This is a genomic window from Flagellimonas marinaquae (assembly GCF_003992675.1).
In the GTDB taxonomy this organism is placed as follows: Bacteria; Bacteroidota; Bacteroidia; order Flavobacteriales; family Flavobacteriaceae; genus Flagellimonas; species Flagellimonas marinaquae.
This window is the reverse complement of record NZ_RZMZ01000017.1, coordinates 1-57671: the sequence shown is the minus strand read 5'-3', so window position 1 is coordinate 57671 and position 57671 is coordinate 1. Positions and strand designations below refer to the sequence as shown.

55 protein-coding genes (1 of these 55 running past the window's edge) are annotated in these 57671 nt (G+C 42.8%); 25 read left to right on the top strand and 30 right to left on the bottom strand.

The genetic code is table 11. From position 1 onward, the window contains the following. The 5 genes in view from EO130_RS15210 to EO130_RS15190 are tightly spaced (at most 48 nt apart) and all read left to right on the top strand, a layout consistent with a single transcriptional unit that may run on beyond the window. A protein-coding gene (locus tag EO130_RS15210; RefSeq protein WP_127142443.1) for a cell division protein FtsX crosses the window boundary here: on the top strand, positions 1 to 417 show its final stretch. 462 nt of this gene lie to the left of the window's left edge; 417 of the gene's 879 nt are visible here — the last part of the coding sequence; its start codon lies off the left edge, out of view; it ends in the stop codon at positions 415 to 417. Positions 418 to 426: 9 nt separating this feature from the next. Beyond that, complete coding sequence (locus EO130_RS15205; protein ID WP_127142441.1) at positions 427 to 693, top strand: DUF3098 domain-containing protein; 267 nt, start codon at positions 427 to 429, stop codon at positions 691 to 693. A gap of 1 nt (position 694) precedes the next feature. Continuing rightward, complete coding sequence (locus EO130_RS15200; RefSeq protein ID WP_127142439.1) at positions 695 to 1489, top strand: undecaprenyl-diphosphate phosphatase; 795 nt, start codon at positions 695 to 697, stop codon at positions 1487 to 1489. Between the two features lie 30 nt (positions 1490 to 1519). Beyond that, positions 1520 to 2224: a tRNA pseudouridine(55) synthase TruB gene (truB, locus tag EO130_RS15195; RefSeq protein ID WP_127142437.1), complete on the top strand. Its 705-nt coding sequence runs from the start codon at positions 1520 to 1522 to the stop codon at positions 2222 to 2224. A gap of 48 nt (positions 2225 to 2272) precedes the next feature. Then, on the top strand, positions 2273 to 2992 hold the full coding sequence (locus EO130_RS15190) for an energy transducer TonB family protein (protein WP_127142435.1): 720 nt from the start codon (positions 2273 to 2275) through the stop codon (positions 2990 to 2992). Here EO130_RS15190 and EO130_RS15185 read toward each other — a convergent pair. From EO130_RS15185 to EO130_RS15165, 5 genes are all read right to left on the bottom strand, one after another. Continuing rightward, positions 2975 to 3595, bottom strand: coding sequence for a thioredoxin family protein (locus tag EO130_RS15185; protein WP_127142433.1), 621 nt, complete (start codon positions 3593 to 3595; stop codon positions 2975 to 2977). The two genes, EO130_RS15190 and EO130_RS15185, sit on opposite strands and share 18 nt — an antisense overlap. A gap of 81 nt (positions 3596 to 3676) precedes the next feature. Continuing rightward, positions 3677 to 5092 (bottom strand): TolC family protein, encoded by a 1416-nt coding sequence (locus EO130_RS15180; RefSeq protein ID WP_127142431.1) that lies wholly within the window; start codon positions 5090 to 5092, stop codon positions 3677 to 3679. After that, positions 5076 to 6428, bottom strand: a complete 1353-nt coding sequence (locus tag EO130_RS15175; protein ID WP_127142429.1) for an HlyD family secretion protein — start codon at positions 6426 to 6428, stop codon at positions 5076 to 5078. Before EO130_RS15175 ends, EO130_RS15180 begins: the two co-directional genes overlap by 17 nt. A gap of 11 nt (positions 6429 to 6439) precedes the next feature. Further along, positions 6440 to 8101 carry a peptidase domain-containing ABC transporter gene (locus EO130_RS15170; protein ID WP_127142427.1) on the bottom strand — a complete coding sequence of 554 codons (1662 nt, stop codon included), beginning with the start codon at positions 8099 to 8101 and terminating at the stop codon, positions 6440 to 6442. Continuing rightward, positions 8102 to 8779 carry a TetR/AcrR family transcriptional regulator gene (locus tag EO130_RS15165; protein WP_164732950.1) on the bottom strand — a complete coding sequence of 226 codons (678 nt, stop codon included), beginning with the start codon at positions 8777 to 8779 and terminating at the stop codon, positions 8102 to 8104. It abuts the gene before it with no gap. Positions 8780 to 8898: 119 nt separating this feature from the next. Here EO130_RS15165 and EO130_RS15160 point away from each other — a divergent pair, with 119 nt between their 5' ends. The 3 genes from EO130_RS15160 to EO130_RS15150 are packed head-to-tail and all read left to right on the top strand — an operon-like array spanning position 8899 to position 10703. Next, positions 8899 to 9462 (top strand): DNA-3-methyladenine glycosylase I, encoded by a 564-nt coding sequence (locus EO130_RS15160; protein WP_127142426.1) that lies wholly within the window; start codon positions 8899 to 8901, stop codon positions 9460 to 9462. Then, positions 9452 to 10033 (top strand): hypothetical protein, encoded by a 582-nt coding sequence (locus EO130_RS15155; protein ID WP_127142424.1) that lies wholly within the window; start codon positions 9452 to 9454, stop codon positions 10031 to 10033. The genes EO130_RS15160 and EO130_RS15155 overlap by 11 nt, the downstream gene beginning before the upstream one ends. Then, entirely contained in the window at positions 10020 to 10703 is a 684-nt protein-coding gene (locus tag EO130_RS15150) for a DUF2490 domain-containing protein (protein WP_241244377.1), read from the top strand. Before EO130_RS15155 ends, EO130_RS15150 begins: the two co-directional genes overlap by 14 nt. Here the strand turns inward: EO130_RS15150 and aat are convergent. Both aat and EO130_RS15140 read right to left on the bottom strand, forming a co-directional pair. Continuing rightward, positions 10680 to 11333 (bottom strand): leucyl/phenylalanyl-tRNA--protein transferase, encoded by a 654-nt coding sequence (gene aat, locus EO130_RS15145; RefSeq protein WP_241244376.1) that lies wholly within the window; start codon positions 11331 to 11333, stop codon positions 10680 to 10682. The two genes, EO130_RS15150 and aat, sit on opposite strands and share 24 nt — an antisense overlap. Positions 11334 to 11440: 107 nt before the next feature. Beyond that, on the bottom strand, positions 11441 to 11821 hold the full coding sequence (locus EO130_RS15140; protein ID WP_127142418.1) for a DUF3127 domain-containing protein: 381 nt from the start codon (positions 11819 to 11821) through the stop codon (positions 11441 to 11443). Positions 11822 to 11943: 122 nt separating this feature from the next. On the opposite strand from EO130_RS15140, the gene EO130_RS15135 reads away from it, so the two are divergent. Further along, on the top strand, positions 11944 to 13095 hold the full coding sequence (locus EO130_RS15135) for a sensor histidine kinase (protein WP_127142416.1): 1152 nt from the start codon (positions 11944 to 11946) through the stop codon (positions 13093 to 13095). Between the two features lie 3 nt (positions 13096 to 13098). After that, entirely contained in the window at positions 13099 to 13443 is a 345-nt protein-coding gene (locus tag EO130_RS15130) for a hypothetical protein (RefSeq protein WP_127142414.1), read from the top strand. Here the strand turns inward: EO130_RS15130 and EO130_RS15125 are convergent. Both EO130_RS15125 and greA read right to left on the bottom strand, forming a co-directional pair. After that, positions 13440 to 13829, bottom strand: coding sequence for an HIT family protein (locus EO130_RS15125; RefSeq protein ID WP_127142412.1), 390 nt, complete (start codon positions 13827 to 13829; stop codon positions 13440 to 13442). The two genes, EO130_RS15130 and EO130_RS15125, sit on opposite strands and share 4 nt — an antisense overlap. A gap of 68 nt (positions 13830 to 13897) precedes the next feature. Beyond that, the gene (greA, locus tag EO130_RS15120; protein ID WP_127142410.1) at positions 13898 to 14374 is read right to left on the bottom strand and encodes a transcription elongation factor GreA; all 477 of its coding nucleotides are present in this window, start codon (positions 14372 to 14374) and stop codon (positions 13898 to 13900) included. Between the two features lie 186 nt (positions 14375 to 14560). Here greA and EO130_RS15115 point away from each other — a divergent pair, with 186 nt between their 5' ends. Next, the gene (locus EO130_RS15115; protein WP_127142408.1) at positions 14561 to 14998 is read left to right on the top strand and encodes a Rieske (2Fe-2S) protein; all 438 of its coding nucleotides are present in this window, start codon (positions 14561 to 14563) and stop codon (positions 14996 to 14998) included. Between the two features lie 64 nt (positions 14999 to 15062). Here EO130_RS15115 and EO130_RS15110 read toward each other — a convergent pair whose 3' ends face one another. From EO130_RS15110 to EO130_RS15085, 6 genes are all read right to left on the bottom strand, one after another. Further along, on the bottom strand, positions 15063 to 17312 hold the full coding sequence (locus EO130_RS15110) for a TonB-dependent receptor (protein ID WP_127142406.1): 2250 nt from the start codon (positions 17310 to 17312) through the stop codon (positions 15063 to 15065). A gap of 695 nt (positions 17313 to 18007) precedes the next feature. Continuing rightward, a complete protein-coding gene (locus tag EO130_RS15105) occupies positions 18008 to 19546 on the bottom strand; it encodes a DUF4301 family protein (protein ID WP_127142404.1) in 1539 nt (512 codons plus the stop codon). Next, positions 19527 to 20108, bottom strand: coding sequence for an AAA family ATPase (locus EO130_RS15100; protein WP_127142402.1), 582 nt, complete (start codon positions 20106 to 20108; stop codon positions 19527 to 19529). Before EO130_RS15100 ends, EO130_RS15105 begins: the two co-directional genes overlap by 20 nt. Continuing rightward, on the bottom strand, positions 20063 to 20704 hold the full coding sequence (gene pnuC / locus EO130_RS15095) for a nicotinamide riboside transporter PnuC (protein ID WP_127142400.1): 642 nt from the start codon (positions 20702 to 20704) through the stop codon (positions 20063 to 20065). Before pnuC ends, EO130_RS15100 begins: the two co-directional genes overlap by 46 nt. Further along, a complete protein-coding gene (locus EO130_RS15090; RefSeq protein ID WP_127142398.1) occupies positions 20688 to 20948 on the bottom strand; it encodes a YkoF family thiamine/hydroxymethylpyrimidine-binding protein in 261 nt (86 codons plus the stop codon). Before EO130_RS15090 ends, pnuC begins: the two co-directional genes overlap by 17 nt. 36 nt (positions 20949 to 20984) lie before the next feature. Continuing rightward, positions 20985 to 21626 (bottom strand): 4'-phosphopantetheinyl transferase family protein, encoded by a 642-nt coding sequence (locus tag EO130_RS15085; protein ID WP_127142396.1) that lies wholly within the window; start codon positions 21624 to 21626, stop codon positions 20985 to 20987. 74 nt (positions 21627 to 21700) lie between these two features. Here EO130_RS15085 and ahcY point away from each other — a divergent pair, with 74 nt between their 5' ends. Beyond that, a complete protein-coding gene (gene ahcY / locus EO130_RS15080) occupies positions 21701 to 23017 on the top strand; it encodes an adenosylhomocysteinase (protein ID WP_127142394.1) in 1317 nt (438 codons plus the stop codon). 68 nt (positions 23018 to 23085) lie between these two features. Here the strand turns inward: ahcY and EO130_RS15075 are convergent, their stop codons facing one another. Further along, complete coding sequence (locus EO130_RS15075; RefSeq protein WP_127142392.1) at positions 23086 to 23664, bottom strand: DUF3332 domain-containing protein; 579 nt, start codon at positions 23662 to 23664, stop codon at positions 23086 to 23088. A gap of 156 nt (positions 23665 to 23820) precedes the next feature. Here EO130_RS15075 and EO130_RS15070 point away from each other — a divergent pair, with 156 nt between their 5' ends. Beyond that, the gene (locus tag EO130_RS15070; protein WP_127142390.1) at positions 23821 to 24933 is read left to right on the top strand and encodes a D-TA family PLP-dependent enzyme; all 1113 of its coding nucleotides are present in this window, start codon (positions 23821 to 23823) and stop codon (positions 24931 to 24933) included. A 118-nt stretch (positions 24934 to 25051) separates the two neighbouring features. Here the strand turns inward: EO130_RS15070 and rpmA are convergent, their stop codons facing one another. From rpmA to EO130_RS15055, 3 genes are all read right to left on the bottom strand, one after another. Then, the gene (rpmA, locus tag EO130_RS15065) at positions 25052 to 25312 is read right to left on the bottom strand and encodes a 50S ribosomal protein L27 (RefSeq protein WP_127142388.1); all 261 of its coding nucleotides are present in this window, start codon (positions 25310 to 25312) and stop codon (positions 25052 to 25054) included. Between the two features lie 24 nt (positions 25313 to 25336). Further along, positions 25337 to 25873, bottom strand: a complete 537-nt coding sequence (gene rplU, locus EO130_RS15060) for a 50S ribosomal protein L21 (protein ID WP_127142386.1) — start codon at positions 25871 to 25873, stop codon at positions 25337 to 25339. 95 nt (positions 25874 to 25968) lie between these two features. After that, complete coding sequence (locus EO130_RS15055) at positions 25969 to 26424, bottom strand: DUF4199 domain-containing protein (RefSeq protein WP_127142384.1); 456 nt, start codon at positions 26422 to 26424, stop codon at positions 25969 to 25971. A 183-nt stretch (positions 26425 to 26607) separates the two neighbouring features. Here EO130_RS15055 and EO130_RS15050 point away from each other — a divergent pair, with 183 nt between their 5' ends. Both EO130_RS15050 and EO130_RS15045 read left to right on the top strand, forming a co-directional pair. Then, complete coding sequence (locus EO130_RS15050; protein ID WP_127142382.1) at positions 26608 to 27930, top strand: M16 family metallopeptidase; 1323 nt, start codon at positions 26608 to 26610, stop codon at positions 27928 to 27930. Position 27931: 1 nt separating this feature from the next. Beyond that, entirely contained in the window at positions 27932 to 30004 is a 2073-nt protein-coding gene (locus EO130_RS15045) for a M16 family metallopeptidase (protein WP_127142380.1), read from the top strand. 66 nt (positions 30005 to 30070) lie between these two features. Here the strand turns inward: EO130_RS15045 and EO130_RS15040 are convergent, their stop codons facing one another. Together EO130_RS15040 and EO130_RS15035 are read right to left on the bottom strand one after the other, a co-directional pair. Beyond that, on the bottom strand, positions 30071 to 32185 hold the full coding sequence (locus EO130_RS15040; protein ID WP_241244375.1) for a TonB-dependent receptor domain-containing protein: 2115 nt from the start codon (positions 32183 to 32185) through the stop codon (positions 30071 to 30073). 63 nt (positions 32186 to 32248) lie between these two features. Continuing rightward, on the bottom strand, positions 32249 to 32641 hold the full coding sequence (locus EO130_RS15035) for a hypothetical protein (protein WP_127142378.1): 393 nt from the start codon (positions 32639 to 32641) through the stop codon (positions 32249 to 32251). A gap of 216 nt (positions 32642 to 32857) precedes the next feature. Between EO130_RS15035 and EO130_RS15030 the strand changes: the two genes are divergently transcribed. Continuing rightward, on the top strand, positions 32858 to 33292 hold the full coding sequence (locus EO130_RS15030) for a hypothetical protein (RefSeq protein WP_127142376.1): 435 nt from the start codon (positions 32858 to 32860) through the stop codon (positions 33290 to 33292). On the opposite strand, the gene gldD is transcribed toward EO130_RS15030, so the two are convergent. The 4 genes from gldD to mutY are packed head-to-tail and all read right to left on the bottom strand — an operon-like array spanning position 33293 to position 36695. Then, positions 33293 to 33850, bottom strand: coding sequence for a gliding motility lipoprotein GldD (gene gldD, locus EO130_RS15025; protein WP_127142374.1), 558 nt, complete (start codon positions 33848 to 33850; stop codon positions 33293 to 33295). Continuing rightward, positions 33840 to 35150 carry a gliding motility-associated protein GldE gene (locus tag EO130_RS15020; RefSeq protein ID WP_127142372.1) on the bottom strand — a complete coding sequence of 437 codons (1311 nt, stop codon included), beginning with the start codon at positions 35148 to 35150 and terminating at the stop codon, positions 33840 to 33842. The genes gldD and EO130_RS15020 overlap by 11 nt, the downstream gene beginning before the upstream one ends. A 25-nt stretch (positions 35151 to 35175) precedes the next feature. Continuing rightward, entirely contained in the window at positions 35176 to 35634 is a 459-nt protein-coding gene (locus EO130_RS15015; RefSeq protein WP_127142370.1) for a single-stranded DNA-binding protein, read from the bottom strand. 23 nt (positions 35635 to 35657) lie between these two features. Next, positions 35658 to 36695: an A/G-specific adenine glycosylase gene (gene mutY / locus EO130_RS15010; RefSeq protein WP_127142365.1), complete on the bottom strand. Its 1038-nt coding sequence runs from the start codon at positions 36693 to 36695 to the stop codon at positions 35658 to 35660. A 124-nt stretch (positions 36696 to 36819) separates the two neighbouring features. Here mutY and EO130_RS15005 point away from each other — a divergent pair, with 124 nt between their 5' ends. The 4 genes from EO130_RS15005 to EO130_RS14990 all read left to right on the top strand — a co-directional run bounded on the left by EO130_RS15005 (position 36820) and on the right by EO130_RS14990 (position 41879). Then, positions 36820 to 37110: an HU family DNA-binding protein gene (locus tag EO130_RS15005; protein ID WP_014032385.1), complete on the top strand. Its 291-nt coding sequence runs from the start codon at positions 36820 to 36822 to the stop codon at positions 37108 to 37110. Positions 37111 to 37381: 271 nt separating this feature from the next. Continuing rightward, the gene (locus EO130_RS15000) at positions 37382 to 38932 is read left to right on the top strand and encodes an Rne/Rng family ribonuclease (protein WP_127142363.1); all 1551 of its coding nucleotides are present in this window, start codon (positions 37382 to 37384) and stop codon (positions 38930 to 38932) included. Positions 38933 to 39019: 87 nt separating this feature from the next. Then, entirely contained in the window at positions 39020 to 41389 is a 2370-nt protein-coding gene (locus EO130_RS14995; RefSeq protein WP_127142361.1) for an alpha-L-rhamnosidase-related protein, read from the top strand. Positions 41390 to 41393: 4 nt separating this feature from the next. Next, positions 41394 to 41879: a regulatory protein RecX gene (locus EO130_RS14990; protein ID WP_127142359.1), complete on the top strand. Its 486-nt coding sequence runs from the start codon at positions 41394 to 41396 to the stop codon at positions 41877 to 41879. Between the two features lie 2 nt (positions 41880 to 41881). Here the strand turns inward: EO130_RS14990 and EO130_RS14985 are convergent, their stop codons facing one another. Together EO130_RS14985 and EO130_RS14980 are read right to left on the bottom strand one after the other, a co-directional pair. Further along, positions 41882 to 42751, bottom strand: coding sequence for a cupin-like domain-containing protein (locus EO130_RS14985; RefSeq protein WP_127142357.1), 870 nt, complete (start codon positions 42749 to 42751; stop codon positions 41882 to 41884). A gap of 166 nt (positions 42752 to 42917) precedes the next feature. Then, entirely contained in the window at positions 42918 to 44747 is a 1830-nt protein-coding gene (locus tag EO130_RS14980; protein ID WP_127142355.1) for a TonB-dependent receptor plug domain-containing protein, read from the bottom strand. Positions 44748 to 44833: 86 nt separating this feature from the next. Between EO130_RS14980 and EO130_RS14975 the strand changes: the two genes are divergently transcribed. Next, positions 44834 to 46330 carry an aminotransferase-like domain-containing protein gene (locus tag EO130_RS14975; RefSeq protein WP_127142353.1) on the top strand — a complete coding sequence of 499 codons (1497 nt, stop codon included), beginning with the start codon at positions 44834 to 44836 and terminating at the stop codon, positions 46328 to 46330. 71 nt (positions 46331 to 46401) lie between these two features. Further along, positions 46402 to 47901: an ArnT family glycosyltransferase gene (locus tag EO130_RS14970; protein WP_127142351.1), complete on the top strand. Its 1500-nt coding sequence runs from the start codon at positions 46402 to 46404 to the stop codon at positions 47899 to 47901. A 75-nt stretch (positions 47902 to 47976) separates the two neighbouring features. Here EO130_RS14970 and EO130_RS14965 read toward each other — a convergent pair whose 3' ends face one another. Beyond that, on the bottom strand, positions 47977 to 48363 hold the full coding sequence (locus EO130_RS14965; RefSeq protein ID WP_127142349.1) for a putative signal transducing protein: 387 nt from the start codon (positions 48361 to 48363) through the stop codon (positions 47977 to 47979). Between the two features lie 202 nt (positions 48364 to 48565). Here EO130_RS14965 and EO130_RS14960 point away from each other — a divergent pair, with 202 nt between their 5' ends. The 3 genes from EO130_RS14960 (at position 48566) to EO130_RS14950 (ending at position 54339) form a co-directional block, all read left to right on the top strand. Continuing rightward, on the top strand, positions 48566 to 50362 hold the full coding sequence (locus tag EO130_RS14960; RefSeq protein WP_127142347.1) for a M61 family metallopeptidase: 1797 nt from the start codon (positions 48566 to 48568) through the stop codon (positions 50360 to 50362). Then, on the top strand, positions 50363 to 50896 hold the full coding sequence (locus EO130_RS14955; RefSeq protein WP_127142345.1) for a GNAT family N-acetyltransferase: 534 nt from the start codon (positions 50363 to 50365) through the stop codon (positions 50894 to 50896). It begins immediately after the preceding gene. 245 nt (positions 50897 to 51141) lie between these two features. Next, entirely contained in the window at positions 51142 to 54339 is a 3198-nt protein-coding gene (locus tag EO130_RS14950) for an AsmA-like C-terminal region-containing protein (RefSeq protein ID WP_127142344.1), read from the top strand. A 250-nt stretch (positions 54340 to 54589) separates the two neighbouring features. On the opposite strand, the gene EO130_RS14945 is transcribed toward EO130_RS14950, so the two are convergent. Beyond that, positions 54590 to 55306 (bottom strand): toxin-antitoxin system YwqK family antitoxin, encoded by a 717-nt coding sequence (locus EO130_RS14945; RefSeq protein WP_127142343.1) that lies wholly within the window; start codon positions 55304 to 55306, stop codon positions 54590 to 54592. Positions 55307 to 55316: 10 nt separating this feature from the next. Continuing rightward, positions 55317 to 57671 (bottom strand): fibronectin type III domain-containing protein (locus tag EO130_RS14940; RefSeq protein ID WP_206513162.1); only part of this gene is annotated, 2355 nt, incomplete at its 5' end.

The following is a 57671-nucleotide window of genomic DNA, read 5'->3' as shown; positions in this document are numbered from 1 at the left end:
TTATTGAACAACAATGCCCGGAAAATAAGTCTTTGGATTTTGGTGGCCAGTGCCGTATTCACCCTAATTGCCGTGTTGCTCATCAATAGCTCCATCCGTTTGTCCATCTATTCCAAAAGGTTTATCATCAAAACTATGCAAATGGTGGGGGCTACCAAGACTTTTATCCGCAGGCCCTTTATTTGGACCAACATTAAGCTGGGCATGGCAGGTGCCCTAGTTGCCCTAATCGGATTGGGCGTTTTGGTGTACTACATCGACAAAAATTTTCCCGAACTGAATTTGTTACAGGATTACATCGTCCTTATACTTTTGTTTGTTGGCGTTTTCGGTTTGGGAGTAATCATTTCTTGGGCCAGTACGCATTTTGCCACCCAACGTTTTTTAAATCTGAGGACGGACGATCTTTATTATTAACTTTGCGACATGAGCAAGAAAAACAAAAACGGTCAAAAACCCACAAAGGAATTTGTTTTCCAACGAAAGAACTACTTGTTTCTCTTTATCGGAATCGCCTTTATTGCCCTCGGGTATATTTTGATGAGCGGTGGGGGAAGTGATGACCCAGAGGTATTCAATCCCGAGATCTACAATTTTAGACGGATACGCCTTGCGCCAACCCTGATCTTAATTGGACTTGGTATTCAGGTATACGCTATTTTGTTGAATCCTAACAAGAAAAAAGAGGAATAATTTGGAACTGATAGATGCCATCATCCTTGGAATCATTCAAGGATTGACCGAATTTTTGCCTGTTTCCTCCAGCGGTCATTTAGAATTGGGGAAAGCCATTTTGGGTGCTCAGGCCGTTCCTGAAGAAAGTTTGTTGTTCACCGTGATCCTTCACTTTGCCACTGCCTTGAGTACTTTGGTAGTATTCCGTAAGGATGTTTTTGACATCTTCAAGGGGCTATTTCAATTCAAATGGAACGATGAAACACAGTTTTCCTTAAAAATTATCATATCCATGATTCCCGCTGCCTTGGTGGGTCTTTTTTTAAATGATTTTATCGAGGTGTTTTTTGATGGTGCTATTGTTATCGTAGGCATCATGTTGATCATTACCGCGTTTTTATTGTATCTGGCTGACTTGGCCAAGACTACCGATAAAAACGTATCCTTTCGCAGCGCATTTGCCATCGGGATGGCGCAAGCTGTAGCCATACTTCCCGGGATTTCCAGAAGTGGTGCCACTATTTCAGCTGCGGTTCTCTTAGGGGTTGACAAGACCAAATCGGCCCGATTCTCTTTTCTGATGGTAGTTCCATTGATTTTGGGCAAAGTGGCCAAGGACTTGATGGGCGGGGAAATATCCTTTCATGGTGACCAAGCTGTGGCCATGGGTGCTGGATTTGTTGCTGCCTTTATCGCTGGATTGGCTGCCTGCACCTGGATGATCAAACTGGTGCGCCAAAGCAAGCTAACCTATTTTGCCATCTACTGTTTGGTTGTGGGCCTCATCGCTCTTGCGTGGAGTATTTGGGGATAGATGAGTATATTTGCCCCAAACCCCAAGTTTTTGAACACCAAAGAAGATTTTTTAGAGGGTCAGATTTTATTGATCGACAAACCATTGGAATGGAGCTCGTTCCAAGCGGTAAATGCCCTTAAGTGGGCCATCCGTAAAAAATTTGGCCTCAAAAAGATAAAAATTGGCCATGCCGGAACCCTAGACCCCTTAGCCACGGGCTTATTGATTATATGCACCGGTAAATTCACCAAAAAAATCCCCGAGCTTCAAGGACAAGTGAAAGAGTACACAGGAACCTTCACTTTGGGCGCCACTACGCCTTCCTACGATATGGAAACCGAGGTTAACCAAACCTTTCCCACAGAACATATCACAGATGATGCTATCAACGAAGCCACCAAACAATTTTTGGGCGAAATTGAACAAGTACCGCCCATCTTTTCAGCCCTAAAAAAGGATGGGAAACGTTTGTACGAACTGGCACGTGAAGGAAAGCAAGTGGAGATAAAATCACGAAAAATTGAGATTTTGGAGTTTGAAATCACTCGAATTGCACGCCCCGAAGTTGATTTTAGGGTAGTGTGCAGCAAAGGAACCTATATACGTTCATTGGCCCATGATTTTGGAAAGGCACTTGGTTCAGGGGCTTACTTATCCGAACTCCGAAGAACCAAAATAGGGGATTTCAACGTAAATAATGCTACAACACCCCATACGTTCAGGGAGGAATTAGGGGTAAACACCTCAACCTAGAGAGGTTGGGATAAAATAATTTACTAAAAAAGCGGTTATAGTTAGACCATGAACCTTAACAAGAGCCAGTTATCACTTTTGATCACTTTCTTCGCTATGTCCATAGTGGTTTTGTTGCTTTTCAACATACACTTGGGAGGTATGCAAGAGGATGAATATGTGATTGAAATGAGCTTGGCCGACGAGGATATCGAAAAGCTCCTTGAAGAAGAGGAACAACGACTTGAGGAGATGCAGGCCGCAAACGACCCCATCAAAAGCCACATGGCACTCAATGAAACCGCAAAGCCAAGTGTTGGGAACCCAGAACCGTTAAAAACCCTGGAAGAGCTTATGGAAGAAAGAGCCTTAAGCAGTGAAACGGGGGAATATGCCGACAACTCGGGATTCGAGGAACAACTCAAGCAATTAAAGGCGCAACGGGACGAGAAAAAACAAAAGCTCGGAGAACGGGATGCCCAAAAAGAAGAATTTACCAATTATTTGAAAGATAGACGTACCTCCATTTCATACTCATTGGTGGAGCGCAATGCCTATTACCTACCCCCCCCTATTTATACGTGTATTGAAGGTGGCAAGGTGGTGGTAAACATTACCGTGGATAACAATGGTTACGTTACCGAAGCAAGTTTTAATGATAAAAGTTCGGGAACGGACAACGGCTGTTTGGTAGATAACGCCATTGCTTACGCCCTTAAGGCACGTTTTAGCCCCGATTCCAAAGCAGCACAGATCGGAACCATTACCTATCTATTCCAAAGCAAGTAACTGTAGGATATCCTCTAGAATATTTTGCCCTTTGCTTTTATTGTACCAAAGCTGCAGTTCCTGTTTGAACTCATCGGTAAGTTTACCGTGTTCTTTTTTATAATCCTCTACCATTTTGGTTGCAAGGCTTGGTCTTGGCCCCCATTCACCAACAATTTCCTGATTGGAGTTATCCAAAACAATCACTTTGGGAATGGAACGGGCACCATTGGTCAAAAAAGCATCCATCAACTCCAAGCTTTCATCCCTCAACACCACTTTTAAGTCTATTTTGGCCGATGATTCCGCTATTTTTTGGAGTATCGGCATGCTTGCAGCAGCATCTCCACACCAGCTTTCGGTAAGTACCACGAACGTTAGGTCCTTTTCCAGAGCGGCCAACTTTTTTTGAATCTCTTCAGAAATCTTGAACGTTTTCTCCCAGCGAACCATTCTACGGTCGCTCAATTTCGTGTAATTGATCATTGCTTCGGACTGGTCTGGACCAGTTGACTTGCCCCTTTTTGCCAACTCGCTTACGAGTTTGCGGTATGTGGGATAATCCATTGCCTTAGGGATGAAATCCTGAACCAACTCCAATTTATCGTTCTCCAATACTTCCATAAAAATTGTTTTTTCAAAGGTAACCATGGCCTGCCACCTATTTGGTGACTTTTGTCATTGGTTGGTTTTGAAATGGAATCCTTACAATGCCTCTGGATTAATGGCCAAGCTCTTGAACAGCATTGCCTTGGTGTAGTAGAATTTGTTTTGCATCTCGTTCTGTTTCAAATAGGCATCAATAAGCTTGCTTTCCCTTGAGTTGATCAAAAAGAGTGAGCTCTCCCCAAAACTGAACTTTCGTTCCTCCGCCTGAAGCAAGGTACCATAATCCCTCACGATATTGGCTATTAGGGTATTTTGGGTAATATAGGAGTCCAACTCACGATAAATGGCAATTACCTTGTTCTGGATTTCGACTTGGGCATTATCGCGTTCAAATTCAGCGTCCCTTAATTTAAATTTGGCCAATTTTAAGTCCCCTCTTTCTTTTCGTAGAAACAAGGGTACACTAAAGGTGAGCCCTCCCTTATAATTGTCTGTAATCAAGGAATTCATCAGTTCGGGTGTCTCGGTGATAAAGTTATATTCCACATCCAGTTTCGGCAGCAACTTATTGGCTTTCAGTCGTCGGTCTACGACAAGTCCATCGATTTTGAAATCGAGGGAACGTATTTTAGGATGATTTTCTAAGGTAAAACTATCCAAGGGTTTGCCCAGAATCTCCAGAGTGGTATCTATCTCACCTTCCACCTCCAAATTTGGCATAATATTGTCCTGTAGCTCAACGGGAACATCCTCTATCCATAGAAAGTTGGATAGTTCCAAAGATCTTTTCATCAACTTCACGTTGGCCTGTTCCAAACTCAACGCCCTATTTTCCACTGCAATCTTCGCTTCAACGGTATCGATGATGGAAATGTCTCCTGCAAGCGCACTGCTTTTCACTCCTTGAAACCTGATTTCGGCATTTTCCAAAAAATCCTCAAAAACCTGCGCATCACGATACGCCCGCAACCAATCAAAATAGGCAAGGGCTGCATCATACAGTACCTGGTTCACCAAAAGATCTTGGTCTGCCTTGGACTGCTCTCTAAAGAATTTGGCTTTCCTCAGGGTAGCCATGCGTTCATTGATCCAAAATCCCTGCAGTACAGACATGGATACCCCAGCACTGTACTGACCATCGTCAGGAACAGTTGCTTCATCGCTGAGGAAACTACCCTCATTCTGTTCCAAGTTTCCCTTAAGTTCTATTCCGAACCAAGTAGGTATTTTGAAGGTTGCATTTAACTTGTCCCAGTATTCCGTCCCCTTAAATTGTTTGCGATCGTAATCGACCTCTACCTTGGGATCAAAACCACCACGTGCCTTCATCAAGTTGGCTTGGCCAATGGCAATGGTAAGTTGTGCCTGTTTGGCCACAGGATGGTATTTTTTTACATAGCCCAAATACTCTTTAAACCCAAGGACCAAAGAATCCTGTTGGGCGTGAGAAAAGCTTATATAAAAGAAAAAGAGGGTACAGAATAAAAGTAATCTTCTATTTCTTTGCAGCATTTGCACTGTTGTTTTCGGGTTGATAATAATTGGGCGGGAAGCCGTTCAACTGTCTCCACAATTCAAACCAGATAGGGACATCTTCCAATAAGGCAATCGTATTGGCGCCCGATCCCACTCTAAGGTCTTTCGGCCACGGATGATCTTCAGGATCTGGGGCCAACAAAATCCTATATTTTCCATTATCGCTGATAAAGGTCTCAATCGCAACGACAACCCCGCCGTAGGTACCGTAGGATACATTGGGCCATCCGCTAAAAATAATTACGGGCCATCCATCAAACTGGATCCGTACTTTTTCCCCAAGATGGATCAAAGGTAAATCTATGGGCTCCACAAAGGTTTCCACTGCCATATCATATTTTGCCGGCATAATGCCTACCAATCGGTCGCCTTCCTTAAAGGTTTCCCCGATACCACCTTGAATGGCCTTATTTATAAATCCGGTTTGGGGCGCCCTAATGTAGTAAAGGTCGTTCCGAATCGAATAGTTGGTAAATTCATTTTCCAGTTTGGTCACTTGGGCCTCTGAATCGAACTGATTGGATTGCGCGGTGAATTTATCACTTCGTGCCTTGGATATTTTATCTGCGTATTCGGCTTCTACCCTTGTGATTTCCACTTGGGCGTTCAACACCTCGTTTTTACTGGCCAAGAGCTTGTTTTCCTGCGAAATTATTTTGGCCTGTGTTTCCTGAAGTTTTAAGCGCTTTTCTTCAACATCCGTCACTGCCTTAAGCCCCTCCGACTCCAATTGCGTGGTTCGGTCAAACTGTCTTTGCGCTATCAAGATATTTGTTTTGGCCGCCTCAAAATCGATGCTATCGCTTTCAACTTTCAATTTTGCCTGTAATAGCTTGTTTCGGGCCTGTTCCAACTTCAAGGCCCTCTCCGTGGTAAGTGCGGCTATTTGGGCATTAAGAGCCTTTACCTTTTCTTGATACGAAGTAACGGACATCTCTTTTGCCTTAATCTGCTGCCCGGTCCTTTGCACAAGGTTGGGGTCAAAATACTCATTCTTGATTTCAGAAATATGCAAAATCGTATCTCCTTTTTCCACAAAGTCGCCTTCGCGAACAAACCATTTCTCAATTCGACCCGGTATTGGGGATTGAATGGTCTGTGGTCGTTGATCGGGCGTTAAGGTGGTTAAAAACCCTTTTCCCGAAACGTTCTGGGTCCAAGGCAGGAACAATATGATTACAAAAATAACGGCGAACACCACAAGGAACCGATTGAAATGCTTGTAATGTCTTCGGTGCGATACCCTTATGACTGCCTTATAATCGGAAAGGTCTACCTTTCTATTTAAAACTGATTTAGAAATATTCAACATGGCGTTTAGCGTTATTGCTTTATTTTTCCATTTTCAAGGGTCAGGATACGACCACATTTTTTTACCCAATTTTTATCATCACTCACGACCACCAGGCTCCATGGCTGGGCAGGGTCGGTCAAAAAGTCCATGATACGCGTGGTCTCATCTTCATCAAATTGGTCCAATGGATCACGCAGCACCAAAAGTTTAGGTTTCTTGACCAAACTTCTGGCAAGTACGATCTTTTTGGCTACGGTATATGAGATTTGCTTTCCTTCAGGATAAATGACTGTATCCAGGCCATCCTCCATTTCTTTGACAACCTTGGTAAGCCCTGTGACATCAAGCACCCAAAGTATGTCTTCCTTGGTAATTTCCGGATTGCCAAATGTGATATTTTCTTTAAGTGTGCCCTCAAAAGGGGTTTCCAGTTTTAAGGATTGTCCAATTTTAGACCTAAAATGGTTCAAATTCTCAGACTTTAACCGCACACCATTAACATAAATACTGCCTTTACTGGGTTCAATAAGCCCCGAAATAAGGTGCAACAAGGTTGATTTTCCAGACCCATTGGCTCCTTTTATCAATATCCTGTCCTTTTTTTCAATGCTCATGGAAAGCCCATTGATGATGTTGATGTCGGTTTTTGGAACATTGTAAACAATATTTTCCAAGTCCATTTTAAAATCGTCCTGCTCGAGGAGCTCCAAATCCTTCTGATCTAGTTCCACCTCTTTGTCAACCACTTGGCCCAACTTTTCCAATGCGGTGAGCACATCATAGAAAGATTCCAAACCTACAATAAGTTTCTCCACGGAACTGATTACCAAAAGAATGATAATCTCTGCGGCTACAAATTGCCCAATGTTCATCTCTTGATTCAGGACCAGGAGGCCCCCGATAATTAGCAAGCCAGCGGTCACCAAAATTTTAAACCCGATCATTTGAATAAACTGCAAGACCAAAATACGGAAGTGGCTTTCCCGTGCCTCCAAATAGCCGCTTACCAAATAGTCGTTCTTTTGGAGTGCATGGCTGGTTTTACCAGAAAGTTTAAAACTTACTATGCTTCTGGCCACCTCTTGAATCCAATGGGCGACCTTATATTTTTGTTTGGATTCTGCAAGGCTCGTCTCTAGACCCTTTGATATGGTATATTTAAAAACCACATATATCAATCCCAATAACAAAACACCATATACGATAAAGAAAGGGTGATACAGTGACAACAAAAGCAACCCAAAAACTATCTGTAGTAGCGCGGTTGGAAAATCAACCAACAGTTTAGAAACCCCCTTTTGTATATTGAGCGTATCAAAAAAGCGGTTGGCCAATTCCGGGGGATAGTAATTACGCAACTCCGACATCTTTATTTTGGGGAATCGATACGTAAACTCAAACGAACTCCGTGTAAATATTTTTTGTTGGATGTTTTCAATGATGCGTATTTGCATCAACTGTAACACACCCGAAAAGGCTACCCCCAAGGTGACCAAGATTACAAGTACGATCCATGATGTGCTTACCTGCGCCCCTTGGATCAGATTGATAATCGCTTGGATACCCAATGGAAGGGACAAACCCACCAATCCTGAAAAAATGGCATAATAAAAGACTTGAAGCACATCCTTTTTATCCAATTTTAACAAGTTGACGAGTCGCTGCCAAGAAGTAAGTATCTGTTTTGCCATTTATTTTTTATTTAAAGTACGGAAAATGAGGTCTATAAAAAATTCGGTCGGGGTAATGGTACTGTTGCAATTGGTGAGCGTTGGAAAATGCTCCTTCAAAAAATATTGATGTAGAGACCCCTCCATCACATTGCTAGCCAAACTTATGGGGTATGGATACTCTTCATCCACTGCCGATATCATATCGCTGAGCCGGTTCACCAATCGTTTGCAAACCATAAAAAAGCTGTCTTTATCTTCTTGGTTTACCTCTTTTACCAAATAGGATTTTGAGTATTCGTTGATAATGATCCTATTCAATACCACCTCGTTTACATGCGATATAGTGCTGTCTTCCTCAACGTTCTGTGTCAAAACCTCCACGGCCTTTTCAAGTTTTTTGATTGGGTCGTCTATCCCGTTTGTGGAAAATACCATACGATATTCAACCCAGCCCCAATACCATGTGGCCAAGTACAGTAAGAGTTTATGTTTATTTTCAAAATATCGATATATGGAACTTTCGTTCGAGTTGATCTTTACCCCCAATTTCTTGAACGTAAAACTATCAAACCCCAATTCATCGATCAATAGGATACTGTGCTCAATAATATTCTTCCCCAAAGTAGAAGACTCGGGATCTTTAATATAAAGTTTTTCGTTTACCCCTATCTTCAGGGACTGCATCAATACATCCATCGCTCATTACTTTTAAAATTTTGCCTCGCAAATATAAAAGTATTACTATCGATTAATAATACTTTAACTTTCAATTAACGCTTCAATTTTTCCCTTACTTTTGATACAAATTTAGATCCATGGACAAACATCGATGTGGATGGTGCCTTGGCGATCCGTTGTATGAAAGCTATCATGATACCGAATGGGGCGTTCCCGTGCGGGACGATGATACGCTATTTGAATTCTTGATCCTGGAGACCTTTCAAGCTGGATTAAGCTGGATCACCGTATTGCGAAAACGCGAAAATTTTAGAAAAGCCTTCGACCGATTCAATTACAAAAAAATCGCAACCTACGACCAAAAAAAAGTCGACTCACTGTTACAAGACCCAGGAATCATCAGAAATAAATTAAAGGTAAACGCTACCATTTCCAACGCTAAGGCCTTTATGGATATCCAAGAAGAATTTGGTAGCTTCAGTACCTACATTTGGGATTTTGTGGATGGTGAGCCCATCAAAAACAAATGGGAAGATTACAAGAATGCCCCTGCCACTACCGCCATTTCAGATGCCATTAGTAAAGATTTAAAGAAAAGGGGATTCAAATTCGTGGGGAGTACCGTAATTTATGCTCACATGCAGGCAACGGGCATGGTAAACGACCACGAAGTAAATTGTTTTAGATACCATGAAGTTTAATCCTATACTCCTTTTTATGCTTGTGATGGTGCAATTTGGTTTTGCACAGAACAAGTACGAACGAGAATCAAGAATCGATCAAGAAGAATTTCCCCAAGCCTCCTACATCTTGATAGAAAAGTACTTGGAGGATGCCAAGCGGGTGCGTTTTTACCAAGAAACGGACAGTATCAAAAAAAGCTATGAAGCCAAGTTTAAGAAAGGAAGACTTCATTACAGTGTGGAGTTTGACGAAGAGGGAAAGCTGGAAGATGTAGAGTTCGAAATTAAGGAGCAGGATATTCCCAATGATACGTGGGGCACCATTCTTTTTTATCTTGATGAGAACCACCAAAAGTACCGTGTCAAAAAAATCCAACAACAATATCCGGTTCTGGATGGGCAGTCCAATGAAAAACTCCTGCACAACGCCTTCCAAAACCTGATTTTGCCCGAGGTCAATTACGAATTGGTCTTTTCGGCCAAAAAGGATAAGGAATTTCAGGAATACGAAGCACTATTTGATGCTCAGGGCCAATTGATACGAATTCGAAAATCGTTCCCGCCAAGTTATGACCATGTCCTGTACTAAATGGCTTTTTCCTGTGCTGTTGCTCGTGTCCTTGGCCAGCGTGCGGGCGCAAGAAAACCTAACGGCATACTGGCAGCCCCAAGTAGCGGTAAATTACAAGGTCTCGGGTACTTATTCGCATAATTTCTCCTTGGCCAACCGAAATTATATTTTTGATGACGAAGTGGTGACCTTACGGGTGAGGCAATTGGACCTTGCCCATTTTTCCAACCTTAAGATCCAAGGCAACCAAAGCGTGGCCCTTGGTGTTCAATACCGTTTTCGCGATACGTTTGAGGATCGGGAAAACGAATTGCGGCTCACCCAACAGTACAATATTACGCATAAACCTCTGGCGATTCGCTACGGACATAGGCTTCGTGCAGAGCAACGCATTACCAACTCATTGACCACCCACCGGTTCCGTTATCGTTTTGCCGTGGATTTTCCTTTGCAGGGCGAAAAATTAGATCCAGGTGAACCTTATTTTGTGGGAAGTTGGGAAAATCTTTTGAGTGTGGCCAAAAGCAATGCCCCTCAATATGACACCCGAATATCGGGACAATTGGGCTGGGATCTTAAGGGTGGTTTAAAATTTCAGATGGGCGTAGAATACCGCATAGAGGATTTTAGCGCTGCCCAACCACAAAATGTCCTTTTTTTATTGTCAAGTCTTCAATTGTCCCTGTAATATTTTCACAAATTCCGCTCGTGGTATCAATTCTGCCCCCAAGCTCTCCAAATGTCGGGTGTACACCTGACAATCGATGGCCAAGTATCCTTTTTCTCCCAGTTCCCGGGCCATTTGGATGAATGCATATTTGGACGCATTGGGCCGCAAACTGAACATACTTTCCCCACAAAATACATGTCCAAGGTCAACCCCATAAAGTCCGCCTACCAGCTCTCCATCCTCCCAGACTTCGTAAGAGCGTGTATGGCCTTTCTTGTGCAGATTCATATAGGCCGTTTTCATTTTAGGGGTAATCCAGGTTCCATCTTGACCCTTCCGTAGGACCTTGGCGCAATGGTCCATTACTCTTTCAAAACAAGTATTCTGGGTCAAGGTAAACTGGCCGTCACGTATCACTTTTCGCATACTTTTGGACACTCTTACCTTATTTGGAAACAGGACCATGCGGGGGTCGGGAGTCCACCACAAAATCAATGAATCATCATTGAACCATGGGAAAATTCCATTTTTATAGGCCAGTAACAATCGTTCGGGGGAGAGATCTCCACCAACGGCGAGCAGACCATCCTCACTGGCCTGTTCCACTGGGGGGAACTCCAACCTTTTATTTAAAAAGTAAAGGGGCATGTTTTCCACGTGCATTTTTTTCTAAAAATACAAATCGGGCCAAAAACAAGAAAATCCGGACATTATGGTCCAGATTTTCGATAGGTATCCTTTTTAAAACGTACCGCTTAAAAGGGCAGGTCGTCGTGATCTTCTTCGTTGTAATCGTCGGCCGGCTCAAAGGCCTCCATAGGAGGAACCGGCGGCATATTGTCGGAAGCAGACTGTTCGGCTTGAAGGTTCTCGATGCGCCAACCTTGAATGGAGTTGAAGTATTTGGTTTCCCCTTGTGGGTTTACCCATTCCCTTCCCCTAAGGTTGATACTGATCTTTACCATTTGTCCAACACTGTAACTATTCAGTAGATCGCACTTATCTTGCACAAACTCCACCAAAATGTGTTGTGGATATTGTTCCTCCGTGGTAACGACCACCTCTCTTTTTCGAAAACCATTGTTACCGTAGGTCTTGGTTTCGTCTATCATTTTGATTCTTCCCTGAACTTCCATGCAATGTTAATTTTTGTTGAAAACCCAAAAGTACATAAAATGAATTCCATAGGCATCCGTTATTTAAACGAACTATCAACATGTTTTCCATTTCCCTATCTTTAAAAACAATTTGACCATCCATGAATTTTAGCTCAAAACGGAAAACCTCCAACCTTTTCATGCTTATCTCAGCATTTGTAATAGTGAGCCTTATTCTATGGAACACCAACAGTTTTTTTAAGAAATTCAAGGAAGAGGAGCGACTCAAAATGGAGATATGGGCCACGGCCCAACTGGAACTTGTGCAATCTTCCGTAGACCAAGAACTGGGAAACCTGACCCTAAAGGTTTTGGGAAACAACACCTCTACGCCCATGATTTTGGTAAACGAGGAGGGCTCCTACAAAACCCATAATATCCCCGAGGACAAAATCGGCGATAGCCTGTATATCCGAAAAAAGATTGCCCAATTCCGTAATGAGAACGAGCCCATACAGATTATTCAAGAGGATGAATTATTGGAAACCCTGTATTATGGCAACTCCGAAGTGCTGAACAAATTAAAATATTATCCGCTGGCCCTATTGCTGATCATTTTTCTGTTCGGTGCGGTCATCTTCTTTTTCTTCCGCACCAACAAGGCCTCCGAACAGAACAAATTATGGGCGGGAATGGCAAAGGAAACGGCACATCAGATTGGAACGCCCCTTACTTCTTTGCTCGGTTGGAACGAGCTGTTGAAATCCGAGCAGATCAACCCAGAGGTAACCCGTGAAATTGCGAAGGACATCAGCCGTCTCGAAACTATTACGGAGCGGTTTTCCAAAATTGGGTCCGTGCCCGAACTCCGAAAACACGACATTGTTTCCGAAACCAAAAAAGCATACGATTATCTTAAAAAGCGTAGCTCCAAACTGGTCCATTTTTCCTTTAGCTCCAATGTGGAAGAAGCCACTGTTTTAATGAATCCCCCCCTGTACAATTGGAGTATTGAAAACTTGGTGAAAAATGGCATTGACGCCATGAAGGGAAAGGGGAATATTGCCATCCAAATTGAAAAAAAGGGGCCAAACATTCACATAATGGTCTCCGATACAGGCCACGGCATTCCCAAAAGTGATTTTCAGAACATTTTTAATCCCGGGGTCACTTCCAAGCAAAGAGGCTGGGGATTAGGGCTTTCGTTGGTAAAAAGAATTGTGGAAGAATACCATAAAGGAAAAATTAAAGTATTTTCGTCAAGCAAAGAAGGAACCATCATGCAGATTTCGCTGAAAGTATTAGAAAATTGAATTATGGCCGAGGAAAAACAGCTTGTCATACAGGAAGCCGATATCACCAATAACTGTCCAGAGTGTTTCAATCAGGAACTCAAAATCACTTTTTACCAAAAACATACCCATAACGCCTTGTACCATAGAACTACGGGGGTGGTAACCCATGAAATCAAGTGCAAAAAGTGCAACTCCGTCATTTACCCTGTGACCTGGACCCCAGATATTGAACGGGTGTTCAATTACTACAACAAACTGGTAAAACCAGACCGTCCAGCGGTCCGCTTCACCATGTTGTTTTTCATCATTTTGATTTTGATGTTGTGCCTAGCGGCTGCAGGAGTTTATTTTTTTCTGGAAAGTTAAAGATGCGCCCGAATGGCTTCGGCAACAGCTTCAAACTCCTCTTTGGTCAATTCTTCTTTGTGCTGAAAAGTAGCGTTGGCCATACTTTGTAATGGTATAAGATGAACGTGCACATGGGGCACTTCCAATCCTATGACCGACATTCCCACTCTTTTACAGGGTACTGCTTTTTCCAAGGCAACGCCAACCTTTCTTGAAAAGGCCATCAATCGCATGTACGATTCCTCATCGAGGTCCATAATCTTGTCCACCTCCTTTTTGGGAACGCATAAGGTATGCCCCTTCGCATTGGGATTGATGTCCAAAAAAGCAAAATTGTACTCGTCTTCGGCTATTTTGTAACTTGGAATGTCTCCGTTGATGATCTTTGTGAATATACTGGCCATTTTGATTCGGTTTTAAAATAAAAAATCCCGTGCTATGACGGGATTAAATATAACCAATTAAGTTACGCTTACTCTCTTGTAATCTCCAAAATTTCGAATTTCAAGGTTCCATTAGGTACTTTGATTTCGGCCACATCGCCCACCTTTTTACCCAACAATCCCTTGCCTATGGGAGAGGTCACGGAAATTTTTCCCTTTTTGAGGTCTGCTTCGCTTTCCGCAACCAAGGTATATTTCATTTCCATGCCATTGGTCTGATTTTTTAACTTCACGGTAGAAAGCACCAGAATTTTGGAGGTATCCAATTGGGATTCATCGATCAAACGTGCGTTGGCCAAGGTCTCTTCCATCTTGGAAATCTTCATCTCCAACAATCCCTGGGCTTCTTTGGCCGCATCGTATTCCGCATTTTCGGAAAGATCTCCCTTGTCCCTTGCCTCTGCAATGGCTTGTGATGCCTTGGGACGCTCCACATCTTTAAGGTAGTTTAGCTCGTCCCTCAATTTTTTCAGTCCTTCGGGTGTATAATATGAAACTTTGCTCATGACGTTTAGTTTTTATGCAAAAAGACATCGAAGAAAATCGAAAAATTTCCCCAATGTACGCTTCCTCTACAAATACAAAAAATCCTCAACGATTCCCATGACCTGCATGGTTTTTGCGAGGATTTAACGCAAATATAGGTAAATTTTGATCAACTTTGCGCTTGTAATCCTTTGAAACCAATTACCATGAAGCGTCTCTGGGCCATTGTTTTGCTTGTGCTCATCCTCTCCTGTAGTTCGGATGCCACCAATAGAAATCCTTATTTGCAAGAGGTTCGGTTTCGGTTTGACATCAATCTGAACTTACCGCTTTATAACGACCTGAACAACATTGGAAATCCTGTGTATGTAGGCAACAATGGCGTGGGAACTCGAGGTGCCTTCGTGATCAAGGCCAGCTTGAATACATTTTATGCTTTTGAGGCCAGCTGCCCCAACCATACACCGAACGAATGTTCCACGATGACAATAGATGGACAGAACGTGGTTTGCGGCTGCGAAGGGTACACCTACAGTCTTTTTACGGGGCAACAATTGGACCGACCTGATGATGGCAATCGCTACTATGATTTACTTTTTTACACGGCCACACAAAATGGCAATACCGTGATCATTTCCAATTAAAGTGTTTCAATTACTTAAAAAAAGAGGTTCCACACGTTTCTCATGCAGAACCTCTGTTTCTTTATCAAAAATTGATTGTCGCACCCACTAGGAAATTGATTCCAGCCTGTGGATAGTATCCAGCTCCTTCGACAGTGGTAACCGTTCCAGGATTGGAAAAATCATCATTAAAAGTGAAGAAATATCCGTTGGATACGATATCCGCATCAAAAATATTGTTGACCAATCCAGAAATCTCAATGCTCTTCACAAAGGAATTCATATTGATGGTATACTGTACGTTAAAATCGGTTTGGGTATAACTATCCAAAAGGGAATTATCCGAATCGATGTTGCCCATATACTGTTCCCCAACAAATTTTGACAACACCGATACCTGAAGATTTGCATTGGGTTGATAGGAAAGGATATTTCCTGCAATCAACCGAGGTGAATAGGCAATTCGGGTATTACCCAAATTTTGAAGTACCCCGTCACGCTCAAAAAAGAAATCGATATTGCGGTTGTCGCTTAAGGCAATATTTGGTCTCCATTGAAAGGTTCTGGACAAGCGAACGTTGGCATCGATTTCCAGGCCCAATCTATAACTGTCCCCAACATTGGAACGCAACGGAGCACCAACGTCGTTCAACTCTCCAGTGAGCACCAACTGATCTTTATAGCGCATGTAATAAACGTTGGTGTTCAACTGAAAACTTGGGGAAACGTACCGCCATCCCAACTCAAAATCGTTGAGCTTTTCCGGTTTTGGGCTTCCATTCTCGTAATCGTTGCGGTTAGGCTCCCGATTGGCCCTCGCATAAGAAAAGTAGAAGTTGTTGTTATGGTTCAAATCGAAAGTAATACCCGCTTTGGGGTTAAAGAAGTTAAAGGTATCATCCACCAGTCCCGTATCTTCACCATTAGCTTGATAGGTGACCCCTCGGTACTGTAAGTCACCGAACAACGACCATTGGTCCGATAATCTATAGTTGGCCTTGGTGTATACATTGAAATCGGTTTTGGTGGAATTGTCATCGTAGTACCTGTCGCGTATTTCGCTATTGCTGGCAAACTCGGCCCAGATAATTTCCCCAAAATGGTCGCCTTTGTATTCGTTGTAGCCACCTCCCATGATGAGTTCCAGGTTTTCGTTATTGTAGGTAGCCGAAAAAATGGCACCGTAAAAATCATTGTCCAACCAACGACGGCGGATCAAATCGGTAGTTTCCACCAATTCACCATTTACAGTTAAGGGCTCTAGACCGTAGGTGGCAAAATCATCGTCCTCACGGTATTGCTCAAAGAAGCCCCGTCCCCGTGTATAATGAACCGCCAAATGGGTGTTCCAAGCAGCGTTCCAGGTTTCGTACCAGTGCAACTGAAAATGGTCTTGTTTATAATTGTCCACTTCATTCTCATAATACTGGATATTGCCATCGTCATCCGTATACTCACCTGCTGAATTATACGTACGGTCGTTCACCAACTGATCGGCGGTAATTCCGTTCCAAGCTTGATAAGTGATTTCGTGCCCTCCAAAGAGCAAGGCCTTCACCAAAGTATTGTCATCATTGTAAACTCCTTGCAAAAAATAGCCGTCCAATTCGGAGGATGCCCTGTCCACATAGCCATCTGAGGTTATCCGTGACAATCGGCCTGAAAACTCCACATGATCGTTCATTAGCCCCGTACTGAATTTCACATTGCTCCGTAAGGTATTGAAGCTTCCTACGGAGGAGGAGATACGGGCATAAGCCTCTTCTGAAAAAGCATCGGTCAGCATGTTCAAACTCGCGCCGAAGGCTCCCGCCCCATTGGTAGAGGTTCCCACACCGCGCTGCAATTGCAAGCTTTCGGTGGACGATGCAAAATCAGGCATATTTACCCAAAATGTCCCTTGGGATTCGGCATCATTGTAAGGGATACCGTTAATGGTTACGTTTACCCGGGTTGCATCGCTACCACGAACACGGATACTGGTATATCCTATCCCCGCCCCGGCATCGGAGGTAGTGACCACGGCTGGCATAAAGTTCATGAGGATGGGAATATCCTGCCCAAGGTTTCGTGGTGCAATTTCTACCTTATCCAAGTCGGAAAAGGTGATGGGAAATTCCTTGGTGGCCCTTACACCTTGAACGAGAACCTCATCGAGCACTACTTTTTCACCCTCGAGGCTGTCAATGGGCTCCTCTTGGGCACTCATGGTAACACTAAGGCCAATCAAGGCTAAGGCACTAGCAATTTTTTTGAAATGGTTCCGATTGTTGTTCTGCGATTGTCGCAAAGAGCCCAGAACAGCTCTTTTTTGAATAATTGAATAGAGTTTCATTCGTAAAAATGTTACGAATAAAAGGGGTCATTATTCTGTGTTAGTAATTGATTTTTGTTTCTTCAAGAAACATAGAAATTCCAAGATGCGGCTTGCGCATTCCCTTGGCGGCATTACCCGCCCAGGTTCATTGGGTATAATCTCAGCCTTTTGGTAAAAGCACCCCTTTGAGATGCCGCAAATGTAAGATGTTGGTTTTGGTTTTCAAAGAAAAGAGAGCAAAAAGAAAGGCTGCCGAAGCAGCCTTTCATACTTGCCAATTAATGGTCACAAGGAAAAAAGACCACGGTACAGATTGGCAGAAATGGATAATACATGGATAGTGTTTACATAGTATCATCCTGCTTCGTTATGTTTGCTTCCGCTTTTTCTGTTTTTTAAATGCTTTATCAAAATGTACAAAGCCAAGCCCAAGGAGAATAGATTTAAAAACAGTATTATTTTATAAAACATATAGCCCTTGCATTCATTGATCGGTCTATCAAAAGAAAGCCGTACGTATTGCACGGCCTTCTTACCAAATCAACCAACCTAGTTGAGACAATCCGTTAGGATTATCATAATTTAATCATGTCATCGAAAAGAATCCCGACTGTACTTCATAGGACACACCTTTTATCAATTGGTCACATTTTTGCAAAAAAAATCCGCTTCCTTTTCAGGTAAGCGGATTACTGTTCTGTTTTTTCAATAATCTAGGCTTGGTGCGTAGGCTTTAAAAGATCGTTTACAGTTTTGACCGGGTTAAAGGTGACCAAGGGCACCTCCACAAATATGGTGTTCCAAAAAGCCATAGCCCCGTTCCATAATCCTGGTAGCTCCAAGGCTTTCAATTCTTTTCCTTCCTTGGTTTTTCCAGTGATGAAACCTTGTTTGGGGTCCACAAACTTCAACAGGTCGAATTTTTCCCCTTTGTGGTTCCTAACCCCACAGACCAAATCAACGGGGTTAAAGTGGGTCGAGTTGTTAAGAATGGCCACTTGCGCATCATCGTCCATATCTATTTGAGCGGATTCGATAATCTGAAGGGACACATTGCCATCGGCATCCTTGATCCAAAAAGGTCCTCCACCGGGTTCGCCTTCATTTTTTACCATCCCACAGATTCGGATGGGACGATTGAGTTTGTTCTTGATTTCGGCCTTTTGTTCCTCCACTTCAAGGTCATCATAGCTGCGCGACATCCTTACGTTAAGGTCTTTCTCCAAAAATGCCTTTATCTCGTCCGCCTTTTCAACGGAAATGTCTTCCGCCTCCATCAGTTTTGCATAGGCAAAGGCTTTGTCTTGTACTTTTTTGAGCACCCCTGCGAGCATTTTTTTGCTATTGGCCACAGCCTCTAGATTTTTATCGATGACCACATTATCGATGTTTTTGATAAAGATGATATCTGCATCCTGATCATTCAGGTTCTCGATAAGTGCCCCGTGCCCCCCGGGCCGGAACAAAATGGAACCATCATTATTCTTGAAAGGCTTATTGTCCATATCAACTGCAATGGTATCCGTAGAAGGCTTTTGATTGGAATAGGAGATATGGAAACGGGTATCCGTTTTCTTGGAAATCTTTGGGGTCACCGCGGCTTCCTCTTTGGCGAACATTTCATCATGCTGTTCCGAAACGGTAAAGTGCAGATTGGCAACACCCTTGGTCCTGGCGTAAAGTGCCGCTTCCTTTAAATGTTCCTCGAATGGCGTGGCAGCCCCTGAATCGTATTTATGGAACGGCAAGAGTCCCTTGGGATAAAATCCATAATCAAGCCCACTTTCCTGCAGCATTTCCTTCACAAAAAGATAGGCCTCCTCATCCTTGTTGGATGCTTTGCCTTCAATTCGCGCCATAATCACATCATAAAATGGAAAGTCAGAAAGATTATCCGTAAACTTTTGGGCATCGGTATCGCCGGTACGGTCTATGTATTCGGAAAGTTTTTCTTTTGATGGGTCGTAGCTGTCCAAAAAATTGAACATGGCCTTGAACATTCGTGATGCCGCTCCCGAAGCGGGTACAAACTTCAAGAGCTCTAAACTGCCCCGATGATCTTCAAAATATTGAAGAAGGTCGAGTTGTTCTTTTTCAGAAAAACGCAATATACCATTGCCCACCACCGCCGCCTGCGATAAGTGCACAAAGGGAATGCCTTCTTTAAATGTTTGTATTTGATTTGCTACTTTTTCTTTGGAAATTCCTTTGGAATCGAGTTGTTCCAAGTCTTTAGGACTTAATTCGATCATGTTTTTGGAGAAGTTTATCTATGTGTTTAACTGCTGTGGAAAGCCTTGACGCTTTATCCCCCCTTAAATTAATGAATTTCCTGTTATTTTTCTCCAAAGCTTCCTTGAAATGTAGAAACATTCGTTCTCTTTCATCGGGCTTGTCCCGCAAATCGTCCGCCACCCAAGGTGTATCGATATAGGTCAAAAAATAGAGGTCGTAGCTGTTCTGCAGGGCATATTTTTCTATGAGTGGGTCGCAGGTGCTATCGTAATAGGCCTCTGAGTACACTTTGGTCTGCAAAAGATCGGTATCGCATATCAGTACCCTGTTCGCTTCCTGTGCCAACTTGTTCTCCAACTGCATTTGGCCATAGGCAATGGGCAGCAAATCTTGTGGTTCGCAGGTTTTTTGTTCCCTATCCCATTTGTCTTGAAGATATTCCCTGGCATATTCGGGCACCCACTCCGTATGGTAGTGTTCGGCCAGTTGTTTGGAGAGCGTGGTCTTTCCGGTCGATTCAGGTCCAAAAAGGACTACTTTGATGAGGTTTGAAGGCTGTTGCCCAAGTTTTTCTTCCATGCTAGATATCCCTGTACAGCTAAAACGGTAAAGATGAGGTATTGCAAAGAGAACATCCCCCATCCCCTATAGGCATACAAAGGTACGGTTATTAAATCGCCCAAAATCCAAAGGGTCCAATTTTCCAATTTTTTATTGGCCATATACCACATGGCAGTGAAGAAAATTCCCGATGTAAAAATATCTACGTAGTTGGTAGGGCCTATTTCGGCGCCAAAAGCCACATAAACTCCATAAGTCACCAACATGGTCAGCAGAAAAAACCCGAACCCGATCCATTTCTCTCGGGTGTCCGTTCGGGTAATCTGTACTACCGGATTTCGATCATCTTTTCTTCTGGCCCAGTTCCACCAACCATAAATGCTCATGATGGAATAGTAGAAGTTCATCATCATATCGCCGTACAAACGGTCCACCAAAAAGATATAAGTGGTAATTACCGTGGCCACAAGTCCCGTAGGATAGACCAAAATATCCTCCCGCTTGGCATACACTACGCTGGCAATACCAAAGAAAAAGGCCGTAGCCTCCAAAATAATCAAGGATAGTTCCCGACCTTGGTAGGGTCCAAGGAAAAAATCAAAAATGGGGCTCATAATCGCTGCGGTCGGATTTTACCATTTTCATCGTGAGCACCACATGATCTAAATTTTCAAAACTTTCCCTGATCTCGGAATTCAACAATTCCATCACTTTATCATAATCGCCGAATACTTGAGTGCTCAACGGGTTTTCCAAAACCGTGAGTCCCGATGCACGCAATTTTTTGATAAAATGGATGATAGGGGTCTCAAAATCGTCCTGCAATGGGGAAAGGGTAAATTCTACAGATATGTTCATGGCCAATTGGTTTCGCGACAAAACTACAAAAAGGAATTATCCTCCCATCATTTTAAGGGCATAAACGCAGGTGAAGCCCTCGAACTCCAAAAATTCAATCTCGTAGTGCGATTTTTTGCCTTGATACATGATTTCCGCCACGGTTCGAGTATCCTCAAAAGAAAAATCAATAACATTGATGTGCCTCAAAAAACTGAGCCCTTGTTGCGCATAAATCTTGTAAAGGGATTCCTTGGCACCCCAAACAATGGTCAATTTTCGCATCAAAGCTTCTGAATTGGCCAAGGTCCTATATTCTTGGATAGGGGTGAATTTGTGGGCTATTTTAAGAATTTTGTCCCGTTGCTTCTCGATATCGATGCCTACCTCATCCGTTTCACTTACTATGATTCCCGTAAAATGGTGCGAATGGGTGATGGATATGTACTTTCCATCCTTTAAATGTGGCTTTCCAAAATCGTCGTAATACAAATCGCTGTCCACATAACCTGCTCTCGCCAAAAGGTGACGAATGCTCAAAAAAGCCCTGCGATGGGCCTCGGATTTCATACCATCCATACGATTTTGACAATGCTCGGTAAGCTCCACATCTTTAGCAAGTTCAACCTCTGGCTCGGTGACTTTCCAGATATAGACCTGGGTAGTGGGCGAAACTGTTATTGTTTTATAAATGGGCATGAGCAAAAGTTAAGCGAATTCGTATCTTTGTGCCAAAATATAAGCGAAGCTACAAAAGTAAAATTAGATAAAGTATGAGCACAAAGACAATTCCATACGTACCATATAAGGTAAAGGACATCTCTCTTGCAGATTGGGGAAGGAAAGAAATTGAGCTTGCCGAGGCCGAAATGCCAGGGCTAATGGCCCTGCGCGAAGAGTACGGTAGCGAACAACCGCTTAAAGGCGCCAGAATCGCCGGTTGTTTGCACATGACCATTCAAACGGCAGTACTCATTGAAACCTTGGTGGCCCTAGGCGCGGAGGTTACTTGGAGCTCCTGTAACATTTTTTCCACCCAAGACCACGCCGCTGCGGCCATTGCTGCTGCAGGCATCCCCGTGTATGCTTGGAAGGGGATGAACGAGGAGGAATTTGACTGGTGCATTGAACAAACGTTGTTCTTTGGTGAGGACAGAAAGCCCTTAAATATGATCTTGGACGATGGTGGGGATCTTACCAATATGGTTCTGGACCAATATCCTGAATTGGCCGCTGGCATCAAAGGTCTTTCGGAAGAGACCACCACGGGAGTTCACCGTTTGTACGAACGTATGAAAAAGGGAACACTTCCCATGCCCGCCATCAACGTGAACGATTCCGTAACCAAATCCAAATTCGACAATAAGTATGGGTGTCGTGAAAGTGCCGTGGATGCTATCCGAAGGGCTACCGATACCATGTTGGCCGGAAAACGTGTCGTGGTTGCAGGTTATGGCGATGTTGGAAAAGGAACTGCTGCCTCTTTCCGTGGAGCGGGCGCCATTGTCACCGTTACCGAAATTGACCCTATCTGTGCACTACAAGCTTGTATGGACGGTTTTGAAGTGAAGAAATTGGAAACTGTGGTTCCCAACGCGGATATCATTATTACAAGTACTGGAAATAAGGACATTATCCGCGAAGAGCATTTTAGGGCCATGAAGGACAAAGCCATTGTTTGTAACATTGGTCATTTTGACAATGAAATCGATATGGCTTGGTTGAACGGTGCCTACGGAGATACCAAAGATGAAATTAAACCACAGGTAGATAAATACACTATCGACGGAAAGGACGTGATCGTATTGGCCGAAGGTAGATTGGTGAACCTAGGTTGCGCCACGGGCCACCCAAGTTTTGTGATGAGCAACAGTTTTACCAACCAGACCTTAGCTCAAATTGAACTTTGGAAGCACAGTGATAAATATACCAATGAGGTGTATATGCTACCCAAACATTTGGACGAAAAAGTGGCCAAGTTACACCTAGCTCGTTTGGGAGCTGAATTGACAGAGCTCAATAAGGAACAAGCAGATTACATCGGTGTGGAAGTAGAAGGGCCGTTTAAGCCGGAATACTATCGATACTAATCAAAATTTGATATAAAACAAAAAACCCATGGCCAAAACCGTGGGTTTTTTTATGGTTTGTTATTTCACTACTCTGCCAATTGCGTTTCGTTGTAATAATAGGTGTCCCTTTCTTTGATCAAGGCCAAACCTTCTTCCCTTGTGCTCATAGGGTCGATTTTTACTTCCTCGCCGTTTGGCATGTACACAATGTAAAAACCTTCTTCAAAAGACGATAGTTTTATGATTTCCCCATTGGGACGAATGGCGTTCCAGGATTTATCATCTGGCTTGTACACCAAATCAATTTTCTTTCCTTTTTTAGGTCCTTCCACAACGGTCACCTGAATCCTGTTTTTGGTGGCGACCATCTCAAAGGTATTGCCATCATGCTCCACCATTTGGATTTCGGATTCCCCATCCTTCATGGCTATAGGGTTGGAGCCGGACCAGAACTCTATTACGTTGAATATTAATGTATCCCCAAGAAAGAACAATCCGTAAACGGGAACAATGTTCAATCCCCAAAAAATCAAGTTGTCCAACAACTTGCTATCGGTCAGTCCTTGGTTCCAATCCTTCAGGTTGTTGAACGCCCTAAAAGAGCCCAAACAGCTAGTGAATAGTATGGAACAGGCCAATAATGAAGAAATAATTGCTTTTTTCATGATATAGGTTTTATAGTTAATGGTAGTTAAGGTACAAAAGATTTTGATGGAAAGTCTTCACGCTTATTTAGCACCCCGATTTCTTGACAGCGGCAATTACCATATCCATACATCGGATCGGGATTGTTACCTTTATGTATTCAAAAAGACAAAGTGATGGACAATACGTGGTACCATATTGAAAATATAGAAACTGTGGATTCCCCTTCCATAGCATTGTACAAGGAGCACTTGGAATACAACATCGGTAAGATGGTTTCTTTGGTAGATGGTCAAACCGACAGGTTGATGCCTCATATCAAGACCAATAAAATGCCCAAAGTGATGCAGCTGATGTTGAAATCAGGAATTCAAAGATTTAAGGCCTCTACCATTGCCGAAGCAGAGATTGCCGCCGAGGCCGGTGCCACCGCTGTGTTGATTGCCCATCAATTGGTTGGGCCCAAAGTGGACCGTTTATTGGAGATGATACCGCATTACCCCAATACCGAGTTTTCCGCCCTTCTGGACAATGTGGACAGCGCCGAGGAACTCAATCAAAAAGCTGAGGAAAAGGGACTGAAAGTCCATACTTATATCGACATCAACAACGGCATGAACCGTTCAGGTATTGAAATAGGCCCTCGACTGGATGAACTGATTGCCTATTTAAAAATCTGTAAATCCTTAGTCTTGAGTGGACTTCATGCCTACGATGGCCATTTACGGGACCCCGATTTTGAGTTACGCAACCAACAGATAGAAAAAGGGGTACAGGATGTGGAAACCTATTTTGATGCGCTCCGAATAGATTATCCCAAAGCCCAGCTTATCTGTGGGGGAACGCCCTCGTTTACCTCACATCTACTTCAGGAAAAACGGATTACCAGCCCGGGCACCTGTGTGTTGTGGGATTGGGGATACGGCGAGAAACTAACGGAACAGGACTTTAAACATGCTGCGCTTTTGATCACCCGAATCATTTCAAAACCCACAGAGGGCATCATCACAGTAGATCTTGGTCATAAATCGGTCGCAGCTGAAAACCCGATTGATAAGCGGGTCAAATTTTTGAATATTGATGGGTATGAACTGCTTTCACAAAGTGAAGAACACGGAGTTATTAAAGTAAAGGAGTGGGACAAATACAGGGTTGGCGATGTCCTCTATGGCATTCCCTATCATATTTGCCCCACCATCAATCTCCATGATGAAGTTTCCGTTATCGAAAACGGAAAAAAAGTAGATACTTGGCAGATTACCGCCCGAAAACGAAAACTTAGCTTTTAGATTTAATCCTATATACTAAATCATGTAATAAAACAGAAAACCTTTCTTTCCATCAACCTTGATAAAATAAAAAAGCCCCGCGTTTGCGGGGCCTTTGTATCAATTCTGTTGTGATTGATTATGCTTGGAACGGCTCGATGGATACAAATGATTTTCCACCAGCTTTTTTCTCAAACTTCACAACACCATCTACCTTGGCATGCAAGGTATGGTCTTTTCCTGCGTATACATTTTCGCCAGGGTTGTGCTTGGTACCACGTTGTCTTACAATGATGTTACCGGCAACAGCTGCCTGACCACCAAATATCTTAACGCCCAAGCGTTTCGATTCTGATTCTCTACCGTTTTTTGAACTACCTACACCTTTCTTGTGAGCCATGATATATAAATTTTAGTTCTTGTCTTATTTACTTAACGCTTCGATCAACTCAGCTTTCTTCATGGAAGAGTACCCGCTGATTTCTTTGGCTTTTGCCATTTCCTTCAATTCAGCAACCGTTTTGGAACCTAAATCCTCAGTCGCCTTAGGAGCTTCTTTCTTTGGGGCTTCCGCTTTTTTCTCTGCTTTGGGTTCTGCAGCTGGTTTTGCTTCAGCTTTAGCTTTGGCAGGAGCCGCTTTCTTGGCGCCTTTCGCTACAATACTTTCCACAACGATTTCAGTCAAATATTGTCTGTGACCGTTTTTCTTTTGGTAACCCTTACGTCTTTTCTTTTTAAAGACGATTACCTTATCTCCCTTAAGATGCTTTACTACTTTGGCCTCAACAGCCGCACCTTCTATGACCGGGGCGCCAATGGTTACGTTACCACCGTCTTCCAAAAGAAGTACCTTGTCAAAAGTGACCTTGCCACCTTCTTCCTCTTGCAAACGATGAACGTACACTTTCTGGTCTTTTGCAACTTTAAATTGCTGCCCTGCCATCTCTACAATTGCGTACATAATACGTTAATTAGATTAAAAATTCTTTCGCTTTGTCAAAATTAGCGGGTGCAAATATACTGCTAAATCCTTAATCTACAAGTATTCTATTTGATTTAACCCATTATTTTTTTGGAGTTATTGCTGGTTTTGAACAATTGCATAAAGGAAAGCGTCAAAACCAATGTTGTGGCAAACCCCATAATGGCAACGGTAAAAAATACGATGCCCTCAAAGTTCTTGTAATCACCGGACCATGCGGTAGAGAGTTCCCCTAAAAAAGCACTGTCCAGTTCCGTAGCGTAAAATGCAAAGAAAATAGTGAACAGCAATGTGGCCACAAAACCCGTTGTAATTCCTGCGGTAAAACCACTTCCATAACTGAAGCTTTTCCCTTTTCGCAGTTTGGTGTATTTAATGGTTTCATAAATCCCAAAACCCGTAATCACCCCATTGAACAGACTAAAAAAGACGTTCGTGTGCTTGCCCATAAGCGCCAAAATCAAAAAATAGGCGATGAGCACCGCACTGGTGACTATTCCGAAACGGATTGGTAGGGTAATGTTTTTCATAGTATTGTTTTTGGATTCACTGTATAATTTACTGAATGTTTATCAATTATGCTAAATTTTAAATCTAAAGACTTTTATAAAACTGCTCCTCCGCCAATAAAAATTTTATATTTTGCGTAACATCGAAGAAGAAATCGATACCAACCTCCTAGCAACATCAATTTTTAAATACTGACTATTACAATGAAAAAACATTTGTTTTCTGCATGGCTCATGATCTTTGGAGCGACCACGCTTTCTGCACAGGAAGTCGTTTTTGAAGAGTATGACCTGGACAATGGGCTTCACGTTATCCTACATCAGGACAATGGTGCCCCAGTAGTGACCACATCGGTAATGTACCATGTGGGATCCAAAGATGAAGATCCCAACAAAACAGGTTTTGCCCACTTTTTTGAGCATTTATTGTTCGAGGGCACCAAGAACATCGAACGTGGGGAATGGGATCAAATTGTCGCCGCAAACGGTGGACGAGGTAACGCCAATACATTTTTGGACCGAACTTACTATTATGAGGTTTTCCCTTCCAATAGTTTGGAAGTGGGCCTTTGGCTGGAGTCGGAGCGAATGCTGCATCCCATTATTGGCCAAGTTGGGGTCGACACCCAAAAAGAAGTGGTACAGGAAGAAAGAAGGCTCAGAACGGACAATGCACCTTATGGCGCTTTTTTTGAGCAAATTCTGAAAAATCTATACACCGAACATCCATACCGATGGGGGGTCATTGGTTCGTTGGACCATTTGGCCAGTGCCACTTTGGATGATTTTAAGAAATTCAACAAGACCTATTACGTGCCCAACAATGCCGTTTTGGTTATAGCTGGGGATTTTGATACCGAAAAGACCAAAAAAATGATCCAAGATTATTTTGGCCCTATTCCAAGAGGTGCTGAAATACAACGTCCCAACATAAAGGAGGAACCCATCACCACAACAAAATTTGCCAAATATTACGACCCCAATATCCAAATTCCGGCGATTATACTGGCTTACCGGACACCGGGACAAGGTCAACGCGACGCCTATGTGATCAATATGATCTCTACCTATTTGAGCGATGGTGAAAGCTCCAAATTGTACAAGAAGCTAGTGGATGAGAAAAAAATGGCACTGCAAATACTATCCGTGCCTGTAGATGCCGAAGATTATAGCTCTTACATTGTTGGAGGGCTTCCCGTGGGCGACAATTCCATTCAGGACATCAAAAAGGAAATCGATGAGGAAATCCTAAAGCTTCAAATGGAACTCATTTCCGAAAAGGATTACCAAAAGCTCCAAAACAAATTCGAGAACCAATTTGTAAATGCCAACAGCAGTGTTGAGGGCATTGCCAACTCCTTGGCCGAAAACTATATGCTCAAGGACGACACCAACCTCATCAACACAGAAATTGACATTTACCGCTCCATTACCCGTGAGGAAATCATGGAAGTGGCCAAAAAATATTTGAAGGTGAACCAACGCTTGGAGCTGGAGTATTTACCAGAACAAAAAGATGCTAATTAAGATGAAAAAGTATTTAGTTTTGACCGTGCTGTCCCTATTCATGACAGCATCATACGCACAAATAGACAGGAGCACACAGCCCAAACCAGGACCAGCTCCCAAAATCAATCTAAAGGAACCTACCCGTTTTGAATTGAAGAACGGTCTAAAAGTATTGGTGGTGGAAAACCATAAATTGCCAAGGGTCCGGATCCAACTCTCCATTGACAACCCTCCCATTATGGAAGGTGACAAAGCAGGCCTTTCCGCCCTTACGGCAAGCATGATGGGAAAAGGGTCCACGAACATCCCGAAAGATGAATTTTACGAGGAAGTGGATTTCTTGGGAGCCACCATTTTTATAGGTGATCAAAGTGCCTTTGCCAGTTCGTTGTCCAAATATTTTCCAAGAATATTGGAACTGATGGCAGATGCGGCCCTAAACCCAAACTTTCTTCCAGAGGAGTTCGATAAAGAAAAGGAAAAGATCATCACAGGAATCAAATCCCAAGAAAAAGATGTTTCTGCCGTGGCCGACCGTGTGCAATTGGCCCTTGCCTACGGAAAAAATCATCCTTTTGGTGAATTTATGACCGAAGAAACGGTGAACAATGTTACCCTAGCCGATGTTGAGCAATTTTACCGCTCCTATTTTGTACCCGCCAATGCCTATTTGGTGGTCATCGGGGATGTTGAATTCGAAAACGTAAAGGAACTGGTGACCAAGGCATTTACCCCATGGTCCAAAGCAGCACCGCCATCTTTTACCTATTCCGACCCCAAAGATGTGCAGTACACCCAGATCAATTTTGTGGATATGCCCAATGCGGTGCAATCCGAAGTGGCCGTGCAGAACATCACCGATTTGAAAATGAAGGACGAGGATTATCTGGATGCGTTGTTGGCCAACCGCATTTTGGGTGGTGGCGGACAGGCCCGATTGTTCAAAAACCTGCGTGAGGACAAAGGATATACCTATGGTTCCTACTCCGGTATCAGAGCGAACAAATATAGCCCCATGCGCTTTAATGCCTATGCACAGGTCCGGAATGCGGTTACCGATAGCTCTGTAGTGGAGATTTTAAAGGAAATCGACAAAATTACTACCGAACCGGTATCGGATGAGGAATTGGCCAATGCCAAGGCGAAATATGCCGGAAGCTTTGTCATGGCACTTGAAAAACCCGAAACTGTGGCGGAATACGCCTTGAATATCGAAACCGAGGACCTTCCAAAGGATTTTTACGAAACCTATTTGGAACGATTGGATGCCATAACCAAAGAGGATGTGCTAAAAGCCGCCCAGAAGCACTTCTCCACTACCAACTCCAGGGTAGTGGTCACAGGAAAAGGAAGCGATGTACTGGAAAACTTGGAGAAAGTGACCTTTAAGGGCAAAGACGTTCCCGTGTTGTATTTTGATAAATATGCAAACAGGACAGAAAAGCCCGATTACAATGCTGCAGTTCCCGAAGGAATGGATGCCGAAACAGTACTCGAAAACTACATCGAAGCAATCGGAGGCAAATCCAAGCTCGAAGGCGTAGAATCCTACTCCATGGTGGCCGAAGCTGAGATGCAGGGCATGAAACTGGAACTGGAGATGAAGAAAACAGCACAAGACCAATTCATGCAAAATGTGAAAGTGCAAGGAAATTCCATGCAAAAACAAGTTTTGGATGGCGATAGTGGTTATATGGTAGTGCAAGGTCAACGCAAGGATCTTTCCCCAGAGGAGATTTCCAAAATCAAGGAAGAATCAGCTGCGTTCCCTGAACTGAACTATTTGGCTGCAGGCGATGTTTCCTTGGAAGGGATAGAGCCTGTGGGCGACAAAAAGGCGTACAAATTGAAAATCAGTGACAACAAAACGGCCTTTTATGATGTAGAGACCGGCCTTAAAGTTCAAGAGATCAATACCCAAGAGATGCAAGGCCAACAAATGACCAGCACAATGGGATATGGTGACTACCAAGAAGTTTCCGGAATCAAGTTTCCATTTAAGCTAATGCAAAGCATGGGACCACAAAACTTTGAGTTCCTCGTTAAGGAAATCAAAGTAAACGAGGGTGTGGACGCCACAGATTTCAAATAAGACATATATACTGTCTATAACAAAAAAGGCGCTCGATTGGAGCGCCTTTTTTAATTTTGGGAACATCTAAAAACTATATTGAATAAAGGCAGAAAGATTTCTTCCCGGATCATTGATAGGTACTCGGCCAAAATCCGCTTGGTTCACGAATGAAAAATTCAAGTGGTTGTTATAGGTTGTATCAAAAACGTTGGATGCAGCAACTCCCACAGTCAGATGTTCAAAAGGTTTTGCTCCAAAACGTAAATCTAGGACTCCGTATCCATCAGTTACCCGTTCCCCAAAGGAAAACGCAATGTCCGACTGTTCCGAAGTGAGCGTATAGGTAGCCTTGGCCCAAACTTTCTCTTTTTCAAAATCAAAGTTGAAACGGGTCACCAAAGGTGGGGTCAAAGGCAGGGATTCGTTCAGATCTTGATTTTTGGCATATACGTAGGCCAATTCCGTTTTAAAGGCGAAATCCTCCAAAAACGACAGTTCGGCAAAAAGTTCAAATCCGGTTTTATAGGCACTGTCCAAATTGGTGAACCTTTTTACCTCGGTGGGTTCTGCCATGGGCATATATTTTTTGTCCAATTCGGGATCGATAACCGCTACGATGTAGTTTCCATAATCCGAGTAATAAACGGACGCCCCGAAATCCAATCGATTAAGTGCATAGCCCTCAAAATCCGTATTGCCCTTCACGCCCAATTCAAACTGATTGTTCACCTCAGCATCCAAGAAGGGGTTGCCCACATACTCGTAAGGGTCCTGCCCCACGGTAAAATGGTTGATAAAACGCTCAATCATATTGGCGGAACGTACGCCCCTACCGTAAGCCAATTCAAACAGTAAATGCGATGAAGCCATGTACTTTACCGAAGCAGTGGTGCTAATATTATGCTCGGTACGGGTGTCCAAATTGGGGTATTCGGCCACAAAATCGTCCGATGGAGCATCGGTTCGGGAACGGACCATGTCGTATCTGGCCCCCACATTCAACAACAACTTTTGACTCAAAGGATACTTGCCCTCCACAAACGCTCCATAATCGTCGATTTGGGAATCCTGCCATACCTCATCCACAAATTCCATGGGCATAGGAAGCGGGTTCCCCGTCATCATGTTCATTTTTACCAAACGGGTCCTGTTCCCTGTTCTTCCAACCGAAAAGGCATCAATCCCGGTATACAATTTAAAATCCTCAGCGGGTCTCCATTCCAATTCCATCCTTCCACCCACTGTGGTCGCATCCACTTCGGAAACCGCCTCGGTCATCATAAAGCTTGGACGCAACTCGTTGGTCATCACGTGGTCGACCCTGGAACGGTACACCTTGGCACTCAGTGTTCGCAATCCATCGGAAATATTGTCCCACTTATAATCCAAAGAAAGGACATTACTATCATCAATTTCCGTATCCATGGGCAATCCTGCGTGCAATACATCCCTTCCGAACGACTGCCGGAATCCCAACTGGATCCTTTGGTTATTGGTGGGATTATATCCAACCTGAACCCCGTAATCCGTACTTTTAAAGGAAGATGGTATTTCGTTCCCATCACCATCCACATAGTTTCCAAAATCACGTAGCCCAAAATTGAGGTTGGCATCGAACTGCTCACCCACAAATTTAACATTGGCAAAACTGGTTATGGCGTTACCGTTGTTCTCACCGCCAAAGTTTACCTTGCCATGGTATCCTTTTTCCTGTTTCTCGACTTCTTGCGTGACCAGATTCACGATACCTCCAAAGGTGGGGCCATACCTAAAGGTATAGGGGCCCTTTACCACTTCCACACGTTCAATTTCTTCCGGTATGACGTGTGTGGTTATAGGGTCCATTCGGTTGGGGCAAGCGTGCATCACCTTGGTCCCACCATTGAACTGCACGTTCAACTGCTCGTATTGGGTCGCCCTAAAGGAAGGGTCCATGGCATAATTGCCACGTTTGATAAGGTTAAAACCATTGATATCCTTAAAAAGGTCGGCCACATTTTTGGATTGGACAATCTTTTTTTCCTGTTCGCTCTTAAAGGCTGAAAAAACAGGGTCAGATTTTCTTTTTCCTTGCACCAACACTTCGTCCAGTTGTACCGGTTTTCTTTCGAGGGAATCTTGAGCGTTGGAATCTTGTGCATAGGACACAGCTGTCCCAAAAAGCAAAACACACAGTTTTGCCATTGTACTTGTATTCATTTTGAATTTGATTTAAGATTTGACATGTTCGGCAGGGTTTGACTACCGGTTCTAGGGGGCATCTTAAATCATTGGAGGCTTTATAAGCCTTGGGGTGTAGTGATAGGTGTATAGGTCTACATACTGGACTGTATGTCTTTCATGATTATCATCAAAACTCATACTGTAGTTGGGCAGATCCACAAGAAATACCAAAACCTCCTCCCATCCGATGATGGGCATGGGTTCATCATCTTCCGACTGTGCGCGGAGCATCTGGGCCAACATACATTTACCATCACAATTAAGCTCTGGTCTATCTTTATTCTCGCACAATTGTTCTATGAAGCCTTCCCTATCCAAACTATAGTAGACATACATGGACGAAAACCGTAGGTTGCTGATCATCATCATACCAATGAACAACAAGGAAATGGTTATCTGTTTGATGATCCTATGTTGGGGTTTTGGCTGCACTTTTTTCCTACTGATCTAAAATTAAAGCAAAAGTAAATACTCTTATAATTTCCAAACGTGATAAATGTCACATTCCATGTTTTTTAGGACAAAAATATCTTTTTTTATTTTTTGACATCAGTTCTTGCCAAAATTGTTCATTATTAAAATTTATTAAAGTTGTCTTGCCCTTGACTAACCAATTCATGTTTATTTTTGTGTTTTAAATTCAATAGCATGAAAAAATTCATTTCTTACCTAGCTTTAGCCTGCCTATTGGTGGGTATCTCCTGTAAAGAAGAGAAAAAGGCCCCCGAAGGCCCATCACAAATGGAAAAGGTCATGGCCATCCACGACGAGGTGATGCCCAAAATGGGAACTATTGGCAAGCTCGTAGGGGAGCTAAGGCCCAAAATAGATACCACAGAAGTTGGGCAACAGTATGAAGAAGCCATGAAAGATCTACAGGACGCCAACACTGCCATGATGGATTGGATGAGGGAGTTTGGCGATCGGTTCAACCACGACGAAATCATGAACGGCAAGGAGCTTACCGAAGAAAAGCAACAATGGCTGGACGAGGAAGAGGAAAAAGTGAAAGTAGTAAAGGAAAAAATTAACGGAAGTATTGAACGTGCACAGGCCCTTTTGGCCAAGGACACGGTACAGTAATCAATCTTTCCACCGCAGGCTCTCCATGATCTTCCGGATATCGTTCTGGAGGTACATGGCTGCCGGTAATATGGAGTCGTAGTTCGGTTTGGCGTAAAAATACAGCGAACCTGTAACAAAGTGATTGGTGCTATCGGTCACATAAAATTGTGATTGGGAAGCGGCGTTGCCACTCACTTCGTAGAACATGCCATAGACTCCATCTTCTTTGTTGATAAAGGGTTGCTCCACAATATTATCGGCCTTCACCACATGTTCGTACGACAATTTTTGGGCATCCACCAGTAGGGTGTCCAAATTTCCTTGGACAGGCTTATAAGTGAGGTAAATAGACCCTTTCATGATCGGATAATCCAGCACAAGTGAACAATCTTTGTTTTCCTTGATATTGGAAAGACTGTTCTGGTCGAAGGTATACACACAACCGGCATCAGCGGTTTGGTAATTTGCCACTGGATATTCCAATCGGAGCATGGCTTTTGGTTTGGGCAGTACCTCCTCCTTACAACTCGTTGAGAATACGGTGAGTGCTATAAAAAAGAATATCTTATGCTTCATGTGGCAAAGTTACCTTAATACGTTTTAATCGTTTTTTATCCATGCTTTCCACTACGAACAGATAGTCCTTAAACGACACTTGTTCTCCAATCTTGGGAAAGCTTCCCGAAATTTCCAGCACAAATCCGGCAATGGTCTCGGATTCCCCTTTTTGGCTTTCGAACTCATTCTCCTCTTCGATTTTGGCCACGCGGTAGAAATCCTTAAGGGCCGTTTTGCCATCGAACACATAATTATAATCGTCCAATTTGGAAAAAACCAAATCTTCATCATCAAACTCATCACTGATGTCTCCCACGATTTCCTCGATGATGTCTTCCAAGGTAACGATTCCCGATGTTCCCCCATATTCATCCACCACCACGGCCAAATGGTTTTTCTTATCCTGAAATTCCAACAACAGGTCGTCCAGTTTCTTATTTTCGGGCACAAAATAGGGCTCGCGGATCAGCGACATCCAATTAAAATTTTTCCTTTCGATATAGGGCAATAGGTCTTTTACATACAACACCCCAAGCACATTGTCCATATTTTCCGAGAAAACAGGGATTCGTGAATAACCATTCTCCTTGATCTCTTCCAGTACCTCTGGAAATTTCATTTTTTCGTTGAGTGCGAAAATATCGATGCGTGGGCACATTACCTGTTTGGTATCCGTGTTTCCAAAGTTCACAATACCTTCCAAAATCTTCTGCTCCTCTTTGGTAGTATCTCCTTCGGAAGCCAATTCCAGCGCTTGAGATAGATGGTTGATACTCAGGTTGGATTTTTTCTTGCCCAATTTATCTTCCATATAAAGCGTCACCGATCGCATGGGTGAGCTCAAGGGAGTGAAAATATAATTGAGCACCTTCAATGGCACAGCTATCAATTGGGAAAACTGGACCCGATTGCGGTTCGCGTAAATCTTTGGCAGAATTTCACCAAACATCAATATCAGAAAGGTTGCCACCACTACTTCCAACAAAAAGCGGAGGGTTCCATCGATTTCCGCAAAAATGGTATTGCCTATGGAGCTAAAAAGCAGGACTATCCCAATATTAATGGCATTGTTGGTAATCAAAATGGTGGCCAAAAGCTTTTTGGGCTTTGCCAAAAGCTCCACAATTATTTTACTTCGGGACGAATTGCTCTCCTGCATTTCGTTGACATCGGTCTGAGATAGGCCAAAAAGAGCCACCTCTGCAGCCGAAATAAGGGCAGAACATGCCAACAAAAGCACTAGCACAACTATTTTAATGGTGAATACTCCACTAAAAGTGGAAAGGTAAAATGCCAAACTATGGGGCTCGGGATCCAATGTAGTATTGCTTTAAACTTTGTATTTAGAATGGTAGGTCATCATCCTCTTCGGTATCCATGGGTGCGGCCGGACTTTGACCACCCGTAGGTTCTTGGTAATTGGAAGGTGAAGAACCCGATGACTGTGCATTGGCCATACTTTCCTTTTTGGTCGATAAAAAGGTAAAATCCTGCACATGTACTTCGGTAGTGTACCTCATATTGCCGTCCTCTCCTTGCCACTGCCTATTTTTTAAACGACCCTCCACATAAACTTTATCTCCTTTACTAAGGTACTTTTCGCAAATCTCGGCGGCCTTGTTACGTACCACAATGTTATGCCAATCCGTATTGGTGACCTTTTCCCCGGTCTGCCTATTGGTATAGGTTTCGTTGGTGGCCAAAGGAAATCTGCCAATGCAGTTTCCTCCTTCAAAATAGTGCATTTTCACTTCGTCTCCCAAATGCCCGATCAGCATTACTTTGTTCAATGTTCCGCTCATATCTCTTTAATTTGTCAAAAGTACTAAATTTTAAATGTCTTGATAAAATCAGCTATCAAAACCGGTACGGGAAAATCATCGATTTTTTTCCACGGTATTCCTTCCTCTAATATATGGGAAGTTTTTAGGATCCAAAACTGTGTATGTAAATGTTGATGGGAAAGTTTGTGCACAATGGGTTCGTTATTATATAAGGATAGGGATTCGATTTTAGCAAGTTTGTGGTCCGTTTCCATTTTTTCTTCGAATTCCCCATCCCCGATCGCACTATCGGTTTCAATAAGTGGAAATTGGTACAAGTTCTGCCAAATGCCCTTGCCCCTGCGTTGTTCCAATACCGTATTCTTGTCCCCATCCAACCAAACCAAATAATTAAAGTAGCGGTTTCTGACCTTGGTTTTGTTCAGTTTTATGGGAAGAACATCGACCTTGTTTTCCTTTAGGGCAACGCAACTTTCCTGCAACGGACAAAGCAGGCAGTATGGTTTTTTGGGAGCACACTGTATGGCACCAAACTCCATGATACCTTGATTATAGTCCCGAATGTTTTCCGAATCCATAACCTCCCTAGCCAATTCCTTAAAATATTTAATGCCTTCGGTACTATTAATCGGTATGTCCACTCCAAAATATCGCGAAAGCACTCGATACACATTCCCGTCCACTACCGGTTCGGCAACATCAAAACAAAAAGAGGCAATGGCACTTGCGGTATAATCCCCTACCCCTTTCAGCGATTTAAGCCCATCATAAGTTTGGGGGAAATTGCCATCAAATTCTGTAACGACCATTTTGGCCGTGGCATGTAAATTACGTGCCCGGGAATAATATCCCAGTCCCTGCCATAATTTCAACACTTGTTCTTCTGGTGCATTCGCAAGGTCGAAAACCGTTGGAAAAGCCTCCACAAAGTTGTAATAATAAGGCATTCCCTGAGCCACGCGGGTTTGTTGCAATATAATTTCCGACAGCCAAACCCGGTAAGGGTCACGGGTTTGTCTCCACGGCAGATCGCGCTGATGCTCATGGTACCAATTCAGGATTTTTGGGGCAAAACTCATGGCTGAAAGTAATAAAGCCCAAATGTATCAGTTTATATACTTAAAATTAAAGGGTTAAAGGGAAAGATTAATTATAATGTTTATATTTGCAAGCCGAAAAAAAATAGAAAATTAATAAGACGAAATGACGAAAGCGGATATTGTAACTAGGATCTCGGAGAAACTAGGTATCGAAAAAGGAGACGTGCAAGCGACTGTAGAATCCTTTATGGAGGAGGTAAAATCATCATTGGAAAATGGCGATAATGTTTATTTAAGAGGTTTTGGTAGTTTTATCATCAAGACCAGAGCGGAAAAAACAGGTAGGAATATCTCTAAGAACACTACCATCAAAATTCCTGCACACAATATACCTGCATTCAAGCCGGCCAAAGTATTTGTGGAAGGCGTTAAGACCAACGTACAAGTAAAATAATATAATTAACAACACTAAAGCAAGAGCATATGCCAAGTGGAAAGAAAAGAAAAAGACATAAGGTAGCGACGCACAAGCGTAAGAAGCGCAGAAGAGCTAACCGACACAAGAAAAAGTAGTTGTTTCAACTACTTTTTCGTTTTACCCTATTACGTTCTTTGACATAGAGATTCAAACAACGAATTTCAATCGGTTCGAAAAATGACCGATTCCATATATTGTTTAATCATTTGTCCCGACAAATCTCTGGGACAAATAAAAATCGATTCAGGTGAATAGAGAATTAATCGTAAGATCTACTCCTGATGCAGTCGATTTTGCCTTACTAAAGGATGGAAAATTAGTAGAATTACACAAAGAAGAAGACAATAACAACTTTTCCGTAGGGGATATCTTCCTAGCCAAGATCAGAAAACCCGTTACAGGCCTAAATGCGGCATTTGTCAATGTAGGTTATGAAAAAGATGCGTTCCTGCACTATCACGACCTAGGCCCGCAGCTGTCTTCCATGTTGAAATTCATCAAAAAAATTAGAACGGGAAAACTCCGTGAGTACTCCCTAAAAGATTTTCCATCTGAAAAAGACATTGATAAGAATGGCAGTATCAACGATGTGTTGAAAGCCAATCAGTCACTATTGGTACAAATTGTAAAAGAACCCATCTCCACCAAAGGACCAAGAATCAGTTCCGAGCTTTCCATAGCCGGTCGCTACTTGGTCATGGTACCTTTTTCCGACAGAGTCTCGGTATCCCAAAAAATAGCGAGCAAAGAAGAAAAGGACAGGCTTATACGTCTAGTAAAGAGTATTAAGCCCAAAGGTTTTGGTGTTATTATACGTACCGTTGCAGAAGGCAAGAAGGTTGCAGAACTGGACAAAGATCTACAGAACTTGTTTTCCAAATGGACAAACATGTGCAAGAAATTGTACAAAGCGCCCCATCCCTCCAAAGTATTGGTAGAGCTGAACAGGGCATCATCCATCCTTAGGGATGTGTTCAACGATTCCTTTACTGGAATTTATGTTGACGAAGAAACGCTTTACAATCAAATAAAGGATTATGTGCACGAAATTGCACCAGAAAAGGAATCCATAGTAAAGCAATACAGCGGTCCGGCCCCCATTTTTGAAAAATTCGGGATTGAGCGTCAAATCAAGACCTCCTTTGGCCGTACAGCATCCATGAGCCGCGGGGCTTACCTTGTTATTGAGCATACTGAAGCATTGCACGTTATCGACGTGAACAGCGGAAACCGCTCCAACAAGGCCAAAAACCAAGAAGATACCGCACTTGAAGTCAACCTATTGGCCGCAACCGAAATTGCCCGACAATTACGCTTGCGCGATATGGGCGGAATCATTGTGGTAGATTTTATAGATATGACCAAAGGTGACCATCGACGCAAATTGTTCGACCACCTAAGAAATGAAATGAAGGACGACAGGGCCAAGCACAAAATCTTGCCCCCTAGTAAATTTGGATTGGTCCAAATTACCAGACAAAGGGTGCGTCCCGAAATGAACATTAAAACCAGTGAGGAAAACCCGAACGTATCGGGTGCCGAAGTGGAAGCTCCCATTGTGTTGATCGATAAGATCCAAGCAGACTTGGAGCGTATCCTTAAACCGGACCGCAAAATCAACGGAATTGTATTGAACATACATCCCTTCATTGCGGCATACCTAACCAAAGGATTCCCTTCCATTCGTTCCAAATGGTTTAAAATGTACAAGAAATGGATTAAAATCCAACCTAGGGATGCCTATACATACCTAGAATACCGTTTTAAGGATAAAGACGGTAAAACCATAAGACCATAACAAAAAAGCGACTCCAAAAAAGGGTCGCTTTTTTTGTTTTTACCAGTTAATGGCAAAACCCTATTTTTGATATTCAACATCCCTACCATGAGAAAAATACTTTCTGCCATACCAGGTCTATTCATTTTGGCATGTTCTACCCCCATCGAGCAGCCGCTGACCGGTATTTTAAAAGATTCCCCAAACATCACGGGCAAAGAAAGTTACTTGGAATCTCCCTATGTTACCGCGGGAGACCGAGTGTATATGGTAGGCCATCAAGATGGTAGCTTTCCGCCATTGGGCTGGCACATTAAGGGCGAGATGGGAGGTATCTGGAACCACCCCATCAAACTGATGGACGGCTTTGAAGTGGAACTGACTACCGAACAGGATACACTCCCTTTGGACAGTGCCTCAAGTTTTACCAACTATCCATTTGCGAATAAGCATACCTATTCTTTTGAAAATGAGGATTTGCTCATTGAACGGATTCAATTTGTTCCCGATGGTACACAGGGAATCTTTATACAGTTTATCCTAAAAAACTTGGGAGAGGAAAACTTTGAGGGGAAGCTCAGCTTTGTGGGGCACACCAACCTAAGGCCAACATGGCTGGGAGAACGCTCCAATATGATCGACTCCAAAGATTCAGGTTCTTCTGAAGAATCGTATTGGGTGGTGAAAGACAGCATCAATCCTTGGTACAATGTCTTTGGATCCGACCAAGCACCAGTTGATGCTGAAACCCTTTCCAATATTCGTAAACCCAATGGAACCTCCAACTCACTTACCTATCCGGTTACAATTCCTGCCAAATCGGAAACAGTTCTAAATTTTTCCGTAGCTGGGTCCTATCATTCAAAAGAGGAAGCCATTAGTACTTACCTTGATATTTTGACCAACCATCATGCCATGGCAGAGGAGAAAAAACTTCGCTATGAACAATTGACCCAACAGTCCAAACTGACCATTCCCGACAAACAATTACAAGAGACCTTTGAATGGCTCAAGTACAATTGCGATTGGTTGGTGCGCACCGTTCCTGAGATAGGCACGGGCATTGGTGCAGGGATTGCGGACTACCCATGGTGGTTTGGAGTGGACAGCGAATACGCCCTAAAGGGCTACATAGCCGTAGGCCAAGAAGATATTGTAGAGCAGACCATCCAGCTTTTGGACAGCGTTTCCATGGCGGTAAACGGCAATGGTCGGATTTTACATGAGATGTCCACCAATGGCGTTGTCTTTAACGAAGGCAACATCAACGAAACCCCTCAGTTTGCCTCCTTGATATGGGAAATTTACAAATGGAACGGTGATAAAGCTTTTTTGGAGAAGTACTTTCCAACCATACAAAAAGGACTAAAATGGCTCTTGGAAACCAATGATGCCGACAACAACTTGTTTCCTGATGGTTTTGGCATGATGGAAATTCATGGTTTGGACAGCGAAATGATCGATGTGGCCTCCTACACCCAGCGCGCTTTCTCCGATGCAGCCCTTATGGCCCTGGAACTTGACCAAGCTGAACTCTCCGAGCAATATCAGCAAGTTGCGGATGAATTAACAGAAAAAATCAACACCGAATTCTGGTCAGAGACTTTTTCATCCTACGCTGATTTTATCGGAACAGATGCACAGGCCCTCAGATTGATAGAAGATGCCTTGGTTAGAGCTGATACCTTGAACAAACCATGGGCCGTAGAGGAACTTGAGGCGACCAAGGAAGAAATTTTGAAAAATCCTTTCAACAAGGCAAGACCATTTGTGCTGTATCACAACTGGGTGGTCAATACACCCATGGAAATGGGAATCGCAGACAGCACCAAGGCGATTATGGCCTTGGACAACGCTAAAAAATTTACGAATCCCTTTGGTGTGTTCGTTACAGGAATCGACCGTGATGAGACCGCTGGGGAGGATGAAGGTTCTTTCCAAGGAAGCAAAGTGTTTTCCTATACCGGAGCAGTAATGACATTGCCCACCGGTGTCCAAGCCGTAGCCGAAAATAATTACGGTAGGCCAGATAAAGCTTTGGATTATTTAAAACGGATGTCCCGATCTTTTAGTTATGCGCTCCCAGGCAGTATTTACGAAGTTTCCCCAGATTATGGGATGATGACCCAAGCGTGGAACATTTATGCCTTTGCTGTTCCAATCGTCAACCAATTTTTCGGCATCAAGCCCATGGCGCACCAAAAAACAATAGTGATTGAGCCTCAACTGCCCAAAGAGTGGGACAACGCTGCCCTAGAAAATATTACGGTTGGGGATAACGTCATCTCGATATGGCACAGTCAAACCGAAAGCGGCCATCAAATCAAAATCACACAAACACAACCCGATTGGAAAATTGAAGTTGTGTTACCAGATGATGGTTACACCGCGAAAGAGGGCGATGCCCAAACCGAAAGCAAAAATGGCAAAACGGTATTTACCTTTACCGAAGCAACCATGGTTATTGGCAAAAACTAGGAAAATGGCAACTTACGAATCCCAAAAAAGATATCATTCTGTTGAGGAGGCTACGGCTAAAATGGAACATTATTGCGCCTACCAAGAACGCTGCCACAAAGAGGTCTTGGACAAATTGAAGTCCATGAACATGATTCCAGAGGCCATCGACCAGATTGTAGGCCATCTGATCCAAGAAAATTACCTGAACGAGGAACGATTTGCCAAGGCCTTTGCCCGGGGTAAATTCCAAATAAAAAAATGGGGATCGAACAGGATTGTGCGAGAACTCAAGTTTAGGGACATTTCCGCGTACAACATCAAAAGTGCCCTCGCAGAAATCCAGAACGAGGATTACCTAAAAACGTTTGATGAATTGGCCAAAAAACGGTTGGGACAGATCAAGGAGACCAATCGGTTCAAAAAAAAGAAAAAATTGGCCGATTATTTGCTCTATCGGGGTTGGGAAAGTCACTTGGTCTACGAAAAAGCGAACGAACTCGTCAAATAAGTTCAGTCTTGCAGCAATAGTTTTTGGGTCCGCTCCACAGCCTTTTCATTTTTCCAATCGATCCATTCCTGCCCTTTGATTTTGCGCATCAAATTATCAAAATGACGCATCACGAAGATGTTATAGATCGCCCTGCCCAGATTTTTGGGTTTTCTGGCAATCGCCCTAAGGCTCATGGAAAAACCTGGGGTCACATATTTCATATAATGCCAGTACCCTTCGGGTATATACAGTACATTTCCGTGTTCCAAACGCGTTACATGTCCCTTGGCATGTTGTAACGCGGGCCATTGTTCCAAATCTGGATTGGCAAAGTCAATGTCTTCTCTCGTAATCAAAGAGTGGGGCACCTTGTACAAAAACTTAGTTTCTTCCTGTGAAAAAAGGATGCACTCCTTCTTTCCTTCAAAATGAAAGTGAAAAATATTGGCTAAATCAATATCGTAGTGCATGAAGGTGTAGGAGTCCTCACCTCCAAAAAAGAGCATAGGCAGTCCTTTCATAAGCCGAAGCCCAAAATTGGGATAAGAAAAATCATTTTGCAGTTCGGGGACTTCCTTTAAAATATTCCAGAGAAATATCCGATATTTGGTTGGACCGCTTTTTAGAAGGTCGACGTAGTCCTCCATTTTCATTTTAGCATGAGGTTCGTTAAAGCCTTCATCGTGCTTCACCGGACGATCATCATACAATGGAACTTCCTTGTGGCCCGCAATTTCTTTCATGTAGTCCAAACTCCATTTAGAATAAGCTGGCCAATCCTCAATAAACCGTTCAATGACTACTGGTTTTTGAGGCTTGAAATATTTGTGGAGAAATTCTTCCTTGGAAAGGGTCTTCTCCCGAGGTATCTGGTCAAGATTCAGCTTCAAAATTTCAAGGAATTAATGAGAGCTAAATTACGAAAACGTTTTGAAATGGTAACGAAAACCTATCCTTGGGGACTAGCTTGCCTTTCTACTTGACCGCTTCATTCCCTTCAACCTTAGGTCCGGGTTATGACCGTTTGGGCTTTTGGTCTCCCATGGATTGTTGCGCCTATTTAAAATTATAACGCAGACCAAAAAGTACGTTACTCGGGGGCATTGGAACAAATCCTGACTCTATGTAATCTGCATCGAAAATATTACTTGCAGTAATCGTAAACTCTGCCTGCTTTACTTTGATCGCCAATGAAGCGTCCCAAACATTATAGGTTTGCCCAGTAGTACGCTCAGCATATTTGTAAATTATATTTTGACGTACGTTTTTGAACAATTGTGTACTCAATCGTGTGGTGTATTGGTGTTTTAGCGTATTTAAAGAGTAACGCGACAGTTCTTCGTTTTGATCCAAAATATTGTCATTCAAAAACGCATAACCAACGCTTAATGTTTGGATATAGTCCTTAAATTTAAAATTATAAGCAGCATCCAACTCCAATCCCTTGGTGTTTACCTCAGTAATGTTTGTTGCTACAAACACATCCTCGGTAACATCGTTTCTGATATAATCTATTAGATTATCAGCGTCTCTATTGAAAACAGCGATACTGGCATTAATTGTGGGCGTGGTATACTTTAAGCCCAATTCTTGTGCAAAGGCTTCTTCCGGTTCCAAATTGGCATTACCATTGGTAACAGGATCATTATAAAACAAATCCGTATAAGTGGGTATGCGGTAGGTGTAACCAATATTCCCATATACCTTAAAATTATTGGTAAGGCTATACCCTATATCCAAACCAGGAAAAGCGCGAAACTTAAAATCTGAAAAATAGGTTAATGCTACGCCGGGAGTAATATCCAACTTGTTATCTGCTACACTAAAGCGGTGCTCTAGAAACACGTTGGTCATGAACCGGTTTCGATTACCAAGGTTATTACTTCTTAAATAGATTTTAGAAAGTTCCACCCCAAAACCAGTAATTCCCAATTTAGAGGCATAAGAAGCATTGGTTTCCATGCCTATCTTATTGGAAATATGCATATTTCTGAAAAAACTGGGGTCGTTTCGTCTCAAGAGAAACAAGTCTTGATTACGTTTCCAATAGATTCTTGGCTGTATTTTTAAGTTGTTTTTCTTGAAGGTGGTAGAAAACGCCAAAAGACTGTTTTGGGTTTCTTCGTACTCGTTGAACGTAGGATTGGTGGTGTAAAAGTTTTCGGCTCCAAAATTGCGCTCCAAGAAAGAAGCTGTCATTACAATAGGCTGTGCATTTTTATTAAAAGTGCTTTTTAAAAAGTAATTGCCATTATCGTAATCTGAGTTATTTCTGTAACCTTCGGAGGTTACCCTTCCCACATGTATGATATGGGACGAGTTTTCCTTATCCACTCCCGCAGTAACGCTAGCATTTAATTGATCAAAAGAACCGGCTTCGACGTTTAAGGAAACGGAATTATTCAAGCTCTTTTTTGTGATGATGTTGATGGCTCCGGTAAAAGCGTTTTGTCCAAAAACCCGTGCAGCAGGGCCCTTAATGATTTCTATTCTTTCTATCACTTCTAATGGCAGAGCCGCGTTCATGGTATGGTGACCCGTTTGCGGGTCGTCCATTTTAACGCCATCTATCAATACTAAGGTTTGGTCAAAACCACCACCTCGTATGTACAAATCTGCTTGGCTACCCCCTGTACCGCGTCTTCTAATATCTACGCCCGCAACTTGTTGCAATAAGTCCGCCACATTGACCGCCGCACTATTTTTAATATGACTAGAGGTTATGATGTTTATCGTCCTAGAATTTTCCTTAAATGGAAGGTTGATCCGGTTTGCGGTTACTACGACTTCGCTTAAGGAATCCATCATGACAGCATCGTCTTCTTGGGCTTGTACTTGAAAAGCACCAACTAGTAGAATCGCAGAAAATAAAATTAACTTCTTCATTATTTGGGCGTGTAATGTAAGTTGTTCAATTAATGCTGCAAAAGTCCTAACTTTCCGGACGATTAAACTAGTCCGCTTTTAAAACAATGAATAGTCCGGTTTTTGATTTGTTGGTCCAGCTCGTATCCATAGACAAGTCTATTGTACAACCTGTTTATGTGCAAGTGGCACAGCAAATCATGAACGCCATACAAAGAGGCTATTTGGAAAAAGGCAGTAAATTGCCCGGCACAAGGGTTCTAAGTGAGTTATTGAACGTCCACCGCAATACGGCCGTGGCCATCTATGATGAACTGGCCTCGCAAGGATGGGTAAACATTATTCCCAATAAAGGAACTTTTGTGGTGGTTCCAGAAGGTTCCGAGGTGAAAATCAAAGCAAATACCCAGCACATCAATCAGGCCTACCAGTATCCAAAAAATCCAGGGTTCCCATTCCAACAATCCTTTAATCTAGCATCTACCAAAGAGGAGACCACGGCCAAATATTCCATAAATGATGGTAAGCCTGATTTAAGATTACATCCGGTGCACCAATTTTCTAGGTGGTATAGCGCTGCAATGAAACGAAAACCATTGATCAACAAATGGAATAGAACAAGTGCCTTGGTTCCTTCAGTTTTTAGCACGCAACTTTGCAACTACTTAAATGCCACTAGGGGCTTTCATATCAAACCAACCAATTTATTAAATACGCGCAGTACGGAAATGAGCCTATACATCGTTTCGCAGGTACTTATTAATCCGGGTGATTTGGTGCTGGTTGGACAACTGAGCAATTATGTGGCCAACATGATATTTCAACAAGCTGGAGCAAAAATAAAAACCGTGCCCATAGATGAGGAGGGATTGGATATTGGGTACATATACGAACATTTCATACCTGAGAACATTCGTTGTATTTATGTTTGCTCCAACAGGGACTACCCTACCACCACCACCTTAAGCACCAAAAGAAGACTGCAATTATTGGAATTGGCCAAAATCCATGGTTTTGCCATAATTGAGGACGATTTTGACCATGATTTTCAGTTTGAAGGGTCTTCCATGTTGCCCATGGCCAGTGCAGATGCCAATGGGAATATGATTTACTTGGGCAAACTGGGACAGTCTTTATTTCCGAGTTTCCATACTGGGTTTGTTGTAGCGCCAGAGCAGGTAGTTACCGAAGCCTATAATTACTTGCAATTATTAGATGCCCAGGGAGACCTGATACAGGAACAAATGCTTTCCGAATTGATATCCGAAGGTGAGATTTACCGACTCAAGAAAAAAAATATAGTAACCTACAAACAACGCAGAGATGCTTTATGCAGCTTATTAAAGCAGCACTTTGCCCATATCCTTGACTGGCAAGTACCTTCTGGAGGGCTTGCCATGTGGTTACAATTTAGAACTCCCATATCACTAGTAAAACTTGCCGAAAAAGCAGAGCAATTAGATTTATTCTTGCCTAAAACCATTCTCTATCAAGATAAAAATACCTGTGCCATCCGCTTTGGTTTTGGGCATTTAAACGAAGAGGAACTTAAAGTCGTAATAGAAAAGCTAAAACAAGCGTACCTTCAGTTGGTTGCTGCTTGAGTTAAAAGAGACCATTTAAAAATGGTCTTTCTAAACATTCAAATTTATCTATATTGCAAGGACGATAATTAATGACCAAAAACTTGAATACCACTGTGCTTCAAAAATTCCGCTCTTTGCGCTACCAAGATCTGGATTGGAAAACTGTTTTCTTCTTTTTGGTCGTGATATCGGTTTTTATTCGGTTTCCCTTCTTTTTTCGGGATTACGTGGACCGGGACGAGAGCACTTTCATTTTAATGGGACAATCTTGGGTTAACGGGCATTTGCCCTACACGCAGCTCTGGGACCTTAAGCCGCCCATTACCTTTTTATATTTTGCCATCATCATTAAAATTTTCGGGAAAAGTTTCTTTGCCATTCGCCTTTTTGGTTCGTTGCTGGTAGCACTTACCGCTTGGTTTACCTATGGTATTGCTTCAAAAATCACTTCCAAAAAAATCGCTTTTTGGGTAGCAGTATTCTGTGTTTTTTTTGAGAGTTTGTTCGGTAGCTTGCAGGGGGTTATGTCGGAACACATTTGCACCTTCTTTTTTGTGGCGGCGCTCTTTATCCTATTCACAAAAGAGGACTCCAAATGGTTTTTTACGGCCGGACTCTTATTGGGGCTGTCGGTTATGACCAAGCTCAATATGGCCTATCCCGTTTTAAGCTTGGGCATTTTTTACCAATGGGACGGGTTCCGTACCAAACGGCTTTGGATACATTTGAAATATCTCGTGTTTATGGGCATCGGTTTTGTGATGACGATTCTCTTTACGTTGCTCCCTTATTACCTACAAGGGATATCGGATGTTTGGTGGAAATCCATTTTTGAAGCACCATTGGCCTATTCTGAGGGAAAATTTCATTCGCCATGGAAAACATTGCCTTATGTTGGGACCATCGCCCTATTATTAAGTATAATTTACTTTTATAAGCTGGTGGATTGGAGATCAAAAGGAATACAGTTATTGACCGTAGTAGTAGTCGGTATTTTATTTTCCTATGTTCAAGCAGGAAAGGTGAACGGACACTATCTCATCCAATTATATCCGTTTATTTTGATTCCCTTGGGCATGGCCGTGAGCAAACTTCCCGCGATTCCCAAAAAGTTTAGCCCTATTGCTATCTTGCTCCTTATTTTGATTCCGATGGAATCCTATCTGGAGTACGGCAACATCATTTCCAATAAGTTGGAAAAGGGCTCCTTTTACAATGGAGAGGGTATAGATGTCCCAAAATACATTTTGGACCATAAACTGGAAACCGAAAATATTTTCTTTACCGAATATCATATTGGGTACTGGTTGCTGGATGAACTGCCTCCGACCTCGGCCTCTACCCACCCTAGCAATATTGCCCGTGAAGAATTGTTTCCCTACATGAACAATCCCAGCAAATCAGGTCTTGAGGAATTACGATACATCATGGAGGTCATCCAACCAAACTTGGTGGTTGCAAGAAAAGGGAAGCGGATTTTTTATGAGAAATTGGTCGAGTACAACACCTATATCGATGCTTACTTGGCCCAACATTATGAATTGAAAGCCACGATAGACCGTGGACTTATCTACCAACGATTAGAATGATTATAAAGCATCTGCAAAAATGGCAGAAGTTTCTGTTTTTCCTTACCTCTGTTGAAATTCTAGTCACAAATACTTTTATCTAGCCGGACGTGTAATAAAATTACATTTCATGCATTGATACTTTCTCGGTTCAAAGAAGGGAAACAATTTATAAAAGACATTGCTGCGCGAGTAATAAATCTCGGATTTGGTCGCCTTGCAATTTGGGCAGACGACGGGATTTCCAAATTCGTCCGTAGCGTAATTCCGAACCTCATCAAAAATTTCCTTGGCTCGTTCCCTATCAGTGGAATACACTTGCAACTTTACCCCACCAAGGGCCGCACTGATTAATGGGTCGGAATTAATGGTGGCCTCGTCCCTTAAAAATACGGGGATGCCTTCTGCTTCCAACTTTCCCTTAATGACCACGGCATCCGCTGGAAACTCAAATGTGCCCAATGTGTGAAACTCTGTTTTCATGCTTTCATATATTTTTTTTGAGCCAATCCAACATATTTTGCCCAAGCAATCCATTTATGGCCATTCCCAAATAATGGTTAGAGGAAAAGTCAATCGAAGTGATAACGTAACCGCCAGCTTTTTCAAAAACTTCTCCTCTGCACAAAAATAGCGTTTACGATGATTATACTGTATCTTGGTTGCTCTTAAACCTATGCCAAAAATGAGATTTACCCTTACTTTTTTCGCTCTAGTTGTTGGGCTAGTGATAAATGCCCAGACCAATTCCTATCAAATTTCTTTTAAAAATGCTGTTCACCACGAGGCTGTTATCCAGGCTACTTTTCCCAACTTAACAGAGGATACCGTGGAGTTTCGGATGAGCCGCACCTCTCCAGGTCGCTACGCACTCCATGAATTTGCTAAGAATGTGTATGATTTCAAAGCCACGGACAGCAAGGGCAAAGCCTTAAAAGTCACACGTCCCAATCCATACGCTTGGGAGGTCAGCGGGCACGATGGCACTATCAACATTAGCTACATTCTGTTTGCCAATCGTAGCGACGGTACTTATTCGCAGGTGGATGAAACCCATGCCCACCTGAACATTCCAGCAACGTTTATGTTCTCACCTCAATTAAGCGAACGGGGTATCGAAGTAACCTTTAACGTTCGTGAAGATTTGGATTGGAAGGTGGCCACCCAGCTCCCTTTGGTTTCTGGGACCACCTATACTGCTCCCAACCTTCAATATTTTATGGACAGTCCTACTGAAATCAGCAATTATATGGTTCGCTCTTTTGAGGTGGACGGACAAACGATTCGTCTGGCCCTGCATCATAACGGTACCAAAGCGGAAGCAGACGAATATTTTGAAAAAGTGAAAAAAGTTGTGCTGGCCGAGAAAGAGGTGTATGGCGAACTGCCCAATTTTGATTATGGAAGCTACACCTTTTTGGCTTGCTATATTCCCAATGCCTCTGGCGATGGGATGGAGCATCGAAATTCCACTATTTTAACGAGTACACGCAGCTTGGCCAATGGAGGCATGGAACGCAACATCGGTACCGTATCCCACGAGTTTTTCCATGCCTGGAACGTGGAGCGCATCCGACCAAAAACCTTGGAACCTTTCGATTTTGAAGAGGCCAATATGAGCGGTGCACTATGGTTTGCCGAGGGCTTTACCAGCTACTACACAGGCTTGATTTTATGCAGAGCAGGACTTTCCACACCGAAAGACTACGTGGAAGGATTGGCAGGAACCTTTAATTATGTTTGGAACTCCCCTGCCCGACAATTTTTTAATCCCATAGAAATGAGTTTCCAAGCGCCTTTTGTAGATGCTGCTACGTCTGTTGATCCAGTCAACCGTGAGAATATGTTCATTTCATACTACTCCTACGGAAGTGTTCTAGGTTTGGCATTGGATCTTTCGCTTCGCGAAAAAGGACTCAATTTGGATGATTATATGAAATTGGTTTGGAACAAATACGGAAAACCGGAAATTCCCTATACCATTCAAAATTTACATGATGCGTTGAATGCGTATGCAGGCAAAACTTTTGGCGACGATTTCTTCAATAAGTATATCTACAAAAGTGATATGCCCGACTACAAAAACTTAATGACCTCCGTTGGTGTGGTTTTGGAACAGCCTAAAGCCTCGCCTTATTTTGGGGCCTATGTTTCGATGAGTCCTGATAAATCGGGTTATATGATTCTCAGGAACACGAAAATCGAAAGTCCAGCGTACAAAGCCGGGTTGGACAATGGTGATTTGATTTTAAGCATCAATAACGAACCTTTTCTGGAAGAACAGTCGTTTGATGACTACTTGAAACAATTTGCTTTGGGCGAACCATTAGAGGTGAAATTCACCCGTTTTGGAGAAGAAAAAACCACCGAAATAACCTTGACCCCCAGTCCAGATTATGTCTTTAGTTTGATGGAAGATAAGGGTAAAAAACCATCCAAACAAGTGCTGGAACACCGAAAAGCTTGGCTCAAAGTGGAGTAAATGATGGTGTACAAGCAAGCGGAAACGGTAAAGGAACTGGAACAGATTCTGGACCTACAGCAGCGTAACCTCATCAAAAATATCAGCCAAGCGGAAAGCGAAAAAGAAGGATTTGTGACGGTGGAGCACTCTCTGGATGTCCTTAAGGCCATGAACGATATGTGCGGACACTTCATTGCCGTGGATGAGCAGGAAGTGGTGGGCTACGCCCTATGCATGCACCCCAAATTTGCGGATGCTATTGAAGTGCTTCGCCCCATGTTCCATGAGATTGACAAGGTTCTTGGAGGCAAAGACGATTACATGGTAATGGGTCAAATATGTGTGGCCAAAGGTCACCGGGGACAAGGTGTTTTTAGAAAGCTGTACCAAACCATGAAGAAGCAATTGCCGAATGGTTTTGATCAAATCATCACCGAAGTGGATGCCAAAAACAAGAGGTCATTGGCTGCACACAAAGCTGTAGGATTTAAGCCCCTGACCATCTATAGATCCAGTGAACGGGAATGGTGTGTTTTAATCTTAGCACGATAACGCGTAGCAACAATTAAAAAGGTCGGTTCAACTGCAATAATTCACCCCAGAGATGAGTTATACCAGTGAGGCCGTCTAAAAAGAGTAGTTTACCTGTCAGTTCTAGCGCCAGCCTGATAAAGTTCAACTATTACCGCTTTTTGAACAGCCTCTTTAAAAACCCTCAACCTTTATTTACGGAACGCTTAATCATCAGTCATACTCATTGGAATTAAAATGGGGTCAGGATTAACAGTATAGCGAATATGAAATTCATATTTTTAAAAAAGCGAAAGTTCTGGTTGCGGTTGATCGTCCTTTCCATCCTATTGCCAACATTGCTATTTGGGGCTTTGTTGCTTTATATCCACCGGGCACAAAAAGAAATTATTCAGGAAAATATCAATGCGCTCAATGAACAACACGAAGGGCGCATTTTGGTAGCGGATTCCAAATTATCGCTCTTCGGCAACTTTCCATATATCTCCATGAAGTTGTACGACCTTGAAGTTTATGAAACCAAAGCTGATAATGCACCGCTGATCATGGAGGTGGACCATCTGTATGTCGGTTTGAATCTTTGGGATATTGTTCAGGGAAACTATGACATTCAGTCACTTCGGGTCAAGGAGGGAACATTCCATATAGTGATACACCCCGATGGGACGAACAATCTTCAAAACGCGCTCCAAAGTACCAACGAAACCGAAGAAGCCGAGCCTATCAACATACACCTGAAAAAAATCAAACTGGAAAACTTGGACATCCATAAATTGGATGAAGCCACAAATATGGATATTGAAACCTTTATCCATAAGGCCGAAGGCGGTCTCAAATGGGGTGAAGATTTTATTACAGCCCATGTTGAAACCCAGTTCGTGCTAAATATATTCAACAATGGCAAAGCAACTTATATCCATCATAAGGATTTTGAGCTCAATACAGATATCTCCTTCGATGAAGAAACTGGCCTACTTCAAATAAAGCCTTCCAACATTACCATGGAGCACGGTGATTTTGAATTGACTGGTGCCTTTGAGACCAAAAACGACATGAACATCGACCTTAGGGTAAAGGGAACCAAACCCAATTTTGATATGCTCATCGCTTTTGCCCCGGACGACCTTATCCCCGTGCTGGAAAGTTATAAAAATCAAGGGAACATTTATTTTAATGGGACAGTGCAAGGACCCCTCAAGAATGGAAAGATGCCCTTTATTGAAGCTGAATTTGGTGCCAGCGAAGCCTTTCTTGAAAACACCAAGGAGCGAAAGCGCATCAATCAAATGGGGTTTAATGGGTATTTTACCAACGGGAAAGACCGTAGTTTAAAAACCATGAAATTCTCACTGGCCAATATGAATGCCAAATTAGAGTCCGGTAATTTTACGGGTTCCATTAGGGTCGAAAACTTCGAAGAACCTGAGGTGGACGTGCAATTGGATGTGGATTTTAATTTGGCGTTCATGACCAAGTTTTTAAACCTTACCGAAATTGAAAATGCTTCGGGGAATGTTTCACTAAAGATGAATTTTCACGACGTTATAGACCTGGACAATCCCGAAAGTGCGCTTAGCGACCTGAATCAGGCGTACTTCAGTGAGCTCAAAGTAACCAATTTAAGTATTGCGTCATCCAATATGCCGGCTCCCCTAAAACAACTTGATGTGCATCTTATTATGGAGGGCAAGCAAGCTACCTTGGACACCTTCAATCTTTCGATGGGCAATTCCGATCTTTCCATGACCGGATACATATCAGACCTTCCCGCCATTGTACATCATACAGAAACACCTGTGAAAGTGCATCTAGAGCTACAATCGAATAGAATCGACCTTGCCGAGTTGACGGGCTACTCCGCGACCGAAAACAAGGGCATCAATGAACAAATCACCGATCTAAGTGCCGGTTTTTCGTTTGTTGCATCGGCCAAAAACTTCACCGAAACCGAATATTTGCCCAAAGGCGAATTTTTTGTGGATAGCTTATATGCGGAACTCAAACACTATCCCCACCAATTCCACGATTTTCATGCTGACGTCCTCATCGATGACAAAGATTTGAAAATAATGGATTTTACAGGCTATATTGACGATTCTGACTTTCACTTCAACGGATTGGTCCACGATTACCGTTTTTGGATGAAGGACACGCTCAACGGCGACGTGGATCTTGATGTCACTTTGGCCTCGGACCTACTACGCCTCGAGGATTTATTTACCTACAATGGTGAAAACTATGTTCCTGAGGAATATCGCCATGAGGAATTTGAAAACTTGACCATGCATATCAATTCAAGCATGCATTACAAGGATTCCGCATTGCATTCCATTGACTTGGATGTGGATAGATTGGATACCAAAATGCACCTACATCCCATGCGCTTTCAGGATTTCAACGGTCGCATACATTACGAGGACGAACAGTTGGTCATCGAAAACCTGCACGGCCAAATTGGGAGGACAGTTTTTGAAGTGAACCTCAACTACTTTTTAGGTGAGGACCAAAGTATCCGAAAACATGACAATAGTTTAGCATTGAACGCGGACTATATCGATTATGATGAGCTTTTTAGCTTCAACACCACAGCTCCCACACCAAAAAACACCTCAGAAATCGATTCGAGCACGGTGCTGCAGCATGCAACAGCATTCAATATTTATGAATTGCCTTTTACCGATATGAAATTTGATGTCCGCGTGGGCCATTTTATCCGTAATCGAATCGATTTTAAAAATATCAACGCCAGTTTACGTACCACAAAAGACCACTTCGTGTATGTAGATACCTTGAGCATGGATGCCGCGGGTGGACAGTTCAATATGTCGGGTTACTTTAACGGCAGTGATCCAAAGCGTATTTATTTGAGTCCCAACCTAACCCTTCGCGACGTGGATTTGGATCAATTGTTATTCAAATTTGAAAACTTTGGTCAAGACCATCTGGTCTCAGAAAATTTGCATGGAAAAGTCTCTTCGCAAATCAATGGAAAAATAAGGGTTTATCCCGATTTGGTTCCCGATTTGGACGAATCGGAAATACACATGGAAGTTCAAGTACTTAACGGACGCTTGGTGAATTATAAACCCATGCTCATGCTATCCGATTATATGGGAGATAAAAACCTGAGAAATGTCCGGTTTGACACCCTTCAGAATCGTTTGGACATTACCAAAGGAAAGATGACCATCCCCGACATGACCATTGAATCCACTTTGGGACATATGGAACTTTCTGGCACCCAAGATATGGAACAGAATATGGAATATTACATTAGGATTCCATGGAAAACGGTGAAAAGGGCAGCGGTTTATAAACTGTTTGGCAATAAAAAAGATAAGGACTCCATTCCTACGGATGACAAAATCATTGAAGTGGACCCTACCAAGAAAATACGCTATCTCAACTTAAAAATCCACGGAAATATTGACGATTATAAAGTTTCCTTGGGGAAGGATAAGTAAAACTTATTCCGGCAATCTTTACGATGGCTCTCTAGATGCGAGCATCTCGCAAGTAATTAAACCCCTTTATTACAAAGAGCCTTATTAATCTAATCATTAAACCTCTTACTCATACTAAAGAACTAGTCACTCAGCAATGTCATTACAATAAAAATCAGAATAATTATAATTCCTAATATGGCAAGCATCTTTTTGGAGCCGTACAAGATCTCTATGATAATTTTTAGAATTTCTTCCACTTTCAGAGTTTTTAAAATGTATTCTTTATTTCTCCATTCTCATAGTTATCTTTCTTACTAAACTTTCCATCAGCCGTAAAGGAGAATTTTAGTCCATGTGCTTTACCATGCCTAATTTGACTTATTGATTTAAGAACCCCGTTTGAGTGAAATAAGATTCTATAACCATTTTCATCATCGTTGTATAACCTTAATGTTTTTAATAGACCATTATCATAGTGACTTGTCAAAATTTGTGCTTTGTCTCTACCATTTAATTGTTTGATGTATTTTGGGGTCAAACCTTTATTAAATTGAATCAACACCCCATCTTCAAAGTTGTTCTTGTAACTTTTAAAGCCTATAATTTTTCCATCTATATCAAATTGGACTTCCAACCCATTTTTTAAACCATTCAATAACATTACCTCACTTTCAATTGTTCCATCTATTCGATAAAAAGTGAGTTTTTCATCTCTTATTCTTCCAATTTTTGAAACAACGCCTTCATAGTCAAATTTCACTACACTATCAGTTAATTTACCTTGTTTCCAGAAACAGACCTCTCTTAGTGTCCCGTCAATGCGAAAGGTAGAGTCCAATCCATTCATCACTCCATTTGGGCCAACCGTATATTTCCGTTTTAAAACATTGTTTGGATGATATGTTTTAATTGTTTTTTCACTCTTATAATTACAACTAATTGCCATAATTAAAAAGAACAAACCTACTTTGATTGATGCTTTCATAACCACGTCCTTATTGTCTTAATGGATTGTCATATCTTCCAAAAATATAAAGTGTTTCTCCATATTGACTGCCATAATAAACATATTTGTAGTCCCATAGTGGAAATCTAGAATCCGAAACTTCTGTTTCTGTTGTATTAATCGTTGTTTTTTCATAAAGATTGAAATCAGTATAAATCATAATTACATCTTCTAGGGTCTCCGAATTTATCATAGTATAAAAATCTTGCCTAACATCATCCCATTTTATCATATTATCAATAGCCCTTGCATCACTTTCAAAATCTGATAAAATTATTTCCACAAGATCTCCAAAGATTGGAAGAGCTTTTAATCCTTCCATTTCAGCCCTGGTCATACTGCTTATAGCTGCGGCTGGAGAGATAGGGTGTGAGGCCATTTTGTTAGCTAGCTTAGTTGGTATTTTCAGCCTTTTAAGCAATTCCAATTGTTTGGTTCTACTCAAACCTTTAAAAGCTGAATAGAATGCTTTATATTTTATTTTGTAAAGTGCTGTAGGATCCTCCCCATATCCCGTTATGAAATTGAAATTATCCGTTTCAAAACTTAGCTTCATAACATCATCGGTTATGCTAACACCAAATAGTTGATATTTAGGTTTTTCAGAACTTAATTCGTCCTCCACAATTGCTGCTATCTCGCTAATCCGCTCCCTTCGTTTGGCATCAGCGGTTGAAATGGATTCTATTTCTTGGGGAGTTAAAGTGGAGTTAGCAACAATATCCCCTTCCTGTTTTAAACTTTCCAATTCGTCCTGTAATTCTTGCGGTAGGTTTTCCTTATTTGGAATTTGGTCTATTTGTTGCCCTATGGTTACCTCTAAATCATTGATCTGTGAGATGATTCCCTGCTGTTCATCAAAGCTTTCGGCCTCTGAAAGTTGTGCCAACAATTCTTCTTTTTGTGAGAACAATGCATTGAACAACTCCCCAATATCCTCAACAAATGCATCTAAGTCCCCAATATTTCCCCAAGTGGGGTCATAATGTGTTTCTACGATACCATCAATAAGTTCGTAATCCGTGTTTATCGTGATGTTTGTGAACCCAACCGCTATTTTGGTGTTCGCCAAGTAAGGCACAGTAATAAAGCCCTGTCCCGAAAACCTACCATTGTTGCCCTTTACCTCAACCACGGTAACCGGAAAATCCCCTGCCGTAAACACTTCGTTCACCCCAAGGTTCAACAAAGGCTCTTGGTTGCCGATCTCAATTTCGGGCGGGATGCCACAATTGTAATAGGCCATCTCTTCCTCGGTGGGCGTGGTAAACTCGTGGATGGGCGAGAACGAAATTCCGTCTCCACTACCTTCTCCCCCTTTGGGGGAGACCAAGAGGGGGCTACAATCCCCACCTACCCTAAACTCGTAAACGGTGCCGGGCTCCAAGTTGCGTATGATCGCTTCGTTCGTCCGCGACCACAGCCCAAACCAATCCCCGTCGCCATAGCCTTTTTTGCGGTACTGTACCCGATAGCGGAGCTGTTCGCCCATTTGCCAGGTAATCCGCACCGTTCGCGCGTTCTGCGCTTCCGACAGCACAAAGCGGGGCGGGTGGCAGTCGGCACGGTAGGTAAAATGGTACACCTCGCTCATCCCGCTGTTACGGAACAGGGAGGTCTCCGTAAAGCCGTCGCTCACAAAGGCGCGTACCTGCCAGCCGTAGGTCCTGCCCTCCAAAAGGGGCGTCTGTGCGGGACCGTAGTGCAGCGTGTTGGCAAAGGTGGTGGTCTGGTACAGTGGCGGTGCGGCAAAAAAACTGGCCTGCGGGTCCATGCCCGTGTCCCACAGTTCCTTTAGGGTGAACTCGTACTGTACCCCAGCGGCGTTGATGTGCCTTGGGGTCCAGTTGAAAATGAGGTTCTGCGGCTGCTGTGCCGTCACCACATCGCCGCGAAAGGGAACGTTGAGCAGGGGCGGGTCGTTGAGCTGTAGATAAATATTGGCGCAGCTATTATTGGAGATGCGCTGGCCCGAAAACTGGTCGTACACCTCAAAGCAGAAACGGTACTGCCCTTCGGGCAACTGCTGCCCGTACTGCTGCGGACTGATGCCGATCAAATTGTTCAGCTCAAAGTAGGGCCTAAGGTCGAAGTTGGACAACCGCAGGTTGACCCCACCATTGAGCACAATGGGCGCGGCGCCCGCCACAAAGTCCACCGTCCGAAAACTGATTCCGGGGCCTTCCACGTTCATCCGTAAGCGCACACGTCTACCGGATTCCATAGCATCGGTGAGCAATAGGTTCACAAAAAGCTTTTCACGGGTGCTGGTAGCGTAGTCGGACAACCGAAAACTGTAGGGCGGCAAAATTTGTGGGGTGACCTGTACGGGGAAGATCTGGGC

Excerpts from the sequence above, each read along its gene's own strand:
- EO130_RS15205 (WP_127142441.1), top strand. The coding sequence starts at position 427 with ATGAGCAAGAAAAACAAAAACGGTCAAAAACCCACAAAGGAATTTGTT.
- EO130_RS15190 (WP_127142435.1), top strand. The coding sequence starts at position 2,273 with ATGAACCTTAACAAGAGCCAGTTATCACTTTTGATCACTTTCTTCGCT.
- EO130_RS15185 (WP_127142433.1), bottom strand. The coding sequence starts at position 3,595 with ATGGAAGTATTGGAGAACGATAAATTGGAGTTGGTTCAGGATTTCATC.
- EO130_RS15180 (WP_127142431.1), bottom strand. The coding sequence starts at position 5,092 with ATGCTGCAAAGAAATAGAAGATTACTTTTATTCTGTACCCTCTTTTTC.
- EO130_RS15175 (WP_127142429.1), bottom strand. The coding sequence starts at position 6,428 with ATGTTGAATATTTCTAAATCAGTTTTAAATAGAAAGGTAGACCTTTCC.
- EO130_RS15170 (WP_127142427.1), bottom strand. The coding sequence starts at position 8,101 with ATGGCAAAACAGATACTTACTTCTTGGCAGCGACTCGTCAACTTGTTA.
- EO130_RS15165 (WP_164732950.1), bottom strand. The coding sequence starts at position 8,779 with ATGGATGTATTGATGCAGTCCCTGAAGATAGGGGTAAACGAAAAACTT.
- EO130_RS15160 (WP_127142426.1), top strand. The coding sequence starts at position 8,899 with ATGGACAAACATCGATGTGGATGGTGCCTTGGCGATCCGTTGTATGAA.
- EO130_RS15155 (WP_127142424.1), top strand. The coding sequence starts at position 9,452 with ATGAAGTTTAATCCTATACTCCTTTTTATGCTTGTGATGGTGCAATTT.
- EO130_RS15150 (WP_241244377.1), top strand. The coding sequence starts at position 10,020 with ATGTCCTGTACTAAATGGCTTTTTCCTGTGCTGTTGCTCGTGTCCTTG.
- aat (WP_241244376.1), bottom strand. The coding sequence starts at position 11,333 with ATGCCCCTTTACTTTTTAAATAAAAGGTTGGAGTTCCCCCCAGTGGAA.
- EO130_RS15140 (WP_127142418.1), bottom strand. The coding sequence starts at position 11,821 with ATGGAAGTTCAGGGAAGAATCAAAATGATAGACGAAACCAAGACCTAC.
- EO130_RS15135 (WP_127142416.1), top strand. The coding sequence starts at position 11,944 with ATGAATTTTAGCTCAAAACGGAAAACCTCCAACCTTTTCATGCTTATC.
- EO130_RS15130 (WP_127142414.1), top strand. The coding sequence starts at position 13,099 with ATGGCCGAGGAAAAACAGCTTGTCATACAGGAAGCCGATATCACCAAT.
- EO130_RS15125 (WP_127142412.1), bottom strand. The coding sequence starts at position 13,829 with ATGGCCAGTATATTCACAAAGATCATCAACGGAGACATTCCAAGTTAC.
- greA (WP_127142410.1), bottom strand. The coding sequence starts at position 14,374 with ATGAGCAAAGTTTCATATTATACACCCGAAGGACTGAAAAAATTGAGG.
- EO130_RS15115 (WP_127142408.1), top strand. The coding sequence starts at position 14,561 with ATGAAGCGTCTCTGGGCCATTGTTTTGCTTGTGCTCATCCTCTCCTGT.
- EO130_RS15110 (WP_127142406.1), bottom strand. The coding sequence starts at position 17,312 with ATGAAACTCTATTCAATTATTCAAAAAAGAGCTGTTCTGGGCTCTTTG.
- EO130_RS15105 (WP_127142404.1), bottom strand. The coding sequence starts at position 19,546 with ATGATCGAATTAAGTCCTAAAGACTTGGAACAACTCGATTCCAAAGGA.
- EO130_RS15100 (WP_127142402.1), bottom strand. The coding sequence starts at position 20,108 with ATGGAAGAAAAACTTGGGCAACAGCCTTCAAACCTCATCAAAGTAGTC.
- pnuC (WP_127142400.1), bottom strand. The coding sequence starts at position 20,704 with ATGAGCCCCATTTTTGATTTTTTCCTTGGACCCTACCAAGGTCGGGAA.
- EO130_RS15090 (WP_127142398.1), bottom strand. The coding sequence starts at position 20,948 with ATGAACATATCTGTAGAATTTACCCTTTCCCCATTGCAGGACGATTTT.
- EO130_RS15085 (WP_127142396.1), bottom strand. The coding sequence starts at position 21,626 with ATGCCCATTTATAAAACAATAACAGTTTCGCCCACTACCCAGGTCTAT.
- ahcY (WP_127142394.1), top strand. The coding sequence starts at position 21,701 with ATGAGCACAAAGACAATTCCATACGTACCATATAAGGTAAAGGACATC.
- EO130_RS15075 (WP_127142392.1), bottom strand. The coding sequence starts at position 23,664 with ATGAAAAAAGCAATTATTTCTTCATTATTGGCCTGTTCCATACTATTC.
- EO130_RS15070 (WP_127142390.1), top strand. The coding sequence starts at position 23,821 with ATGGACAATACGTGGTACCATATTGAAAATATAGAAACTGTGGATTCC.
- rpmA (WP_127142388.1), bottom strand. The coding sequence starts at position 25,312 with ATGGCTCACAAGAAAGGTGTAGGTAGTTCAAAAAACGGTAGAGAATCA.
- rplU (WP_127142386.1), bottom strand. The coding sequence starts at position 25,873 with ATGTACGCAATTGTAGAGATGGCAGGGCAGCAATTTAAAGTTGCAAAA.
- EO130_RS15055 (WP_127142384.1), bottom strand. The coding sequence starts at position 26,424 with ATGAAAAACATTACCCTACCAATCCGTTTCGGAATAGTCACCAGTGCG.
- EO130_RS15050 (WP_127142382.1), top strand. The coding sequence starts at position 26,608 with ATGAAAAAACATTTGTTTTCTGCATGGCTCATGATCTTTGGAGCGACC.
- EO130_RS15045 (WP_127142380.1), top strand. The coding sequence starts at position 27,932 with ATGAAAAAGTATTTAGTTTTGACCGTGCTGTCCCTATTCATGACAGCA.
- EO130_RS15040 (WP_241244375.1), bottom strand. The coding sequence starts at position 32,185 with ATGAATACAAGTACAATGGCAAAACTGTGTGTTTTGCTTTTTGGGACA.
- EO130_RS15030 (WP_127142376.1), top strand. The coding sequence starts at position 32,858 with ATGAAAAAATTCATTTCTTACCTAGCTTTAGCCTGCCTATTGGTGGGT.
- gldD (WP_127142374.1), bottom strand. The coding sequence starts at position 33,850 with ATGAAGCATAAGATATTCTTTTTTATAGCACTCACCGTATTCTCAACG.
- EO130_RS15015 (WP_127142370.1), bottom strand. The coding sequence starts at position 35,634 with ATGAGCGGAACATTGAACAAAGTAATGCTGATCGGGCATTTGGGAGAC.
- mutY (WP_127142365.1), bottom strand. The coding sequence starts at position 36,695 with ATGAGTTTTGCCCCAAAAATCCTGAATTGGTACCATGAGCATCAGCGC.
- EO130_RS15005 (WP_014032385.1), top strand. The coding sequence starts at position 36,820 with ATGACGAAAGCGGATATTGTAACTAGGATCTCGGAGAAACTAGGTATC.
- EO130_RS14995 (WP_127142361.1), top strand. The coding sequence starts at position 39,020 with ATGAGAAAAATACTTTCTGCCATACCAGGTCTATTCATTTTGGCATGT.
- EO130_RS14990 (WP_127142359.1), top strand. The coding sequence starts at position 41,394 with ATGGCAACTTACGAATCCCAAAAAAGATATCATTCTGTTGAGGAGGCT.
- EO130_RS14980 (WP_127142355.1), bottom strand. The coding sequence starts at position 44,747 with ATGAAGAAGTTAATTTTATTTTCTGCGATTCTACTAGTTGGTGCTTTT.
- EO130_RS14975 (WP_127142353.1), top strand. The coding sequence starts at position 44,834 with ATGAATAGTCCGGTTTTTGATTTGTTGGTCCAGCTCGTATCCATAGAC.
- EO130_RS14970 (WP_127142351.1), top strand. The coding sequence starts at position 46,402 with ATGACCAAAAACTTGAATACCACTGTGCTTCAAAAATTCCGCTCTTTG.
- EO130_RS14965 (WP_127142349.1), bottom strand. The coding sequence starts at position 48,363 with ATGAAAACAGAGTTTCACACATTGGGCACATTTGAGTTTCCAGCGGAT.
- EO130_RS14960 (WP_127142347.1), top strand. The coding sequence starts at position 48,566 with ATGAGATTTACCCTTACTTTTTTCGCTCTAGTTGTTGGGCTAGTGATA.
- EO130_RS14955 (WP_127142345.1), top strand. The coding sequence starts at position 50,363 with ATGATGGTGTACAAGCAAGCGGAAACGGTAAAGGAACTGGAACAGATT.
- EO130_RS14950 (WP_127142344.1), top strand. The coding sequence starts at position 51,142 with ATGAAATTCATATTTTTAAAAAAGCGAAAGTTCTGGTTGCGGTTGATC.
- EO130_RS14945 (WP_127142343.1), bottom strand. The coding sequence starts at position 55,306 with ATGAAAGCATCAATCAAAGTAGGTTTGTTCTTTTTAATTATGGCAATT.